This window comes from Hydrogenophaga sp. RAC07, from assembly GCF_001713375.1.
Lineage (GTDB): Bacteria > Pseudomonadota > Gammaproteobacteria > Burkholderiales > Burkholderiaceae_C > Hydrogenophaga.
The window spans coordinates 2531471-2587017 of sequence record NZ_CP016449.1 but is presented as its reverse complement, the minus strand read 5'-3'; the positions used below and the strand labels follow the sequence as shown (position 1 = coordinate 2587017).

Here is a 55547-nt window from a genome sequence, read left to right as displayed (position 1 = left end):
GGTGGCGGGTTTGAACCTGCGCCAGTTCGTTCGAAAATGACGTAATCTGCGGCATACACGAGCCCGATTGCGATGTCCACCGCCTACGAATTTTCTGCACCCACTCCGCTGGGCTACTTTGCGGCCCTGGTCGGGGAAGAGGACGCGTTCCCCCTGTTCGAGGCGGCAACTTCCATTGCGCAGGACGAGTACCCCGATCTGGACGTTCAGCAGGTGCTGGGCGACGTCGACCAGATGCTCTCTCGCGTGAAGCGGCGCTGCAACTCCGATGCGGGCCCGCTGCAACGCTTGCGCACGCTCAACCAGTTTTTCTTTCGAGACATGGGGTTCGGCGGCAACGTCAACAACTACTACGACCCCGACAACAGCTACATCAACGCAGTGCTGCGCACGCGCCGCGGCATTCCGATCTCGCTTGCGGTGCTGTGGCTGGAGCTCGCGCAAGGGCTGGGCCTGAAGGCGCGCGGCGTCAACTTTCCCGGCCACTTCATGGTCAAGGTGAACCTCCCCAACGGGCAGGTGGTGATCGACCCCTTCACCGGCCAGTCGCTCAGCCGCGAAGACCTCTCCGAACGGCTGGAGCCCTACAAGCGGCGCAATGGTCTGGTGGACGACTTCGATGTGCCGGTGGGCCTGTACCTGCAGGCCGCCACGCCGCGCGACATCGTGGCCCGGCTGCTGCGCAACCTGAAAGAAATTCACCGCACGCAAGAGGACTGGCTGCGACTGATTGCGGTGCAGGATCGACTGCTCATCCTGCTGCCCGACGCGTGGGCCGAGTACCGCGACCGGGGCCTGGCCTGGGCCGAGATGGGCGACCTGCGGCTGGCGGTGAAGGACCTCGAGATCTACGTCGAACACTCCGACGAGACGCTGGACCGCGAAGCCATCGCGCAGCGTGTGCAGGAATTGAGGCGCGCACTCAACTGACGCGTCTGTTCCCTGGCGCACACAACACAGGGCAAAACCGGGTGGTTGTGTGTCGCCTTGTAAAGGCGGTTGACGCGTCGTTCGCGCACCATGAGGATGACGTTCAGGCAGTGACACTTTTGCTGCCGCGACCACCCCACATCGAGACCCACACCATGATGAAAACCCTCAAACGCCTGATTGCCACCGCCCTGATTCCCTGCATGGCCTTTGCTGGCGTACCGCTGACGGCACAAGCTGCCATGGTGTCGACCGAACAGGCCATGGTGACCCCGGCAGGCAACGCCGACCGTGAACACGTGAGCACCTTCCTGAACCGTGCCGACGTGCAGACCGCACTGCAAGCCCAGGGTGTGGACGCCAACGCCGCCATCGAGCGTGTGCAAGCCATGTCCGACGTGGAAGTGGCCCAGCTGGCCGACCGTGTGGACCAGGCCCCCGCCGGTGCCGGCGTGATCGGGATCCTGTTCACCGTGTTCCTGGTGCTGCTGGTCACCGACATCCTGGGCCTGACCTCGGTGTTCCCGTTCACCCGCAGCATTCGATGAAGTCCTGGCGACTTCGCTGTTCGACCCCCGCCCTGGCGGGGGTTGTTCTTTGTGGCCTGCTCTTGACGGGCTGCGCCACGCCGCCGCAGTCGGCCGCGCTGCAGCGCACCTGGCCGGCGCAATTGCCACAGGCCGTGCTGCTGGAGCAGGTGCCGTTTCACCCGCAGGAGGACCTGCTGTGTGGCCCGGCCACGCTGGCCATGGTGGCGCAGTCCGCAGGGGCCAGCGTCACGCCCGAGCAACTCACGCCGCAGGTCTACCTGCCCGGTCGCCAGGGCGCGCTGCAAACCGAGATGCTGGCCGCCACGCGCCGCCAGGGTCTGGTGGCCTACCCGCTGGCGCCCGATCTGCAAACCGTGTTGACCGAGGTCGCCAGCGGCCACCCGGTGCTGGTGCTGCAAAACCTCTCCCTGCCGTTTTCGCCCATGTGGCACTACGCGGTGGTCGTCGGCTACGACCGCGCTGCCCGAGAAGTGGTGCTCCATTCGGGCACCACGGCGCGCCTGGTCATGCCCATGAGCACGTTCGAGAACACCTGGGCGCGTTCGTCACACTGGGCCATGCGCGCGAGCCGACCCGACCAGTTGCCGGTGACGGCCCGGCCCGACGATTGGGCGGTGGCGGTGTCGGCGCTGGAGAGGTCCAGCCCGAAGGCCGCCCTGACGGCCTACGCCACCGGCTTGCAACAATGGCCGCAGCACCGCATCAGCCTGCTGGGTCTGGGCAACACGGCGTATGCGCTCGGCCAACGCGAAGAGGCCGCACAAGCCTTCGAGGCCACCACACGCGCCCACCCCGATTTCGCCGATGCCTGGAACAACCTGGCACAGGTGCGCTTGGAGCTCGGCCAGTTGCCCGCCGCTCAACAGGCGGCCCGCCAGGCGGTGGCGTTGGGCGGTGTGCGTCAGGCAAGCTACCAGAGCTTGCTGCAGAGCATCGACAGCAAGCTCGATACATCGACCCCAGGGACCCGCTGATGAAACAACTCTTGCTGGTGGGCGCCACCGGGCTGGTGGGCGGCCAGGTGCTGCAGCAAGCCCTGGCCGATCCGGCGGTGGACCGCGTGGTCGCCCCCACGCGCCGTTCGCTGGTGCCGCACCCCAAGCTGCTCAACCCGCTGGTGGACTTCGAGCGCTTGCCTGAAGCCGCCGACTGGTGGGCGGTGGACGCGGTCATCTGCACGCTGGGCACCACCATCCGGGTGGCGGGCTCCCAGGCCGCGTTCTACAAGGTTGACCACGACCATCCTCTGACTGTTGCCAGGCTGGCGCGAGGGTACGGCGCGCAGGCTTTTGCCTTCAACTCGGCGTTGGGCGCCGACGTGGGATCGCGTGTGTTCTATTCGCGCACCAAGGGCGAGACCGAGCGCGACCTGCAGGCGGTGGGTTACCCCTCGTTGACGTTTGTGCGCCCTGGTTTGATCGGCGGCCACCGCGATCAGAACCGCCCGGCGGAACAACTGGCCGTGATGGTCTCAGGCTGGGCGGGGCCGCTGCTGCCGCGGCGCTACCGCGTGGTGCCGGCCGAGCGCATTGCACACCACCTGCTGCAGGCGGCCATGGTGGCCGCGCCGGGTGTGCACGTCCTGCCGTCAGAAACCCTGTTGTAGAGCCTCAGGCCACGACCACCGCTGCGCCGTCGCCGCGTTCGGCGATTCGGCCAATCTCGAACACGGTTTCGCCCAGGCCGCGCAACGTGGCAGCGCAGGCCGCAGACTCGGCGGCGTCGATCACGACCACCATGCCGATGCCGTTGTTGAACGTGCGGTTCATCTCGATGTCGTCGATGCCCGCGGTCTTCTGCAACCAGGCGAACAGCTCGGTTTGTGGCCAGCTGCCCTTGACCAGGTGCGCCGCCGTGCCCTCGGGCAGCACGCGCGGGATGTTTTCCAGCAGGCCGCCACCCGTGATGTGGGCCAGAGCCTTGATGGGGTGTGTGGCGAGTGCGGCCAGCACGTTCTTCACGTAGAGCCGGGTGGGCTTCATGATGGCCTGCTTGAAGGGCTGGCCGTCCAGCGTGGCGGGCAGATCAGATCCCGCGCGCTCGATGCACTTGCGCACCAGCGAAAAGCCGTTGGAGTGCACACCGTGCGAGGCCAGGCCGAGCACCACGTCGCCAGGTTTGACGCTCTGGCCGGTGAGGATCTTGGATTTTTCAACCGCGCCCACGCAGAAGCCGGCCAGGTCGTATTCGCCCGCCGGGTACATACCCGGCATTTCGGCGGTTTCACCACCGATGAGTGCGCAGCCGCTGAGTTCGCAGCCCTGGGCAATGCCGCCCACCACGGCCGCAGCCGTGTCCACGTCGAGCTTGCCGCAGGCGAAGTAATCCAGAAAGAACAGCGGCTCGGCACCCTGCACCAGCACATCGTTCACGCTCATGCCCACCAGGTCGATGCCCACCGTGTCGTGCATGTTCCATTCGAAGGCCAGCTTGAGCTTGGTGCCCACGCCATCGGTGCCGCTCACCAGCACCGGCTCCTTGTAGCGCTTGGGCACCTCGAACAGCGCGCCAAATCCGCCAATGCCGGCCAGGACGCCTTCGCGCATGGTTTTTTTGGCCAGCGGCTTGATGCGCTCGACCAGCGCGTCGCCGGCAACGATGTCAACGCCGGCGTCTTTGTACGAAAGGGGGTGGTGGGAGAGGTCATGAGAATGCTGGCCCGGTGGTGGTGGGGAGGGATGGGCGGCGCGGTCGTTGGAGCGGGACGCTGGGCGGGTGGGGGGGCTTTCGGGTACCCTGAGAGTGGCCCGATAGAATTTGCCCCAGATTTTAAGGGGTCGCCCTCGCGGCCTCATCGACCCTCGCGCTCCATGCCACTGACCTCCAACCAGATCCGCGCCTTGCTCTGGGCCCTGATCGCTGTGGTGAGTGCTTTGCTGCTCTCCCTGCTGGCACCGGTGCTCATGCCCTTTCTGCTGGCCGCCGTGCTGGCCTACGCCCTGCACCCGCTGGTGGAGCGGCTGCACGCCCGGCGCGTGCCGCGCTGGCTCGGCGCCGGTCTGGCCATCGCTCTGCTCATGCTGGTGCTGGCCGCCGTCATGCTGCTCATCGTGCCGGTGATCACCAAGCAGGTGCCGCTCTTGCGCGATCAGGTACCGCTGCTGCTGGTTCGCCTGAACGACGCGCTGCTTCCTCTGGCCAACCGCTTCGGCGTCAACCTGCAGGTGGACGTGAGCCAGGTGCGCGAATGGCTGCGCACGCTGATCACCGGCAACGAGAGCGAGCTGATCAACGGCTTGCTGTCGTCGCTGCGCATCGGCGGCAGCGCGCTGGCCGCGGTGGTGGGCAACCTGTTCCTCATGCCCATCGTGGCGTACTACCTGCTGCTGGACTGGACGAACCTCATCACCCGTGCCAAGAACCTGATCCCGCCCCGCTGGCGCGACAGCGTGCAGAGCTTTCTGAACGAGACCGACGAGGTGCTGGGCCAGTACCTGCGCGGGCAACTGCTGGTGATGGCCGTGCTGGCGGTGTTCTACACCGTGGCGCTGGCCCTGATCGGCCTCGACCTTGCGCTGCCCATCGGTGTGTTCACCGGCCTTGCGGTGTTCGTGCCTTACCTCGGTTTTGGTCTTGGGCTGGTGATGGCGCTGTTTGCCGCGCTGCTGCAGTTCCAGACTGTGCTGGGCGTGGCGCTGGTGGGCGGTGTGTACATGCTCGGCCAGGTGGTCGAGAGTCTGTACCTCACGCCGCGCCTGCTCGGTGAGCGCATCGGCCTGCACCCCATCGCTGTCATCTTTGCCTTGCTGGCTTTTGGTCACCTGTTTGGATTCGTGGGCGTGCTGATCGCCCTGCCCGCCAGCGCCGTGCTGCTGGTGGCGATCCGCCGTGCCAAGCGCGGCTACCTGGCCAGCCAGATGTACCTCGGCGATGTTCCGCACGCCAACCGCGGGAACATCGAGCCATGAGCACCGGCCCCATGAAACAGATGGCCCTGGACATTGGTCTGGCGCCCGTGCCCACCCTCGCCAACTTCGTGCCCGCCGGCAACGAGGCCGCGCTGGAGCACCTCAAGCTCTGGACCCACAACCCCTTGCGCTCGCCCGTGCCCACGTTTGTGTGGGGCGAAAGCGGCAGTGGCAAGACGCACCTGTTGCGCGCGGTGCGCGAAAGCCTGCGCGAGCAGGGCAGCCGGGTGGGCTGGATCGATGTGGACACGCTGGACCCGCCCGAGTTCGACGAACACTGGGACGCGGTGCTGCTCGACGACTGCCACCTCTACACAGCCACGCAGCAGGCGGCGGCCTTCAACTGGTTCGTGAACGCACAGAATCCGGCGCACGGCCCGGCGCGCTGGGTGCTGGCCGCGGCCAATTGCCCACCGGCCGACCTGCGCCTGCGCGAAGACCTGCGCACCCGGCTGGGCTGGGGCCACGTGTTCCAGCTGCACGCGCTGGGCGAAACCGAACGCCGTGGCGTGCTGCGCCGCGCCGCCGACGACCGGGGCGTGTTCCTCAGCGACGAGGTGATGGACTTCATGCTGCGCCGTTTCTCGCGCGACCTCTCCAGCCTCATGCTGTTGCTGGACCAGCTCGACGCCTACGCCCTGCGCACCCAGCGCGCCATCACGATCCCCTTGATCAAATCCATGTTGGAAGACGAATGAGACTGGCCCTGTTTGACCTTGACCACACCCTGATCCCGTTCGATTCCGACTACGCCTGGGGCGAATTCACCGTGAAACTGGGCTGGCGCGATGGCGACAGCTTCTCCAAAGCCAACGACGGCTTCTACGCCGACTACAAGGCCGGCACGCTGGACATCCACCGCTATGTGCGCTTTGCCATCGAGGCGGTGCGCGAGCGTGGCCTGAAAACCGCGCGCGAGGCCCACGCGCGTTTCATGGCCGAGGTGGTGCTGCCTTCGCTCAAGGACACTGCGCTGTCGCTGGTGCGCGCCCACCAGGCTGCGGGCGACACGGTGGTGATCGTCACCGCCACCAACGAATTTGTCACGCGCCCGATCGCCAAGGCGTTTGGTGTGGACGAGCTGATCGCCATCGACCTGGCCACCGATGAGCGCGGCGAGCCCACGGGTGAAATCCGGGGCACGCCGTCGTTTCGCGAGGGCAAGGTCGCCCGTGTGGAACAATGGCTGGCCGCGCGTGGCCTGGCATGGGCCGGCGTGCAGCACAGCATCTTCTACAGCGACTCCATGAACGACATGCCGCTGCTGGAAAAAGTGCATGAGCCCGTGGCCACCAACCCGGACGCCCGGCTCCAAGCCATTGCCCAGGAACGGGGCTGGCGCATATTGAACCTATTCGAATGATCAAGAAATTCATTGACAGGCTGCTCGGCAAATCGCCGGCGGCGCCCGCGCGCCGCGCCAGCCCTTTCGGCAAACGCGAAGACGTGCCGGTCTCGGTGCACGGCATTGACCCCAAGCTGGTCGACCAGCGTGCGCTCGACGTGGTGCACACCCTCAAACAAGCCGGTTTCGACGCCTACATCGTGGGCGGCGCGGTGCGCGACCTGCTGCTGGGCCTGCGACCGAAAGACTTCGACGTGGCCACCAGCGCCACGCCCGAGCAGGTCAAGGGCCTGTTCCGCCGCGCTTTCATCATCGGCCGGCGCTTTCGAATCGTGCACGTGATCTACGGCCGCGGCCGTGAACACGAAATGATCGAGGTCTCGACCTTCCGCGCCTACCTGGACAGCGCCGACGCCGAGCAGGTGGCGGGCAACGAGCGCACCAGCAAGGGCGAACTCGCCGGCATGAAACACGCGGTGGACGCCAGCGGGCGCGTGCTGCGCGACAACGTGTGGGGCCCGATCGAGCACGACGCCGCGCGCCGGGACTTCAGCATCAACGCCATGTACTACGACCCCGAGTCGCAGACCGTGGTCGATTTCCACCACGGCATCCGCGACGCGAAAAAGAAGACGCTGCGCATGATCGGTGATGCCGCCACGCGTTACCGCGAAGACCCGGTGCGCATCATCCGCGCCGTGCGTTTTGCGGCCAAGCTCAGTGGCCTGGGATTCACGTTTGATGCCAAGACGCTGGAGCCGCTGGCGTCCTCGCGCAAGCTGCTGCTGGACGTGCCGCAAAGCCGCCTGTTCGACGAAATGCTCAAGCTGCTGCAGACCGGTCACGCGCTGGCCAGCGTGGCGCAGCTCAAGGCCGTGGGCCTGGACACCGGCATCTACCCGCTGCTCGACGTGGTGGTGCAGCGCGCCGACGACGAATTTGTGAAGCTCGCCCTGCAGGACACCGACCGCCGTGTGGGCGAAGGCAAGCCGGTGGCGCCGAGTTTCCTGCTCGCCTGCGTGTTGTGGGCCGACGTGCGCAAGGGATGGAGCCAGCGCCTGAACGCCCGCCCGGGCCAACGCCCGCCGCCCCCGTTCGCGGCCCTGCAGGACGCGGTGGACGAAGCCTTCGATGCGCGCATCGGCGATGTGTCGGGCCGCGGCAAGCTCGGCGCCGACATGCGCGAGATCTGGATGATGCAGCCCCGCTTCGACAAGCGCGTGGGCACCTCTCCGTTCAGCCTGGTGGACCAGGCGCGCTTTCGCGCCGGCTTCGACTTCCTGCGCCTGCGCGCGCAGGTGGGCGAAGTGGAAGAAGAGCTGGCCCATTGGTGGGAAACCTTCAGCATGGCCAGCGACGACATGCGCGAAGACATGGTGGACGCACAGCGCCGCGACAACCTGGCCAAGCCCGGTGCCGGCAAGGCACGGCGCGTGAAGCGCAGCGACGACGACCATCCGGCGAACGCCGGCGCGTCGACCGAAGCACTCGCCCCCGATCCCCGTTTTCGCGCGGTTGATGCCGGTGGAGACGAGCGGGATGACGATCTCGCTGGCGAATCCGATGACGGTGCCGAATCCGCTGCACCCACCGACGGCTCGGCCCCGGCCAAGAAACGCCGCCGTCGCCGCCGCAAACCCGGTGGCACCGCCGCCAGTGGTGAGCCGGGACCGGTCTGACCGCTTGGTCCGTGGACCGTTCTGACGTCACGGCCTTCGTCGCGCTGGGTGCCAACCTGGGCCATGCCGCGCAGGCCCTGCGCGGTGCCTTGGAAGCTTTGAACGAGACGCCCGGCATCCGTGTGGTGCGGGCATCCAGCCTGTACCGCACCGCACCGATCCAGTCCACGGGGCCCGACTACGTCAACGCCGTGGCCGAGGTCTCGACCAGCCTCAACGCAATGGCCCTGCTGGACGCCCTGCAGGCCATCGAACACCATGCAGGCCGCGAACGCCCCTACCGCAACGCGCCGCGCACGCTCGATCTGGACCTGTTGCTGTTTGGCGAGGCGCGCATCGACTCACCGCGTTTGACGGTCCCTCACCCGCGCATGCGGCAGCGCGCGTTTGTATTGGTGCCACTGGCCGAGATTGCGCCGTCGCAGGTCAGCGCCGCGCAGTCCAGCGCGGTAGCCGATCAGGCAATCGAAAAACTCTAGGGCGCCAGGCGCTCGCGCAGCCAGCCACCGTCGGCCTGCGCGGTGTAACGCAGCCGGTCGTGCAGGCGGCTCTTGCGGCCCTGCCAGAACTCCCAGCGCTCCGGCTTGAGGCGGTAGCCACCCCAATGCGGCGGGCGGGGCGGTTGCAGCAGGAACTGCGCGCCGTACTTCGCAGCATTGGTCACCAGCACGGTGCGGCCTTCGATCACCTGGCTTTGCGGGCTGGCCCAGGCGCCGATGCGGCTGTCGAGCGGGCGGCTGTGGAAGTATTCGTCGCTCTCGGCATCGCTCACCTTTTCCACCACGCCTTCGATGCGCACCACACGCTCGAGCTCCACCCAGTGGAACTGGAGTGCTGCGAACGGGTTGCCGGCGAGTTCCTGGCCCTTGCGGCTGGCGTAGTTGGTGTACCAGACGATGCCGCGCTCGTCATAGCCCTTGATCAGCACCACGCGGGTGCTGGGCCGCAGGTCTGAGCCCACCGTGGCCACGGTCATGGCGTTGGGCTCGGGCACCTCGCTGCTGATGGCTTCTTCCAGCCATTTCGAGAACTGCATGAGGGGGTTGGCGTTGGAGGCGGACTCGCTGAGTTCGGCCTTCTCATAGCTCTTGCGCAGGTCGGCGATGTTCATGATTTCAGTATAGGAGTGGGGCACTTGCCTGGTCTTGCGGCAGGTCAATCCGTGCCGTCGACCAGTTGCAGCAGCTTGCCCAGCGCGCGGTCGTGGATGCCGTGGTGCAGCAGGCCGTGGAAGGTCTGGCGCGCGTAGTCGAGTGTGGTGCCGTAGCGCCCGCAGGATCGGCTGAAGATGTCGCGGTAACGCTCCTCGCTCAGCGTGCCGGTGTGGCTGGGGCTGCGGCGCGACAGCGTGAACGCCAGTGCATGCACGGGGCCCCGGTCGGTCTGGCAGGTCAGCCATTTGGGATCGTAGACCGGGTTGGGCATTTCGCGCGCCCACAGCAGCGGCATCAGCGTTTCCACCTCGTCGTGCGGCACCCGCAGCGCGAGACCCGTGCAGCTGCCGCCGGGCATGAGCGCGAACACGAGCCCGGGGCATTCGAAGGTGCCCCGGTTGACGCGGCTCCACATCTCGAGACAGCGGTGGTGGCCATGCACGCGCGCCAGGCGCTGCTCGGCGGCCGTGAACTCGGGGCGCCACACCAGCGAGGCGTAGGCGAACACCCAGAGGTCGGGGCGTGGGCCAAGGGACCTCCACTGCGCCAGCGTGTCGGCCATCATCTGCACGCCGTTGCGCTGGGCCGGGTCCCAGGTGGTGGGGCGCACGGTGCGGGGCGGTCTGGAGGAGGGGGCCATTTACAATCCCGCAGCGCCCGAAGGGCTGCGCCGCTGTGACAGGTCGGCGCGCTGCGCCCGGGAGGTCGATGAACTGACAGCCATTTTCACGGAGTGTTTCCCATGTCTTCCCAAGATAACGAAGTTGAGTACCGCGTGGTCGCGGTGCTGCTGGTGGCGGTGATTGTGCTGGTGACCGGCTTCGCCGTGGGCCTGGGCATCCACAAATCCCGTGGTGGCACGCCCACCACCCAGATGGCCGCACCGGCCGCCGCACCCGCGGCTCCCGCCGTGGCCGCCGCATCCAGCGACGACGCCAGCGTGGTGGTGGAAAACGGCGTGGTGAAGTTCTACTTTGCCTCCGGCAAGGCCGACCTGGCTTCGGGCGCGCTGGTGGCGCTCGGAGACGCGATCGCGGCGGCCAAGGCTGGCAAACGCCTGGTGCTCTCGGGTTTTCACGACGCCACCGGTGACCCTGCCTTCAACGCCGAGCTCGCCAAGAAGCGTGCGCTGGCGGTACGCGATGCGCTGGTGGGTGCCGGCGTGGCCGAGAGCAGCTTGGAGCTCAAGAAACCCGAGCAGACCACCGGCACCGGCAACGACGCCGAAGCCCGCCGCGTGGAGGTGATGATCGCCGGCTGAGCCTGTGTATCACCCCGGCAGAAAGCCCGGTTCGCCGGGCTTTTTTGCGCCTGGACTCAGCGCGCCGGCGCTTCGAACACCAGGCAGGTCGTGGTGGCGTGGGCGTAGAGCTTGCCATCGGCGCCGACGATGCGGGCCTCGGCGGTGGCCAACTGGCGACCCGCGTGCAACACGGTGCCGATGGCGCGCAGCGGACCGCTCTTGTGGGACGCGGCGCGCACGATGTTCACCCCCAGTTCGGCCGTGGTGTAGCCGCGGCCCACCGGCAGCGTGGTGTGCACCGCGCAGCCCAGCGCCGAGTCGAGCAGGGTGGCGTACCAGCCACCGTGCACGCTGCCCAGCGGGTTGTAGTGCTTGAGCTGGGGCTGACCCTGGAACACCGCGCGGCCTTCGCCCACCTCGACCAGTGAAAAGTCCAGCGTGTGGGCAATGTGCGGGTAAGGCAGTTGGCCGTCGAGCATGGCCTGCATCTGCTGCAGACCGGTGAGCCCCGCGATGTCGGCCGGGTTGGCCAGGCCCACGCCGGCGCCGTTTTTCATGCGCTCGACGATGGCGTCGTACTGCTGCATCCAGAGTGCCTGGGTTTCTTCCGTGGTCATGTGGTGTCCTTTTCGTTTGCAGTTGCAATCATTGTAGATACAATCGAATCATGAGCACTGACACCCATGCGTCACCGTCCACTTCGGCCCCGAGTCCGGTGGGTTGTACCAACTTCAAGCTGCGCCAGCTCACCCGGCGCGTGACCCAGCACTACGACCAGCACCTGAGCGGGTCGGGGCTGAAGATCACGCAGTACTCCTTGCTGGCGCACGTGGACAAGCTCGGCCCGGTGGCGCCCGGCGAACTGGCGCGGCGCATGGACATGGGCGCTTCCACCCTCACGCGCAACCTGCAGCCGCTGGTGGCGGCCGGCTGGATTGAGATGGGCGAGGGAGTGGACGCGCGCAGCCGCCTGGTGCACATCACCGAGGCCGGGCGCGAACTGCGGCGCCAGGCGCAGCGCCGCTGGAAGGTGGCGCAGCTCGCGCTCAACGAGAAACTCGGTGTGGCCCAGGTGGCCGCGCTGCACGACCTGCTCGATCAAGGGCTGGCCGCGTTCCATCTGGAGGACGACCATGAAGACTGATGTTCAAAAACACGCCGTGTGGTGGCTGGTGCTGTTGGCCGCCGCCGGCACCTTTGCGCTCACCATGGGCACGCGCCAGACCATGGGCTTTTTCCTCTCGCCGCTGAACACCGCCACCGGACTGGGTGTGGGCAGCATCAGCCTGGCGTTCGCCTTCGGTCAGCTCTGGTGGGGGCTCACGCAGCCGTTCGCCGGCGCCGTGGCCGACCGCATCGGTGCCGGGCGTGTGCTGCTCGCGGGTGTGATGCTGGTGGCCCTGGGCACTTTCATCACGCCGCTCATGACGAGCACCTGGGGCCTGATCCTGGCCATCGGTGTGCTCTCGGCCGGTGGCGCCGGCATGGCCGGACCCTCGGTGCTGATGGCTGCGACCACGCGCCTGATGCCGGCCGAGCGGCGCGGCATGGCCACCGGCATCGTGAACGCGGGCGGCTCGTTCGGCCAGTTCTTGATGGCGCCGCTGGCCGCGGCACTCACGCTGGGTCTGGGTTGGGCCGGCGCCCTGCAGGCGCTGGCGCTGATCGTGTTGCTGGCGCTGCCCGCCGCCTGGGTGTTGCGCGGGCCCGGCCCGGCGCCCACCGCCGGCGCAGCGCCCGCGCCGGTGTCATTGCCCGCAGGCGAAGCCATCCGCAAGGCACTGGCCAACCCGAGCTACCTGCTGCTCTCCGCCGGCTTCTTCGTCTGCGGTTTCCACGTGGCCTTTCTCGCCACGCACCTGCCCGGTGTGGTGGCCGCGTGCGGCCTGCCCGCACCGGTGGGCGCCTGGGCGCTCGGCATCATCGGCTTGTTCAACATCATCGGCAGCCTGGCCATGGGCTGGGCCGTGGGCCGCTGGCGCATGAAGTCGCTGCTCTCGCTGGTGTACGCCACGCGCGCGGTGGCTGTGTTGATCTTCCTGCTGGCACCCAAGACCGAAGCGGTGATGCTCACCTTCGCCGCCGTGATGGGCCTGACCTTCCTGTCCACCGTTCCGCCCACGGTGGGGCTGGTCGCCAAGTTTTTCGGCACCGGCAACATGGCCATGTTGTTCGGACTCGTGATGCTGTCGCACCAGGTCGGTGGTTTCCTCGGCGCGTGGCTGGGTGGTCAGGTGTTCGAGGCCACCGGCAACTACGACTGGGTCTGGTACATCGACATCGTGCTCGCGGTGGGCGCGGCACTCATCCACCTGCCGATCCGCGAAGCGGTGGTGGTGTGGCCCCGGCCTGCCTGAACTCAGGGCGTCCAGCCGCGGTCGATCAGGGCTTGTTCTTCGGCTTCTTCCAGCGGCCACCCCGCGACGCGGTTGCGCAGGAAGGCGTCGGCCTTGTCGTGCTGTTCATCGCTGGCGGTCTGGTAGCTGGTGTGCCCGGCCTCCGGGGAGCGGTCCTCGGCGACGAGCAGTTCGAGCTGCCAGTCGCCCGCTGCGTTGCGGCAGGCGATCCCCAGCTCGTCCAGCGTGCCGCCCGGGCTGCTGCGGTTGAACTCGCGGCAGTGTCCGCCGCCCATCTGCTCGAAGCTGGCCAGGATCTCCACGGCCCCGCCGGCGGTGCGCAGCACGCGGCCGCTGGGCGAGACCTCCAGCGCCAACGCCAGCGCCTCGTCGGTCACCGGTGCGCCTTCGCGCAGCGCCCAGCGCGCATCGCTTGACGGGGCCAGCAGTTGCAAGCCCAGCACCACCCCCAGGCCGAGCACCACCACCGAGGCCAGCGCCGGCCAGGCGCGAGGACCCGAGGTCAGGCCGAGCCAGGCCAGCAGGCCGGTGGGCCGTGTGGTGCCGGTGCTGCTGCGCGCACGTGGATCGGGCGCGCGCCAGATCGCGGCGATGAGCGGTGGGGGCACTGGCTCCAGCAACACCGGGTCGAAGGCGCGGCGCGCGAGTTCGCTGCTGTCGGCCAACGCCTGCAGGCGCGTGCGCAGGGCTTCGTCCGTTCTCAGGGCTTGTTCCAACGGGCCGTAGTCGGCGTCGGGCAACTGCCCGTCGAGGTAGGCGATCAGGGTGTCGTCGTTGAATGTCATCTCAGCCTCCTTGCCTTCCCAGCGCGTCGGCCAGCTTGATGCGGGCGCGCGAAAGCCGGCTCATCACCGTGCCCATGGGGATGTCGAGCGCCAGCGCAGCCTCCTGGTACGACATCCCGTCCACGGTGACCAGCATCAGCACCGCACGCTGGTCGTCCGGCAGCTGCGCCAGGGCTGTGCGCACCGCGCGCAGGTCGCTGCGCCGCTCCACCACCTGGCGTCCATCTTCGCCTTCCATGTCGGGCAACGCGTCGGTGTCGGCGTCGGTTTTCTGGCGTTGCCGGGTGCGGTAATCGTCGAGCCAGGTGGTCTGCACGATGCGGAACATCCAGCTCGCCAGGCTGGTGTCGGCCTGGTACTGGTGCCAGCGCTCCAGCGCCTTCAGGCAGGCGGTCTGCACCAGGTCGTCGGCCATGTGGCCGTCGTGCGTGAGCCCGCTGGCGAATCGGCGCAAGCGGGGCAGCAGGCTGATGATCTGGGCGCGGGGGTCGGACTCGAGCATGGTGGTTGGGGTGACAACGCCGCAGCGGCGGCTTTATTCCCGACTTTCATGGAATAAAGTGTGCTGGCCCGGCGTTGTGTGCAAACAGACCCCACGGCTGACGGGATGGCCGCGGTGTTTTACCCTGACCGCCCGACCCGCGCCCACCCATTCCACCATGCCCCTGCTTTTTCATCCCCGCCGCTCGAGGCCGAACCGCCGGGGGTGGTGGTTGTTGATGTGGATGCTGTTGCTGCACGCCGCACCTCCGATCGGCTGGCTGCCGCTGGACGGTGCGCCCTGGGTGGGCCAGGCCCGCGCCGACGACGGAGACGATGGCGGCGATGGAGATGACGGCAGCGCCAGCGATGGTGGCGCGTCGTCCGCGGGCAGCGATGCGGGCACCGGCGGCCAGGACACCGACCCCGGGCCGCGCGTGCCCGAGCTGCCCGTGCAGGCCGATGGTTTCAGCGCCACGGAGCTGATCGCGCTCGACCCCAGCCCCGCCGCACTGCAGCGCGCCGCGCAGTGGGGTGCACGCGTGGTGGAGACCAGCGTGCAAGCCGGTCTGGGCGTGCGTGTGGTGCGCCTGCGCTTGCCGCAGGGCATCGACGCGCGAACCGCGCTGGCCGTGACCAACGAACGCGACCCGGGCGTGTTTGACCTGCACCACTTCTACCAGTTGGACCAGGCAGAGGCCGCCGGCTGCGAAGGCGCGAGTTGCGAGCCCATGCAGCGCATGGACTGGCCGGCGGCCAACGCGCGCTGTGGTCGGGGCCAGACCATCGGCATCGTCGATTCGGGTGTGAACACCGGGCTGTCCGCGCTGCGCGGCGCCGACCTGCGGGTGCGCCGCTTCGTGACCGACGCAAACGCGACCACCGACGCGTCCCACGGCACCGCGGTGGCCACGCTGCTGGTGGGCCAACCCGGCGCCGGTTTGCCGGGGCTGCTGCCGCGCGCCAGCCTGCGGGCGGCGGAGCCGTTTTTCCGCCTGCCATCGGGCACGCTGGTGGCCGACGCGCTGGGTTTGGTGAAAAGCCTGGACTGGCTGGTGGGCAACGGTGCCGGCGTGATCGGCATGAGCCTGACCGGCCCGCCCAACCGTGTGCTGCAGGCGGCCATCGAGCGGGTGCAGGCGCGCGGCGTGCTGGTGGTGGCCTCGGTGGGCAACGGCGGGCGTAACGCGGCGCCGGCGCACCCGGCCGCGCTCGACGGTGTGCTCGGCGCCACCGCGCTGTCGGCCGATCTGCGCATTTACTGGCGCGCCAACCAGGGCGACACGGTGGACTTTGCACTGCCGGGCGTGGCCTTGCCCGCGCCCGACGCTGAAGGCATCGTGCGTCCGCGCAGCGGCACCTCGTACGCCGTGCCGTTTCTGGTGGCGCAGCTCTCGCAGTCGCTGCACGAGGGACTGCTCTCGCGCGCCGACTGGCAGGGTGGGCGCGCCGTGCCGGTCACCGATCTGGGTGCGGCCGGGCGCGACCCGGTGTTTGGCTGGGGCTTGCCCAAAGTGGCGGTGCGCTGCGGCTGACGCGGGTCAGGGCTGCTGCATCTGCTGCAGCCGCTCCAGCGTGGCAGTCAGGCGCGCAGGGGTGGCCAGCGGCCCTGGCAGCGCGGCACCCAGCACACTCTGGCGGCGCTGGCCGCCTTCGAACCAGGTGCGGCGCACGTAGTGGCCGAGCGAGGGCGCGTAGTCCCAGGTGACCGTTTGCAGCGGCAGGAAGAAGCCGCTGCGCCGCGCGCTGCAGACCACATGGAAGGTGTCGAAATCCCCCGCCGGCACCTGACTCACGCGGATGTCGACCACCTCGCAGTCCCAGCGCAGCGGCGTGGTGATCTCACGGTCGAACACCCTCATGGTGGTGACGCGCGATTCTTCGAAGCTGACTTTCTTGCCCACGCTCAGTGGCCACAGCGCGCCGGGCTGGCCGCTGAGCTGGCTGGTGATGCGCCGGTCGGGCAAGGTCTGCTCGAGCACCGGGGTGAAAAAGTCGCGCCCGGTGCGGATGTTCTGCCCGTCGGTGGTGGTCCAGGTCAGCGCCGTGGGGCTCACCGCCGCCACGCGGCGCACCGAGGCGGCGCCAAACACGTAGGTGTCGCCCACGCGCACGGCCGGGCGTGGAGCGGGTGGCAGCGCGCGCGGAATACCGGCCACCCGCTCGGTGGGCGTGAGCGCGTCGACGGCGTCCTGCAGACCACCCGAGGGCAGGTGCGAACAGCCGGCAGCCAGCGTCACAGCGGTGAGGGTGATGGCCGTGAACGCGCGCATGTCAGCGTTTCTCGCGGGCTTCCTTGCGGTACCAGCCGTCGCCCGCGCTGGTGGCGCGCAGGATGCGCAGTCGCTCGGCCGCTTCCTGCTGGGTTTCGGCGCGCACCTCACCGGCGATCTGCTGGTCGTCGCGGCGAAACGGGATCACCTGCACCAGCGGTGTGCCCTTCTCCAGCGTGTAAAGGCCATCGGCTGCAATGGCAAAAAACGGAAAGTGGATGAGTGAGGTGTACTCGTCGGTGTCGACCACGCCGGAGGCAATTTCGACCACGCCGTTGGGCTGGTTCATCGGCGGGATGAACAGGCAGCTCCAGCCCGGGGGCGTGCGGATGGTCCAGTGGTTGTGGAATTTGTTGGGCGGGCGCGGCTGCATCGGGTGGCCGGCGATCTGGTAGGGATGGTGGTTGCTCACCATGGTGCGGTCGAAGTCCCAGCCGGTGTTCACGGTCTGGCCGTTGTCCAGCACCTCGATGCGCACCGTGGCCGCCAGCGGCAGGATCCAGCCGGTCATGAGCGCGTCGAGAAACGGCATGCAGCGCTTGACGGTGAGCGCGTTGTCGGTGGTGGAAAGGTGCTGTTTGTCCACCGGCGCGAGCCGCTTGAACCACTCGGGCAGGGCCTCGCGCGCGGGCACGGGCTCGGCGATCACGCCCAGGTCTTCGGGCGCGCACAGGAATTCGATCTTCGGCGGGGTCGCTGTGTCCGGCATGCCTTGGCTTTCTTGAAAGGGTCAGACGACAGCATGCCGGCAGGGACCCTGCCGGCATGCTGGGGGCAGGATACCGCTTCAGCGGCTGCTGTTGGAGCTGGAGTTGGACGAACTGTTGGAGCTGCTGTTCGAGGAGCGACGCGTGGGCTGGTCGGGCGCGATGCCCACAGCGCGCGCAGCGCGATTCATGCCGTTTTCCCAGCCCTTGAAGAAGCCGTGCACGGCGGTGTCGCCGCGCGGGGCGCCGCGGCTGCTGTTCGAACTGCTGTTGTTCGACGAGTTGCTGCTGCTGTTGCCCGACGAATTGCTGGAGGAGTTCGAAGAAGAGTTCGAGCTGCTGTTGCTGGAGGAGTTGCTCGACGAATTGCTCGATGAGTTGGAGGACGAGTTCGAACTGCCGTTGGAGCTGCTGTTGCTCGACGAATTCGAACTGCTGTTGCCCGCGCTGATCTTGAGGGGGTTCACGCTGGCCAGCACGCCTTGCGCCGCCTGGCTCAGTTCCTTCACGAGCGGCAGGCTTTGCGCCTGGGCGCCGTGGCTGCCCACCACGCTGGCCACTGCGGTCACGATGGCACCAATGTTGTTTTTCATGACAGTCCTTTTGAGATCGGGGTTGAAGAAGCCAGGCCATCCGCCGCCGGCGCGGCCTGAGTCTGATGCGACAACGCCGTGAGCGTGTTTCGTATTCCAGTGAACGAGGTAAGCGTGTGTAAACGGCTTCGGTCCGCGTGGTCAGACCGGCGCCACCGGCGCGATCAGGCCCATGGCCTCGAAGCCCGCAATGGCCTGGCGCGCCGCGTCCGCCTGCGCGCGCAGCAGGTTGCGGCGCGTGGCCAGCGCACTGCGCTGCGCCTCGATCACATCGAGAAAGCCGGTCAGACCGTTGGTGTAGAGCGTTCGGGCCTGGTCCACGGCCGAGAGAGCGGCGGTGTTGCCGCGCTCCAGTGCGCGGGTGCGCGTGGCCGTGCCTTCGCTGGCCACCAGCGCCGCTTCGGCCTGTTGCAAGGCCTCCAGCAAGGTCTGGCGGTACACCTCGCCCGCTTCGGCCACGCGCGAACGCGCCGCGTCCACGTTGGCGCTGCGCTCGCCGCCGTCGAACAGCGCCACGTCGAGCACGGCGGCCATTGTGGCGGTCACGATGTCGAGCACGCCACCGCCCAGCCCGGCCGAGGTGAGGGTGATCGCGCCGGGCAGGCGCAGGCGCGGGTAGAGGTCGGCCCGCGCCACGCCCAGGTCGGCCGCGGCCACCGCCAGTCCGCGCTCGGCCGCGCGCAGGTCGGGCCGCAGGCGCAGCAGGTCGATCGGGCGCGCCACAGTCAGGTTGCCCTGCAGCGCAGGCAGCTGCGCGACCCGCGCGGCCATGGGTTGTGGACGCTCACCGGCCAGCACCTGCAGCGCGGCCGCGGCCTGCCGCACGCGCACGCGCGCATCGGCCGCGTCGGCTTCCAGCGTGGCGGCTTCGGTCTGCGCGCGGTCCAGGTCGAGCTTCGGCGCCAGGCCCGCGTTCACCCGCACATCCACCAGCCGCAACACTTCGCGCTGTAGCTGGAGTCCATCGGCCAGCAGCTGTTGGTCGAGCAGGGCCTCTTGCCAGGCGACGTAAGCGCGGGCGGTGAGGCCGGCGGTGGACAGGCGCGCGGCCTGGGCCAGGTCTTCGGCCCGCAACACCGAGGCGGCAGCGGACTGTTCGGCCTGGCGCAGGCCGCCCCAGAGGTCGAGGTCCCAGTCCAGCGTGAGCGCGGCGCCGGGGTCGAGCCGCCGTTCGCCCGCGGCGCGGCGGCTGCGCGCTTCCACGCTGGCTTCAGCGCCGATCAGCGGACTGCGTCGGGCGCTGGCGCCCCGCAGCAAGGCTTGCGCCTGCACGACGCGTTCGCGCGCGATCGCGGTGTCGGGGCTGTTGGCCAGTGCGCGCTCGACCCAGCCAGTCAGCGCCGGGTCGTTGAAACGGTTCCACCAACGCAGGTCGGCTTCGGTGGGCGCGGTGGCGCCGGTGGGTGCGGCGGCAAAGCTGTCGGTGTCCGTGATGCCCAGCGTGGGGGCTGCGGGTGGCGCATCGAGCAGGGTGGTGCTGCCGCAGCCGGCGAGGGCTGCTGCCATCGCCAAGGCGCCCAGTCGGTGAAGCACGCGGCTCATGAAAACTCCCCGGTTTGCCGCGCCGCGGCCTGTTTCATTTCGGCCGCCAGGCGCTCGCCGTGGCTGGCGCGAGGGGGTGCAAACCGCGCCAGACCGAGGTAGACCACGGGGGTGAGGAACAGTGTGAAGACGGCCGCCAGCGACAGTCCGCCAAAGATCACCCAGCCAATCGAAGCGCGCGACTCCGCGCCTGGCCCGCTGCCCAGCACCAACGGCAGCGCACCCAGCACGGTGGAGGCCATGGTCATCATGATCGGGCGCAGGCGGGTCGACGCGGCCTCTTGGGCCGCCTCCAGCACGCTGCGTCCGGCGTCGCGCAACTGGTCGGCGAACTCCACCATCAGGATGCTGTTTTTCGCCATCACGCCGACCAGCAGCAACAAGCCGATCTGGCTGTAGATGTTGATCGAGGTGCCGCTCAGGGCCATGGCAAACACGGCAGCCGCCAGCCCGAACGGCACGGTGATGATCACCACCGCCGCGCTGGTGAGGCCCTCGAACTGCGCCACCAGCACCAGGAACACCACGAGCAGCGCGATGGCAAAGGTGATGGCCACGTCGCGCCCGGTTTGCTCCAGCGTGGCGGCATCACCGCGAAACAGCAGGCCCATGCCGTCAGGCAACTCGGCTTGCGCGAGGGTGCGCAGGTCGTCCACCGCCTGCTGCAGCGGCACGCCCTCGCCCGCGATGGCGCTGAGTTGCACCGCGCGGCGTTGGCCCAGGCGTTCGAGTTCGGACGGAATGGCCGTTTCCTCGAAGCGCACGAACTGCGACATCGGCACCAGGCGCTCGCCCTCGGGTGTGCTGGCGCGAACGCTGTAGCCCAGGAGGGCTTGCGGGTCGGTGGCACCGCGCGCGGTCGATTCGAGGATCACCGGCACGTTGCGGTCGTCCACCGTGAGGTCGGTGACCTCGGTGCCGTCCACCAGCGAGCGCAGCACCACATCCAGCCCGTCCACCGACACACCGAGTTCGGTGGCTCGCTCGCGGTCGATGCGCAGCGTGATCTGCGGCTGCGACGCGGTGTAGTTCACGCGCACATCGCGCAGCCCGGGCAGGTCGCGTTCGATCGCGGCGGCGAAGCCGTAGGCCGCGTCGGCGATGCGGTTGTAGTCGTCGCCGGTGACCGCCATCTGCACGCTGCCGTCGCCACCGCCCACTCCCAGGCTGTTGCCGCCACGGATGCGAACGCGCGCACCGGGCAGGTCGTTCAACAGGCCTTGCAACCGCGCCGTGAGCTGCGCCTGGGTGAGTTCGCGTGCGCCCCAATCGGCCAGCGGCGCGGTGATCTGCGCGCGGTTCGCGTCGTAGCGTCCGGTGATGGTGAAGATGTTCTCCACCAGGCCTTCGTCCTGCAGCGGTGTCACGGCGGCCAGCGCGGTTTCCAGCTGGCGGTCCATGTAGGCCAGGCCCACGCCGTCGGGGCCGTCCAGGCTGATCGACAGCACGCCCCGGTCTTCCACCGGTGTGAGCTCCTGGGTCAGCTGCGTGTAGCTCCACACAGCGGCACCCGCAAGCACAACGCAGATGCCTGCCACCCACCAGGCCCGGTGCAGCGCGCGGGCGAGCCATCGGCTGTAGGTGGTTTCGGCATGTGTCCCCCAGCCCGTGAGCCGGCGCCAGAGCGGGCCGGGCTCGCGTTCAGCGGGCAGGCGCGAAGCGATCATCGGGCCCAGCGAGAGCGCCACAAACGATGAGATCGCCACCGAGATCGCCATCACGATGCCGAACTCGGCGAACAGCCGACCGGCCGCCGAGGGCAGAAAGGAGATCGGCAGGAACACCGCCACCAGCGTGGCCGTGGTGGCCACCACCGCAAAGAACACCTCGCGCGTGCCCAGCACCGCGGCCGCGCGCGGGCCCAGGCCCTGGGCGCGTCGGCGCTGGATGTTCTCCAGCACCACGATGGCGTCGTCCACCACCAGGCCGGTGGCGAGCAACAAGGCCAGCAGCGTGAGCAGGTTGATGGAAAAGCCCAACATCCAGATGGCCGCCAGCGTGCCGATGAGCGAGATGGGTATGGCCACCACCGGCACCATGGTGGCGCGCCACTGGCCCAGGAAAATGCCCACCACCGCCACCACGATGACCACCGCCATCAAGAGACTCACCAGCACCTCGCTGATGGCGCCGCTGATGAAGGACGCGTCGTCCGACACCACCGTCACCTGGAGGTCACCGCCGTCGCGGTTGATGCGCTCGACGACCGCGCGAACCCCGGTGGAAATGGCCACGCTGTTGGACTGTGCCTGGCGCACGATGCCCAGGCTCACCACCGGCGAGCCGTTCAGGCGCACGTACGAGGTGGCGTCGGCCGGGCTGTAGTACACGTCGGCCACCGTGCCCAGTGCCAGGTCGGCGCGCACGCGCAAGGCACGCATCTGTTCGGGCGTGGCCACCGACGCGTTGGCGCGCACCAGCACCTCCTGGTTGGCCGATTCCAGGCTGCCCGCCGGCACGTCGACCCGTGCGCTCCGCAGCACCGTGGCGATGTCGTTCACCGACACGTTGTACGCCGCGAGCTTGAGCGGGTCGATGCGTACGCGCATGACCCGCTGCCGGTTGCCAAAGAGCGTGATGTCGGCCACGCCTTCGACCGAAATCAGCTCGGGTTCGATGCGCTCTTCCACCGCGCGCGAGAGCTCGTCCACCGCCAGCGTCCTGCTCGATACCGACAGCTGCATCACTGGCTCGGCGTCGGCGTCGGCTTTCACAACAACGAGGCCTTCCACGCCATCGGGCAGCGTGCCTTCCACGCGCGCAATGGCGTCGCGCACGTCGTTGGCGGCGGTCACCAGGTCCACCCCGGGGTTGAATTCGATGATGACGCGCAGGTTGCCTTCTTCGCTGGCAGAACGCACGAGGTACACGCCCGGCACCCGCGCGGCCGCACCTTCGATCACACGCGTGACTTCGGCGTCCAGGGTCTCGGGCGCCGCGCCAGGCCAGTCGGCGCGCACGGCCACGATGGGGCGGTCGATGTTGGGCAACTCGCGCACTTCCACACCCAGCCACGCGCCGATGCCGGCGATGACGATCAGCAGGTTGATCACGATCACCATCCACGGCCGGCGGATCGCCAGCGCCGGCAGGTCGTTGGCGCGATCCTCGGTCATGGCTGGGTGTGCGCAGCGCCGCCGTTGCCGACCACCCGCACCGCCAGGCCCGCGCGCAATCGTTGCACGCCCTCCACCACCACCGATTCACCGGGTTTCAGGTCGCCATCGAGCAAGACACGTCCGTCAGCGCGCCGCACCGGGCGCGACGGCACACGCACCGCCTTGCCCTCGCGCACCACCCACACAAACGACCCCTCGCGGTCCCATTGCAGGGCCAGTTCGGGCACGCTCACGCGGGGTTGGCCCGACAAATCCAGCTGCACCTGGAACGACATGCCCGATCGCAACACGTCGTCGGGGTTGGGGACAGTCGCCCGCATGCGCACATTGCGCGACACCGGGTCGATGCGGCTGTCGATCTCGGCCACAGCGCCTGTGAACGAGCGCCCCGGGTAGGCCGGGTTGGTGGCCGTGACCGCTTGGCCGCGCTTCACGCGGGCCAGATGGGCCTCGGGCACCTCGAAGTCGATGAACAGCACGCGGCGATCGTCCAGCGTGGTGAGCGCGGTGTCGGCGGTCACGCGGTCGCCACGCTCGACCGTGGCCAGGCCGACGACGCCGGCAAACGGGGCGCGGACCACGCGGTCGGCCACCGCCTCGCGCGCCTGGGCCAGTTCGATCTTCGCGGCGCGCAGCGCGGCGCGCGCTTCGTCCACCACGCTTTCGGGCACGGCGCCGGTGCCGCGTGTACCTTCGTAGCGCACGGCCAGCGCCTTGGCCGCGTCCACGCGGGCCGCCGCCAGATCGGCGGCCAGCCGCTCGGAGCGGTCTTCCAGGCGCAACAACACCTGCCGGGCGCGCACCGCTTGCCCGGGGCGGAAGCTGACCTGCGCCACTTCGCCCGCCACAGCCGGGAAGATCACCACCGACTGGCGCGCCGAACCGTTGCCCAGCACGGACAGGACGATGTCGTCGTTGGCCTGCGTGCTGGAGGCCACGATCACCGGCGCGGCTGCCGGCGCGCGTGCGGGGGTTTGGGCGAAGGTGGGGCCGCAGGCCAGCAACAGGGCGGCCAGGGTCCAGGCAGGACGTTGTTTCAGCAAGGTGTCGGCTTCGAAAAAACAGCCGCATCGTGCGGGCGGGCATCAGCGCGGGCCGCGTGTGCAGCGGCGCTGTCAGCCACGATGGAGACGCGCTCGGAGCGCAGAGTTCCCGTTGTGTGCCAGTTTGTTGGCGTACTTACGAACGGGTGTGCCCGCCCACCTAGAGCGGAACCGTGTAGTTCAGCGTCATGCGCCCACCGTCCACCGTGACGATCTCACCCGTGACGTAGCTGGCCGCGTCGCTGGCCAGCCAGGCCACTACGTCGGCGATCTCGTCGGGCTCGCCCAGGCGCCGCATGGGGGTGCGGCTGAGGATCTTGTTCCTGGCTTCGTCGCTGGTGAGCACGGCGCGGGCCGCGAGCTCGGTGGCGATGGTGCCCGGTGCCACCGCGTTCACGCGGATGCCGTGCTCGGCCAGGGCCAGCGCCATCACCCGGGTGAGCTGGTTGATGCCGCCCTTGCTCACGTTGTAGCTGGCGATGCTGGGGATGGCGAGCACGCCGTTGACCGAACTCATGTTGACGATGGCACCGTCGCGCTGTGTGGCCATCACGCGCGCCACCGCCTGGCCCATGAGGAAGGAACCTTTGAGGTTCACGCGCAGCACCTCGTCGAAGTCGTCTTCGGTCACTTCCAGAAAGTCGGCCGCCTTGAAGATGCCGGCGTTGTTCACGAGCACGTCGATGCGCCCGAAAGCGGCCACGGTTTTGTCCACCACCGCGTCCACATCGAGCTTGTCGCCCACGTCGCAGTGCCTGTAGGTGGCCCCGAGTTCGCGTGCGAGCGCGCTGCCGGGCGCGTCCGCCACGTCGGCAATGACCAGGCTGGCGCCTTCGCGCGCGAAGCGGCGCACGCAGGCTTCACCAATGCCCTGGGCACCGCCGGTGACGATGACGACGCGGCCCTGGTGACCAAAGTGGACGGACGAGGGGGTGGTCGGTGTGTTCATGCGGTCATGGTAAGGCGGGAATTCACCGGGACTTCAGCAACTGCTGCAGGTGGCCATTGCGCTGTCCACACGTGCGCGGGTCTGCGTGATGAGGTAGTCCAGAAACACCTCGGTGCGCCTTGGCATGAATTTGCGGCTGGGCAGGGCGGCGTACATGGTGAGGCGGTCGGTGATCCATGGATTGAGCACGCGCACCAGATCACCGTTCTGGATCAGCGGCGCGGCCAGCTCGATGGTGGTGGCGGTGATGCCTGCGCCGTCGAGTGCGGCGTGCATCAGCGTGTCGGTGTGGTTGGCCCACAGCACCGGTTGCACCTCGATGTCCACAAAACGTGTTTCGTCGGTTTCGTGCAGCAGGCGCCAGCCGCGGGTGCGGCCGGCCGCCGGCTTGATGCGCAGGCAGTCGTGTTGTGCCAGGTCTTCGGGGCGCGCGGGCGTGCCCCTGCGCTGCAGGTACTCGGGCGAGGCCAGCAGGACCGTGACGCTGGAGATCACCTTGCGCGCGATCACGTTGGCGTCGAACGAGGCCCGGGTGCCCATGAGCGTGATGTCGTAGTCCTCGACTGGCGGCTCGCGGTGCGACTCCACGTCGATGTCGAGCAGGATCTTGGGGTAGGCCTGCCGGAACCCGCTGACCAGCGGTGCGAGCACGTGCGTGGCCAGCACCGGGGGGGCCAGCAGGCGCAGCACGCCCGCGAGTTCGCTGGTCTGTGAACTCACCAGGGCGTGGGCTTCGTCCAGGTCTTGCAGGATCACGCGCACCCGTTCCAGGTAACCCTCGCCCGCGTCGGTGAGCGAGACGCGCCGGGTCGTGCGGTGCAACAGGCGCGTGCCCAGGTGGTCCTCCAGGTCGGCCACCAGCCGCGTGACCACCGCTGGCGACATGTCCACGGCACGCCCGGCGGCCGCAAAGCCGCCCTCGTCGATCACTTTTTGAAAGACACGCATCGAGGCCAGTCGGTCCATGAAGAGGCTCCTTGAAAGGGTTTTCCCGGATGAGAAAGACACTATTGTTGCTGAAATAGAAACACAGCAACGATGGTGGCGCTATTTTTCATCAGGATCAGAAACTTTACAGTTCAACCCATCGATGCATGCAAACCCTCCGCAGAGGCATCGAAGCCGGCCAGACCGCACAACGGACCGACCGGCATGTTCAACCCTCCCAAAGGAAACTGTCATGAAAACCCGTCTGTCTGTTGTTGCCATCGCCCTCTCCACCCTCATTGCCGGCCACGCCATGGCCGCCGATCCTTCCACCGCCAAGACCCGCGAGCAGGTCCGCGCCGAACTGATCGAAGCCCAGCGCAACGGCGACCTGATCGCCGACGGGGAAACGGGTCTGCGTTTCAACCAGCTCTACCCCAACCTCTACCCCCAGGCCACCGTGGCTGTTGTGGGCAAGACCCGCGCCGAAGTCAAAGCCGAACTGGCCGAAGCCCAGCGCAATGGTGACCTGATCGCCGACGGCGAAACCGGTCAGCGTCTGAACCAGCTGTACCCCGAGCAATACGCAGCCACCCGCACCTCGGCACCCGCCGTTGAAGTGGTTGCGCAAGGCAAGACGCGCGCCGAAGTGAAGGCCGAACTGGCCGAAGCCCAGCGCAATGGCGACCTGATTGCCGACAGCGAAACGGGTCTGCGCTTCAACCAGCTGTACCCCAACCGTTACCCACAGCCGGTCGTTGCCCAGGGCAAGTCGCGTGAAGACGTGCGTGCTGAATTGGTGAACGCGAGCCCTGTCCGCGCCAACTGAGTCTGTTTGTGAGCACCGCCGCTGGCCCATGAGGCTGGCGGCGCCAGCGCCCGGTGTCCTTCACAGGATCCCGGGCGCTGTCTTTTGGTCGTGGCTGTCTGGTAAAACCGGGCTCCCGTTTTCAGGAGCCTCCATGAACCCATTCTTCAAGGTCGTGCTGTTCACCGACGTTGATGGCCGCGCCCGGTTCCGCGAAGAAACCGTTGATCTCGACCAGGGAACACCAGCCGCGCGCCTGTCGCCGCTCTTGCCCGCCAGCGGTTTGCAGTTGCGTCAGAGCCCGGTGGGGTTTCGCAGCCAGTTTCACTGCACCGATGCACCGCAGTGGCTCTTTGTGCTGCGCGGCCAGATGGAGATCGGTTTGCAGGACGGCAGCTCGCGCACCTTCGGCGCGGGCGACCACTTCTATTCGGCCGATACATTGCCGGCGGGCGCCACGTTCGACGCGGCGGTGCACGGCCACTGGAGCCGGCAGGTGGGTGACGAGCCGCTGGTGACCGCGTTCGTCAAGGTCTGAAGCTGCTCACACCGCGTCCGGCAAGCGCAGCCTGAGCAGCGCGCGCACAAAACCGTGGTCGCTGCGGCTGCGGTCCCGGCCTTCAAACAGGTGGTCGTTGAAGACCTCCACGCGCCGCACATCGCCGATGGCGCCACGGCCCCCGGCCACAAATTCCTCGCTCACCAGCACCTGGTCAAGCACCTCGGGGTAGCCCTGGTGGATGTGTGAATACGCCACATCGCGGCGCAGCGCGGCTTCGCCCTGCACGTCCCAGGCGCTGAACAGCGCGTTGTCGCGCGCGCCCTTGTCCCAGGCCACCTGCGAGGTGGCGGCAATCAGCTGCGTGGTCACGCTGTGCGGGCTGTCGTTGAGGTCGCCCATGAGCACCAGCGGCAGGCGCGTGCGGTGCAGCAGTTCCACCACCTTCAGGCGCAGGGCCAGGGCTTCACCGGCCCGCATGATCAAGGAACGCATGGAGCCGAGCGCCTGCACCGCAGGGTCGTCGGTGTCTTCGATGGTCTTGCCGCTGGCGTCTTCGAGGTACTTGGGCCGCTTGCTCTTGAGGTGCGCGGTGATCACACAGAGCGGCTGGCCGTGTTTCAGGCGCAGCGTGGCCACCAGCGGCGGGCGCTCGAAGCGGGTGTGCGCGCCCAGGCCGGGCACCTGCACCACGGCCGCGGCGGGAAAGTTGACGATCGACTCGACCGACTCCAGCTTCAGGCGCGTGACGATGCCCACGCGCGGTGTGCCTTGGGCACCGATCTGTCCCGGGCCGTTCTCGGCACCCGGCACCACCACCGAGCTGTATTGCAGGCCGCTGCGTGCCACGGCGGCGCGCAGGGCCAGTTCGTCCCACACCTCCTGCACCGCGATCACGTCGGCGTTGAGCGCCTTGAAGCGGTTGCCCAGCCACTCCACCTTGCGATCGAACTCGGTGTTGGAGTAGGGCTCCTGCCCATCGTAGAAGTGGCGCCCCGGTTGTGCCAGGTTGAGCACGTTGCAGGTGGCCACCATGAGCGTGGCCCAACGTGGCGACGCCCCGTTGCCGATGAAGGCAGACGGGGCGTCGGGAGAGGGGAGCGTGCGGTCGTTTTGCATGACCGCACTGTAGTTCAGCGACCCGTTCAGCGGATGCGGCCGTAGTTGGTGCGCAGGGGATCGGCGTTGCCACCACCACCACCACCGCCACCACCACCGCCACCGCCACCGCCACCGCCACCACGTGGGCCGCCTCGGCCGCCGCCACCACCGCCGCCACCTTTGCCACCGCGGTTGCCGGTGCGCATGGCGTCGATGCTGGTGCGCAGCGGGTCGGGCTGGCCGCCCGGGTTGGCCGCGCGTGGGCGCGGTTCCTTGATGCGCAGGCTGCCCAGGTGGGCGTTCGGGCCGGGCTGGCGCTCGGCGCCGGGTTCGCGGTCTTCACGCGGGCCACGGTCTTCGCGCGGTGCGCGGTCCATGCGGTCACCGCGATCGGCCTGCTGGCGCGGTGGGCGTGGGCCCTGGCCGCCACCGTTGCGTGGACCGTTGTTGCCGCGGGGTTGGCCGTTGCCACCACCACCGTTCGCACGCTGACCGCCACCGTTGCCGCCACCACCGCGGCGGCCTTCGCCGCGCGGTCCGTCGATCTGGGCGCCGTCACCGGCCGGGCGCTGGCGCTGGCCACCACCGCCGTTGCCGCGGGCCTGCTGCGGCTCACCGGCTTTTTTCTCGCGCACGCGCTGCATCATTTCCGTGCGCGCGGCCTTGGCGGCTGCAGCCATCACGTCGCGGCTCGGCGGCTTGCCGGCACCGCCCCAGATGGTCTGGCGGCCCATGGCGATGGGCTCGGCCTTCTCACCTGGCTCGGGCATGAACTCGGGGAACATCTGCACCGGAATGCGCTGCTTGGTGAAGCGCTCGATCTCCATCATGAAGCCTTCTTCGTCCAGGCTCACGAGGTTGACGGCAGCACCGTCGTTGCCGGCACGGCCGGTGCGGCCGATGCGGTGCACGTAGTCTTCGCAGACGTTCGGGATCTCGTAGTTCACGACGTGCGGCAGCTCGTCGATGTCGATGCCGCGCGCTGCGATGTCGGTGGCCACCAGGGCGCGGATGTCGCCGCTCTTGAAGCCGGCCAGCGCCTGGGTGCGGGCACCCTGGCTCTTGTTGCCGTGCAGGGCCATGGCCTGGATGCCGTTTTTCGTGAGGAACTCGGCCACGTTGTTGGCGCCGAACTTGGTGCGGGTGAACACCAGCACCTGGCTCCAGTTGTGCTGGTTGATGATGTGCACCAGCAGGGCTTTCTTCTTGCCGCGGCCCACGGGGTGGATCACCTGGGTGATGCGCTGCACCGTGGTGTTGCGCGGGGTCACCTGGATGTGCAGCGGGTCCTTGAGCAGGTTGCTCGCGAGGTCGCGGATCTCGTCGCTGAAGGTGGCGGAGAACAGCAGGCTCTGCTTTTCTTTCGGCACCAGCGCCAGGATCTTCTTCACGTCGTGGATGAAGCCCATGTCGAGCATGCGGTCGGCTTCGTCCAGCACCAGCATCTGCACGCCGGAGAGGTCGAGGAAACCTTGCTGCTGCAGGTCGAGCAGGCGGCCGGGGGTGGCCACGAGCACATCGACGCCGCGTTTCATGGCGTTGATCTGCGGGTTCATGCCCACACCGCCGAAGACGACGGTGGAGGTCAGCGTGAGGTGTTTGCCATAGGTGCGCACCGACTCTTCAACCTGCGCAGCGAGTTCGCGCGTGGGGGTGAGCACCAGGGCGCGGATGGCCACGCCGCCGAAACGGTTCTTGGCGCGTTCGCCGTCGGCCAGGCGTTGCAGCAGCGGCAGGGTGAAGGCAGCGGTCTTGCCGGTGCCCGTCTGGGCGCCACCGAGCAGGTCGCGCCCGGCCAGCACGGCGGGAATCGCCTCGGCCTGGATGGGTGTGGGAGTTTCGTAGCCATGCTCACGCACGGCTTGCACGATGGCCGGGGCCAGATTCAGGTCGTCAAAGGTCATTTTTTTGGAGGCGCCCGTCCAGGGCGCTGGGGGCATCGGCCACTCCGTGCGCTGCTTCGGTGTTGGAAGCGGCACCCGGCCAGTCTGGGGCAGATGGATTCAGGGGTTTGGTGTCGGCCAGTGGTTGGCAGCACCCCAGCGGAAGGCTGGTGTTGAGCCAACTGAAGTGCCCAACGAGCCGTATTGTCGCATGCTGGGATAATCCGGGGTTGCGCGGCCGTCCTGGCTGCAGATTCCTCAGGCACACAGCAATGGCTCAATACGTCTTTTCCATGAACAAGGTCGGCAAAATCGTGCCGCCCAAGCGTCAGATCCTCAAGGACATTTCGCTCTCCTTCTTCCCCGGCGCCAAGATCGGCGTGCTCGGCACCAACGGTTCGGGCAAGTCCACGCTGCTCAAGATCATGGCCGGCATCGACAAGGAAATCGAAGGCGAAGCCATTCCGATGCCGGGCATCCGCATCGGGTATTTGCCGCAGGAGCCGCAGCTCGACCCCGAGCAGAGCGTGCGTGAAGCGGTGGAAAACAGCATGAGCGGCGTGCGCGCTGCGCAGAAACGCCTGGAAGAGGTGTACGCCGCCTACGCCGAGGAAGACGCCGACTTCGACGCGCTGGCCGCCGAGCAGGCGCAGCTCGAAGCCGTCATCTCCACCTCGGGCACCGACGGTGAACACCAGCTGGAAATCGCGGCCGACGCATTGCGCCTGCCCCCGTGGGACGCCAAGGTCGGCGTGCTCTCCGGTGGTGAAAAGCGCCGCGTGGCGCTGTGCTGCATGCTGCTGTCCAAGCCCGACATGCTGCTGCTCGACGAACCCACCAACCACCTGGACGCCGAGTCGGTGGACTGGCTGGAGCAGTTCTTGAAGCGCTTCCCGGGCACCGTGGTCGCCATCACCCACGACCGTTATTTCCTGGACAACGCGGCCGAGTGGATTCTCGAACTCGACCGTGGCCACGGCATTCCGTACAAAGGCAACTACTCGACCTGGCTGGAACAGAAAGAAGCCCGCCTGGAGCAGGAGCAGCGCACCGAAGACGCGCGCACCAAGGCCATGAAGAAGGAACTGGAGTGGGTGCGCCAGAACCCCAAGGGCCGTCAGGCGAAGAGCAAAGCGCGTCTGGCGCGCTTTGAGGAACTGAGCGATGTCGACTACCAGAAGCGCAACGAGACCAACGAGATCTTCATCCCCGTGGCCGAGCGCCTGGGCAACGAAGTGTTCGAGTTCAAGAACGTCAGCAAGTCCTTTGGTGACCGCCTGCTGATCGACAACCTGAGCTTCCAGATCCCGGCCGGCGCCATCGTCGGCATCATCGGCCCGAACGGTGCGGGCAAGTCCACGCTGTTCAAGCTGATCTCCGGCAAGGAACAGCCCGACAGCGGCGAAGTGAAGATCGGTCAGACGGTGCGCATGGCCGTGGTGGACCAAAGCCGCGACGATTTGCAGAACGAAAAGACGGTGTGGGAAGACGTGTCGGGTGGACTGGACATGATCACCGTGGGCAAGTTCCAGATGCCCAGCCGCGCCTACTGCGGGCGTTTCAACTTCTCCGGCGGCGACCAGCAAAAACGCGTGGGCAGCCTCTCGGGCGGTGAACGCGGTCGTCTGCACCTGGCCAAGACCCTGGCCGAAGGCGGCAACGTGCTGCTGCTGGACGAACCCTCGAACGACCTCGACGTGGAAACCCTGCGCGCGCTCGAAGACGCCTTGCTCGAATTCGCCGGCTGCGCGCTGGTCATCAGCCACGATCGCTGGTTTCTCGACCGCATCGCCACGCACATCCTGGCCGCCGAAGGCGACAGCCAGTGGGTGTTCTTCAACGGCAACTACCAGGAGTACGAAGCCGACAAGAAGAAGCGATTGGGTGAAGAGGGCGCGAAGCCCAAGCGCATGCGCTTCAAAGCTTTGAAGTGATGCAGGACGTCGAAGCCGCCACGCGCCACTGGCTGGAAAAGGCCGTCATCGGCCTGAACCTGTGCCCGTTCGCACGGGCGGTGTATGTGAAGAACCAGGTGCGTATCGTGGTGAGCCAGGCGCGCCACCTCGATGCATTTCTCGACGACCTCGACCGCGAGCTCACGCTGCTGGTGAACACGCCGGCCGAGGAGATCGACACCACGCTGCTGGTGCACGCCACGCTGTTCCCCGACTTCGAGGTCTTCAACGACTTCCTCAACGTGGTGGACGACGTGGTGGCCGAGCACGAGCTGGAAGGTGTGATCCAGGTCGCGCCGTTTCACCCGTTGTTCCAATTCGAGGGCACCGAGCCCGACGACGTGACCAACTGCACCAACCGCGCGCCGTTTCCCACGCTGCACCTGCTGCGCGAAGAGAGCGTGGAACGAGCGGTGGCCAGCGAAGGTGGAGACGCCGATGCCATCGTTGAACGCAACCTGCAAACCTTGCGCGATCTCGGTGTCGAGGGTTGGCAAGCCTTGATGCAGAAGGTTTGAACTGGCGGCGCTTTTTGCGTCTTTTCCACGTTGTGAACACGGCGGAGCTTCGTCACAATGGTCCAAACCCCCCCTTTTGGCCCACTTGAACGAAAGCGAACGCCCGCATGGATGCCCAGCCCCAGGCCTTTGACGCCTGCCTCAAGGAGGCCCTCGTCCAGACGCGTGAGTGGGTGCCCCGTTGGCTGGACAAACTGCACGCGACGCTCAAGGACAAAGAGCTGTCGGCCCGGCACCTGAACGACAAACAAGGCCTGGTCGAGGCGCGAACCGCGCTCGAATCCCACCGCGACCTGTTGGCCACCCGTTTTCTCGAATCGCTTGCCGACGCGGTCGGCAACGCCTTGCCCGCGACCGACACCCAGGCGCGCACCGCCAGAAGCGTGAGCTTCGATGAGCTCGAACTCATGGGCGACGACCAGGTGCAGGAGACGGTGGAGCTGGCGCGTGTGCAGCAGATCGTCAGCATGACGGTGGACCACGAAGTGGTGGACCTCACCGCGCGCCTGTGCACGGCGCAGGGCATGCAGGTGGTCAATCCCGACGCCAATCCCCTGCGCGCCGACGTGGTGGTCAGCGCCTTGATGAAGACGCTCAAGGGCCTGCACGTGGGTCCGGCCGTGCGCTCGCGGTGGCTGCAGACCGGCGCCATCTCCCTGGGCAACGAACTGCAGGGGCTCTACACGCGGCTGAGCGCCTTGCTCGAACGCATGGGCGTGCAGGCCGCAGGCTATGCCGTGGTCCAGTCGCCCGATTCCCGCCCGTTCACGGGCGACGCACCGGTTCGCCAGGGCGGTGCTTCGCAGGAAGAAGCGGCGCCCGGCTCCGAGGCCCTGCTCACCCTGGACCACCTGCACCAGCTGCTGGTGGGCAACCTCGACCAGGCCGGTGAGGAGAGCACGCGTGCGCCCGGCAGTGCCGGCACGGGAAACGCGATGGTGCGCACGCTGGCCAGCGAGGTGGTTTCGCTCATGCTCAAGCAGATTTCCGCGGACCAGCGTTTGCTGCTGCCGGTGCGTGAAATGTTGCAGGACATGAAGCCTGCGTTGCTGCAGGTGGCCCGCACCGAGCCGCGCTTTTTTGCCGACCGGCAGAACCCCGCGCGGCGCCTGCTCGATGCCATCACCGAACACAGCCTGGCCTACACGAACGAGCAGGACCGTGGCTACGCCGGGTTTTCGCGCCAGGTGCGCAGCATCATCGACGCACTGCAGAAACCGGGCGGTGACTTGACCGACCGTTTCTCCGGCCTGCTGCAGGGCTTCAACCGTTCGCAAACCGAAGCCATGGCACCCGAGCAGGTACAGGCGCGTGGACTGGCTGTCAAGACGCTGGTGCGGGTCGAACAACGCAACCTGCTCGCCGAGCGTGTGGCCGCCGAGTTCCGGTCGCGCAACGACTTCACCCGTTCGCCTGGGGTGGTGCGGCGTTTCCTCACCGGCCCCTGGGCGCAGGTCGTGGCGCAGGCGCGGCTGGAGGTCTCCAACGCCACCGGCATGGACACCTCCGAAGTGCCGGCCCTGCGCTACACCGACATCCTGCCCGACCTGCTGTGGTCGAGCCAGCTCGCGCTGGCCAGCCTGAACCGTCCGCGCCTGGTCAAGATCATTCCCGGCGTCCTGCGCACCCTGCGCGAGGGACTGGACTCCATCGACTACCCGAGGGAGCAGGCGGAGTCCTTTTTCCAGGCCCTGATGGGCCTGCACGAAGCCGCCTACAAGACCCAGCGTGCCGAGCCGCCGCAAGACTCACCGCCCAGCCAGCAGGGCGACATCGATCTGGAGCCGTGGATGCAGCCGGCCGAGGCGCGCGACACCGGCTTCCTGGACGACATCTCGCCCGAGTCCCAGCCCGACACCCAGCCCTCGTTTGTGGACACGCAGCCCCTGCAGCGGGACTGGGTGGAACTCAAGGCCGAGATGGCGGCGCAGCAACCGGTGTCTCAGCTGAGCGTGGGCACCTGGGTCGACATGTGGCAGGAGGGTCAGGCCGTGCGCTGCCAGATCACCTGGGCCAGCCCGCACGGCACGCTGTTTCTCTTTGCAGGCCCCCATGGTCGTTCGCTGTCCATGACCCGCCGCGGCCTGGACCGCCTGATCGAGCAGGACAAGTTGCGGGTGGTGGCGGATCAGGGTGTCGTGAACGAGGCTTTGGATGAGGTCACGCGCCAAGCCTGGCTGAACAGCATCAAGGCTGAAGGCATTTAAAGCGCCCCCACGCTCCCCCGCTGCGCGAGGTCCGCTGCCCCCCGAGGGGGCTGAGCCTGCCTTGGGGCGGCCCGGCGGCTGGCTCGTCGCCCCCACGCTCCCCCGCTGCGCGAGGTCCGCTGCCCCCGGAGGGGGCTGAGCCTGCCTTGGGGCGGCCCGGCGGCTTGCTCGTCGCCCCCACGCTCCCCCGCTGCGCGAGGTCCGCTGCCCCCCCCCGGAGGGGGTTGAGCCTGCCCTTGGGGCGGCCCGGCGGCTGGCTCGTCGCCCCCACGCTCTGCTGCTGTGCTCTCAGACCTTCCTGAGGAGTTTCTTGCGCACCAGGTGGATGTTGTTGCGCAGCGCGTAGAGCTCGTCGGTGTACGACAACGGCACCACCACCTTCTCCACTTTGGATTCCATGGCGTCGAGCTGTTCCACCAGATCGGCGGCCTTGTCGGCGTCTGCTTCAAAGCGCTGCTCCACGTCGCGCAGTTCGGCATACCAGCGAAACACACGTTTGCGGATGCGGAAGGTGTAGAGCGGGGGCACGATGCGCGAGAGCGGCAGTGCGAGTGCCAGGATCAGGCCCATGGCCAGCCACATGCGTTCGATCAGGTTGGCCAGCCAGAAGGGCAGGTAGCGCTGCAGGAAAGGCGCGCCGTTCCTGATGGCGCGTGCGGCCTCGGCCGAGACCGGCACTTCGCTGTGTTCCAGGCTGGGGTACTGGCCCGCCTTGCTGAACCAGCCCGAGCCGCCGTGCAGGCCGGTGGCCGTTTGGGCGAACAGCTGCAGGATGGCGGGGTGGGTGTCGCTGTGCGCCAGCAGGCTGGTGGTGGAGGCCACGAGCCGCACGTCGCGTGTGGGGATGTTGCGCGCGAGGTCCACCACGCCCTGCGGCATCACCACCGGCGTGAGGTAGCCGAAGCGCCGGGAATAGGCTTCGCTTTGCGCGAAGTCCAGCAGCTTCACGCTCGGCGTCTGCAGCAGCATCTGCACCATCAGCGATTCCGGCGCCGAGGCGAAGACCACGGCGTCGATCTCGCCACCCAGAAAAGCCACCGTCGCCGGGGTCTGCTCCAGCTCGCTCAGCGTCATCTGTTTGGCGTCCAGCCGGTTCACGTCCAGCAAGGTGGAGAACAGGCGCGGCACACCGCTGCCGGCCGTGCCCACGTTGACGCGCCAGCCTTTGAGTTCGGCAAGGTTGTTCACCGTGGGGGATTTGCGCAGGCGTCTGGCCGAGTCTTCGCGGTAGAACAGCCACAGCGGCTCCACGAACAGGCTGCCCAGCGAGGTGATGGTGTCTTCCTCGTCGTAGCCGATGTCGGCCGTGCCGCCTTGCACAAAGCCAAGATCGGCGCGGCCGGTGCGCAGCAGTTCGAGGTTGGCCGACGATCCTTCGGAGGACAGGAGTTCGACGGTGATGCCGTAGCGCTTGAGCGCCTCGGCGTAGCGTTTGCCGAACTCCGCGTAGGCGCTTTGGTCCGGGCCGGTGGCCAGCACCACTTTCTTGGGCGGGTTGGGATCGAGCCACCAGTAGGCCAGTCCCAACAGGGCGATGGTGAGCAGGGCGAACGGGCCGAATGACATCACCATCTCGCGCAGCGAGATGAGGGTGTAGCGAAGGGTTTGGGGCATGCCGGAACCTTAGCACGCCCCCATGCAAACACCTGTTGCAGCGCGCCCTTGCGGCGGCTTCAAGGCGCCGGTTCGATGCTCATCACGGTGTAGGCACCCTTGATCTGCTTGGCGGTGAAGCGCACCTTGTCGCCCGCCTTCACCTTGCCCAGCAGCGACGGGTCGCTCACCTGGAACACCATGGTCATGGGTGGCATGTCCAGGTTCTTGATCTCGCCGTGTTTGAGCGAGATCTTCCCGGCGGCCGTGTCCACCTTGCGCACCTCACCCTCGGCCATGGGCAAGGTTTCGTCCGTGGTGGCGGTGCGCTTGAAGCCCGCCGAGTTGCCGGCGTAATGCTGGTACACGCGGCCCGTGCCGTCGGACTGAACCAGCACCACGTCGTAGGCGTCGCGGCGCTCGCCGTACACGGCGCCGTCCATGCCGGGGCTGCCCACCGGCATGCCCGGCACGGCCAGGCCGATGGCCTTGGGCTTCTCCGCCAGCAGGCGGCGGATCTCGCGCGCATTCACATGGCCCTCGATCGCATAGCCGGCGATCAGGCCGGTGTGGCACGAGCCGAATGCCTCGGGCATGCCCAGGCGCTTGCGCACGGCGGCGTTGCCGGTGTCGAACACCTGCACCTGGAAGCCGTCGGCCTGCAGGTGTTTCACCCAGTCCTGGCAGCAGCCGCAGTTGGGGTCTTTCCAGACCTGCAGCACCGGCAGGACGGCGGGTGTTTGTGCCCAGGCGGGCAGGCTTGCAGCGGCGGCGAAGGCGGCGGCTGCGCTGATGAGGGAACGTCTTTGCATGGTGGTCTCCTGGGGAATCAAGCTTTGGGGGTGACGCGGATGGTGCCGCGCATGCCGGCTTCGAAGTGGCCGGCGATCAGGCAGGCGAATTCAAAGTCGCCGGGGCGGTTGAAGGTCCAGACGATCTCGCCGCGCTGGCCGGCGGCCACGTGTGCCATGTAGGGCTCGTCGTGCTCCATCTTGGGGAATTTCTTCATCATCTCGGCATGGGCCTTGAGTTCGTCGCCGGTGCCGATCACGATCTCGTGCAGCATCTTGCCGGCGTTGACGGCGCGGATGCGCAGCGTGTCGCCTTCCCGCACGTCAATGTGGTTCGGACTCATCTTCATGTCGTCGGTCATGCGGATGTCCACCGTGCGCTTCGACTTGGCAGGTTCTGCTGCGATGCCCCAGGGCTTCTGCTCTTTCACCAACGGGGCTGCTGCCTTGGGGTGCTGATCGCCGTGGGCAAAGGCGCGCGGCAGGGCCAGCACCAGAGGAAAGGCCAGCAGGCTGCGTCGTGTCTTGAAGGTCATGCGTGTTCTCCGTTGAGGTCTCAGTGGTTGCCGTGGCCGCCCGCGGGCTTGCGGACGGTGGCGGCGGGTGGGGTTGTCGGGGTGGGCGCCGCAGGGCGGGCGGCTGCGGGCGCAGCTCCCGTGTCGACCAGCCGCGCCTGCGTGCCCGGTGGCATCTTGTATGCGCCGGGGTCGCTGTAGTCACCGGTCTTCTGGTCGGCGCGCACCTTGAGTGTGGTGAACATGCCGCCCATCTCGATGGCGCCATAAGGTCCAGTGCCCGTCATCATGGGAAAGGTGTTGGTGGGCAGCTCCATCTGCATCTCGCCCATGTCGGCCATGCCGCGTTCGCCCATCACCATGTAGTCGGGCGCGGCGCGCTGCAGCGGCTTGACCAGACCTCGGTGGTCCACGCCGATCATCGTGGGCACGCCGTGACCCATGGCGCCCATGGTGTGGTGGCTCTTGTGGCAGTGCATCGCCCAGTCGCCCGGTTCGTCGGCGATGAACTCGAGCTGGCGCATCTGGCCCACCGCCACATCGGTGGTGACCTCGGGCCAGCGCGAGCCCTTGGGCGTGGGGCCGCCGTCGGTACCGCTCACCTCGAACTCGATGCCGTGGATGTGGATCGGGTGGTTGGTCATGGTGAGGTTGCCCACCCGCACGCGCACGCGCTCGCCCAGGCGCGCCACCAGCGGCGTGATGCCCGGAAACACGCGGCTGTTCCAGCTCCAGATGTTCTGGTCGAGCATGGTGTTGACCTGCGGCGTCATGCTGCCGGGCTCCACGTCGAAGGCGTTGAGCAGGAAACAGTAGTCGCGCTGCACGTCTTCAATGAGCGGGTGCTTCGCCTTCGGGTGCGTGACCCAGAAACCCATCATGCCCATGGCCATCTGCGTCATTTCATCGGCGTGCGGGTGGTACATGAAGGTGCCGGGGCGGCGCGCCGTGAACTCGTACACAAAGGTTTTGCCCACCGGAATCTGCGGCTGGTTCAGGCCGCCCACACCGTCCATGCCGTTGGGCAGGCGCTGGCCGTGCCAGTGGATGGTGGTGTGTTCGGGCAGGCGGTTGGTCACATAGATGCGCACGCGGTCGCCCTCGACCACCTCGATGGTCGGGCCCGGGCTCTGGCCGTTGTAGCCCCACATGTTGACCATGAAGCCGGGTGCCATCTCGCGCACCACCGGCTCGGCCACGAGGTGGAACTCCTTCACGCCCGCGTTCATGCGCCAGGGTGCGGTCCAGCCGTTGAGCGTGACCACCGGGTTGTAGGGGCGTCCCGCGCCCGTGACACCCGGGGGCGTCCAGGGCGGGGCGGTGTCGGCGGAGGTTTGTTGCACCGGCTCGGGAATGGCGGCCAGCGCCACGCGGCTCACGCTGCTGGCGGCAACGGCGCCCACGGCAGCGCCGGTGAGCCAGTTTCGGCGGTTCATTGTTTTGTTCATGTCAGTGTCCTGCAGGGGCGTTGGCCGAGCCAGCGCCAGCGTTGGAAGGGCTGTCGGGGCCGGCGTAGTCGGCGCCTGCGAGCAGAGCCTGGAGGTCCGCATGGGCGCGCCAGTAGTCGCGCCGGGCCTGCAAGGCCGCGTCGAGCGATTGCATGCGTTCGCGCGCGCTGGCCAGCAATTCCCAGCTGCTTTGCAGCATGCCGTTGTAGCGCAGCAGGGTCTCTTGCTCCAGCGCGGTGTGCAACTGGGCCACCACGGTTTGTGCGTGCAACGCGCTGGCGTGGCGTGCCTGCAGGTTTGCCCACGCCTGGCGCGCCATGGAGCGGCGCTCGCTGGCCGCGCGCAGCAGGTCCGCTTCGGCGCGGGTGGACCGCTCCAGCGCGTGGTCGCGCAGCAGCGACAGGTCCGCGATGTGGGGTGGTGTCGGTGTGGTGCCCGGATCGGGCAGGGCAGCGAGTGAGGCCTCCACCGCATCGTTCCAGGCCTGTCGTCTGCCCGCGTTCACGGCGGCGAACTCGCGCGCTGCTTTGGTCCGTTGCAGCGCCAGCAGGGGATGGCCGCGCAGCACCGCAGCTTCCAGTGTGGCCTCGGTGATGCCCGCGCCGGGGGTGGCGCGCGGCGGCACGGCGGGCAGGCTCGTGGGCAGGCGCTCGCCCAGCTGCTCGACCGCGGCGCTCTCCCACAGGCCGAGCATCTGCGCCAGCTGCTCCTGCGCCTGGAACGCGTCGCCCTGCGCCTCCACCGCCGCTTGCCATGCGCTGGCTTGCGTGAGCTGCTCGCGCATCAGCTTGGCCTGGCTCCAGTTGCCGGCCACCACCATGCGACGGCCGAGCTCGCTGCCGGTGCGTGTGGCGTCCCACACCTCGGTGGCGTGGCGCCAACGTTGGCGTGCCGCCACGGCGTCCACCCAGGCGCGCTGCAGCTCGCGCACGTGTTTCGCGTAGGCCACCTGCACGGCGCCTTGTTCCAGCGCGTTCATGCCGGCGCGGGTGAAGAGATCAGGCCTCTGGCGCAAGGAAAGGCGCAGGGCCTGGGCGAGGTCCAGCGTGGCCGGTTTGGCGTTGCTGGCGGGCGCAGAGGGCGCGTCGCCAGGGTTTTTGGCCTCCCAGCGCAGCAGGTCGACATGACCTCTTGGAAACTCCGCCACGCGTTCGTTCGCGCGTTGCCAGATTTCCCGGGCGCGGGCCAGGTCGGCCGGGCGCGCTTCGGGCGTGGCCGAGCCGGTGGCGGGCAGCACCAGCGGGACGGCGGACGTGGCGGTGTCGGGTTGGGCGGCCTGCATGGCGCTGGACGTTTGAGCCTGGGCCGACCAGCAGACCGCCGACAGTGCAAGGCTCAGGGCCGCGGCGCGGGCAGGGGTACTCTTGAAAGGCGGTGACAACCGCCGGAAAACCATCATGGGAATCTCCTGAAATCACGAACCGGCGTTCGCTGCCGCACCCTGTGGGGCTGCTGCGGACGCACCTGTGGTGTGTGAACTCAGGAAATGGGTGGTTTGACGCCCCGTTGGGCCTCGCTGCTCGCGAACGGCTCGCCAGCCAGCGTCAGCTGGCCGTGCTCTGCGGGTGGGGGTTGGATGGCCGGCACCGCCATGGCCAGCGCGGGCACGTTGCACACGTCGCAGGCCTTGTGCTGGTGGTCTGCCTGGTCTGCTGATGCATGCCCGCTGCAATCGCACTGTTCGTCGTGCGCGGCGTGATGGTCGGCATGATCCGCGCCATGCCCGTCCATCACCATGCCGGCGTGTGCGGGCTGGGCCAGCATCTCCATCGCCATGGCATCGCCCACCCAGCCGCGCAAGGGCAGCAGGGCGATCATGAGGACAAGGAACCAATGGCGCATGGTAGGGAATGATACGGACGGCGAGGGATTGGTTCCATTCAGGACCGCAGATGGCACCTTTTCAGGCGGGGCATTGCAGCACCAGCGCCTGCAGCGGTTGCGTCAGCGCCGCGTTGGTGACCACAAACGCCACCCGTTGCACCGAACCGGCGGGCAAGGTGAGCCGGGCGCTGCCTCCCTGGCTGGCTGCCCAGGGCGCGACGGGCTGGTACAGACTCACCACGTGATCGTGACGCAGATCTTCACCCGCGTTTTCGCCCCGCGTGACCTTGCTCACCAGTCCATCCTGCAACACTGCCCAGTAGCCGGCGATGTCGGTGCCGGGGACGGCTGCGATCGTTGCGGTGACCACCTGGCCTTCCCGGCGCAAGTGCAGGGCAGGCGCCGAGGCCGGGGGCAGGCCACCCAGGCTGCCGGCGCGCTGACCGTTCCAGTTGCGGTGATCGCGCCCGTTGAGCACCACTTGAGGGGTGTAGGCGTACTTGCCGCCCAGCGCTTCCTTCAGCCGGTATTGCCGGGCCGTCGTTTCGGTGGTGGCGAATGGATCGCGCCAGCCCAGGTGGTTCCAGTAGTTCACGTGGAACGACAGCGCCAGCACGTTGTCGGCGGTCTTCAGGGTGGACAGCCAGCGATCGGCCGGCGGGCAGGAGCTGCAGCCCTCCGAGGTGTAGAGCTCCACCACGGCCGGGGGTCTGGGGCCGGAGCGGACCTCGCAGGTCCGGGCTTGTGCGCTCGCAACCGTGAGCGCACCCGTCAGTGCGAAGAGGCACGTCAGCGTGCTGGATGTTGGGGTCATGACCATCTCCCGATGAAAGATGGCGGTTGGTCGCGCCCGGGCCAGCGGGCTTACAGGCGACCCGACGAGAGGTTCCGGGAGCGGGGGGCTGCCGTGTCAGCGGATATCGGGGGCAACACCAAAACGAACGGGCTCTGGCTGCTGCGCTGGCGCTGCCGCACGTGCGGACTTCACCGGCGTGGAGACCGCAGGCGGCAAGACCATGCCGCGTTCCTGCATGACCGCGCGCAGCCGGTCCGGGTAGTCGGTGATCAGGCCGTCCACACCCCAGTCGATCAGCCTTGCCATGTCGCTGATGTCGTTGACTGTCCACGGGATCACGCGCAGGTTCAGCCCGCGGGCCCGGGACAGGGTGGCCTGGCTCAGGTCGCTGAAATGGGGTGACCACAACTTGCCACCGGCGGCCGCGACCATGCCCGGTGCGTCGTCGAAATCGGCGAGCTTCAGGCCGGTGGTCCATGCGCCGTCTGCGAGCGTGTTGAAGCGCGGAAGCTGGGCTGACAGGAAGGACAGCGGCAGATGGGGAGCGATGCTCTGACCTGCCTTCAGGACGCGCCAGTCGAAGCTCTGCAGCGTTGTGCGCGAACCCATGCCGTGGCTGTTGATCACGGCCATGACGGCGCGCACGAAGGCTTCAGGCTCGGGAGAATCGGCTGGACGCAGGGGATGGAGCTTGAGCTCGATGTTGAAGCGCACATGGCTGGCCCCCAGCCGCTTGATGCGTTCGAACACGGACGCCAGCGTGGGAATGCGTTCACCATCGGCCGGTGACTGGTTGGAGAAGTCGCGTGCGTAGCGGCTCGACGGGTTGATGCGCCCCACATCCAGGGCGGAGATTTCAGCAAGGCTCAGCTGGTTGAAAGGTTTGCCGCGGGCTTGCAGCCACTGGCCGCTCGCGTCGCGCGTGATGTCGGGGTTGGGCGCGGTGTCGTGCGAGACCACGGGCACGCCTTCGGCGCTGAGCACCACGTCGAATTCGAGCGTGGTCACGCCGATCGACAGCGCCTGCTCGATGCCCGCGAGCGTGTTCTCGGGCGCCAGCCCTCGGGCACCGCGGTGACCCTGCGCGTCAAACGCCAGCGCTGCACCGGCACACCACATCGACAGGCCCAGCGCCGTGGTGCAGCTCCAGCGCAGCCAGGAAAGCCGCTGGACGGTGAACGGGGGTGATGTGGTCATGTGGGGCCTCCTTGAAAACCCGCGCATTGTGTCAGCGCCACATGACCCTCACAAGTCAATAACCCTGTGTTGAAAAGAAGCCTTGTGAATCAATGGCCGAGGATCTTGGAGAGAAAGTCCTGGCTGCGTTCGTTCTGCGGGTTGTTGAAGAATTCGGTGGGCGTGTTCTGCTCCACGATCTGACCCTGGTCCATGAAGATCACGCGGTCGGCCACGGCTTTGGCAAAACCCATTTCGTGCGTCACGCAGATCATGGTGATGCCCAGGTTGGCCAGCTCCACCATCACGTCGAGCACTTCCTTGATCATCTCGGGGTCGAGCGCCGAGGTGGGCTCGTCGAACAACATGATCTTGGGCGTGAGGCACAACGCGCGCGCAATCGCCACGCGCTGCTGCTGGCCACCCGAGAGCTGCAGCGGGTACTTGCCGGCCTGCTCGGCAATGCGCACGCGCTCCAGCTGGACCATGGCTCTTTCCTCGGCCTCCTTCTTCGGCATCTTGCCGACCCACATGGGCGAGAGCGTGAGGTTCTCCAGCACGGTCAGGTGCGGGAACAGGTTGAACTGCTGGAACACCATGCCCACGTTCTTGCGCACCTGGTCGATCGCCTTGATGTCGTCGGTGAGCTCGATGCCGTCAACAAAGAGGTGGCCTTGCTGGTGTTCCTCAAGCCGGTTGATGCAGCGGATCAGCGTGGACTTGCCCGAGCCGGACGGGCCGCACACCACGATGCGTTCTCCCTTGGCCACGTCGAGGTCGATGTCGCGCAGCACGTGGAAGTCGTTGCCGTACCACTTGTTGACTTTGTCGAAACGGATGATGGGTTCGGTCATGTTGTTCTCTCAGCGCGCCTTGCTGGCACTCAGTTGCTTCTCGACCCACAGGCTGTAGCGGGACATGGCGAAGCAGACGGTGAAGTAAATGAGGGTGATGAAGAGGTAGGCCTCGAGCTTGAACGGGCGCCAGTTCACATCCGCATTGAGCGCCAGGGCCAGCGCGCCGGTGAGTTCGTAGAGCGAGACGATGGTGACGAGCGAGGTGTCCTTGAACAGCGAGATGAAGGTGTTCATGATGCTGGGCACCACCATGGCCAGTGCCTGCGGCAACACGATCTTGCGCTGCGTCTGCCAGTAGGTCAGACCCAGCGTGTCCGCCGCTTCGAGCTGGCCCTTGGGAATCGCCTGCAGGCCGCCGCGGATGATCTCTGCCATGTAGGCGGCTGCGAACAGCGTGATGCCTGCAATCACGCGCACCAGCACGTCCAGCGTCACGCCCTGGGGCATGAACAGCGGGAACATGAAGGACGCCATGAACAGCACCGAGATCAGCGGCACACCGCGGATAAGTTCGATATAGACGATGCAGGCGGTGCGGATCGCAGGCAGTCGCCCGCGCCGTCCCAGGGCCACCACCACCGCCAGCGGAAAGGCCAGGAAGATGGACAAGGTGGCCAGCATCACGGTGAGCGGCAGGCCGCCCCAGAGGTCGGTGCGCACGTCGGCCAGGCCGAACACGCCTCCACCCATCAGGGTGAAGAACAGCGCCAGGATGACCACCCACATGATGGCCAGCCACGGCTTCCAGAAAAAGCGCACGCAGCTCAGAATGAGGCCGCCCATCATGAGCGAGGTCGCCACCAGCGGGCGCCACTGTTCGTCGAACGGATAACGGCCGAACAGGATGATGCGGTACTTCTCGGTCACCACGCCCCAGCAGGCGCCGATGCCGCGCGCGGCCTGGCAGGCGTCTGCATCGGCCCGCACCACGGCATCGATGAAGAACCAGCGGATGAAGCCTGGCAGCACCCAGGCCAGCAGGCCGATCACGAACACCGTGACCAGGGTGCTGCGCACGTCGGCAAAGAGATTGCGCCGCATCCAGGGAATGAGGCCCGAGGTCTTGATCGGGGAGGGTCGGGGGGCAATGGGGGTGAACGTGTCGGACATGTTCATCGCTCCTTGATCGCCACGCGCTGGTTGTACCAATTCATCAGCAGCGAGGTACTGAGTGAAGTGGTGAGATAGACCAACATGATGATGGCGATGCATTCCACCGCGCGACCGCTCTGGTTGATGGTGGTGTTGGCGATCGAGACGACGTCGGGGTAGCCGATGGCCACCGCCAGCGACGAGTTCTTGGTGAGGTTGAGGTACTGGTTGGTCAGGGGCGGAACGATCACCCGCATGGCCTGTGGCAGCACGACGAGCTTCATCTTCTGGCGCGGATTCAGGCCCAGCGCGGCGGCGGCTTCGTCCTGCCCTCGGCTGACCGACTGGATGCCGCTGCGCACCACCTCGGCCACGAAGGCCGATGTGTACATCACCAGCCCGACCAGGATGGTCATGAATTCCGGCGTGGCGGCCACACCGCCATCGACCATGAACACCAGTTGCTCGGGCACATTCCATTCCCGGGGCATGCCCGAGACGACCCAGCCCATCACGGCGAACGCGGCGATCAGCGCGATCGGCGTCCAGAGCCGGTCACCGTCTCGCCCGGTCGCTTCAAACCGTTTCTGCACCCAGCGCAGCCACATCCAGCCCGCCACCAGGCCAACAGCGGCACCGGCCACCACGGCGCCCAGACCCGCAGTGGGGTAGGGGAACGAGAAGCCGCCCTTGCTCAGGAAGAACAGGTCGGCGAGATTCCAGGCCTCGTTGGACGGCGGCAGGATCTCGATGAAGACCAGGTACCACATCAGCAACTGCAGCAGGATGGGCACGTTGCGGAACAGCTCCACGTAGCCGTAGCAGAGGCCGCGCACCAGGCCGTTGCGCGAGAAGCGCCCGACGCCCAGCAAGACACCCAGGATGGTGGTGAACAGGATGCCCAGGGCCGCCACTTTCAGGGTGTTGAGCACGCCGACCCAGATGGCCTTGCCGTAGCTTTCGCTGGGGTCGTAGGCGATGACGGTTTCGCCGATGTCGAAACCGGCACTGGCGCCCAGAAAATCAAAGCCGCTCTGGATACCGCGCGCGGCCATGTTGCGCTGCGTGTTGTGAGCGAGGAACCAGATGCCCAGCGCAATGATGACCAGTGCGACCAGCTGGAACAGCAGGCCACGCGTGGCCCGGCTGTTGAGCGACCACTGGCGCTTCGGAACAGGGGGAGGAAGGGGTTTCAAGACAGCCTCGGATGTGTGTGAACCCGGATGAGGGTGTAGAGAAGCACCAGGCTTTCGCTCTGGTGCTCTCGACTGTCATGCCGCCGCATGGCGCGGCGGCTCCTGGTTTCAGCGCACGGGCGGGGCGTACATCACGCCACCCTTGCTCCAGAGGTTGTTGACACCGCGCGGCAGGCCGATGTCGGTTTTCGGGCCCACGTGGCGCTCGAAGATCTCGCCGTAGTTGCCCGTGGCCTTGATGGCGCGGTAGGCCCACTCCTTGTCCAGGCCCAGCAGCTTGCCGGTGTCTTCGGTGCCGGCACCCAGCAGGCGCATCACGCCCGGGTTGGTGCTGCCGGTTTTCATCTTGTCGACATTGGCCTGGGTCACTTCGTACTCTTCGGCTTCCAGCAGCGCAAAGCCCACCCAACGCACGATCGCGGCCCATTCGTCGTCACCGCGGCGCACCGCCGGGCCCAAGGGTTCCTTGGAGATCAGTTCGGGCAGGATCACGTGGTCGTCGGGCTTGGCCATGTCCTTGGCGCGGCTGGAGGCCAGGCCCGAGGCGTCGGTGGTGTAGGCCTGGCAGCGGCCAGCAGAGTAGGCGGCCAGTGCGGCCTCAAGCTTCTCGAACACCACGGGTTTGATGTTGAGCTTGTTGGCGCGCGAGTAGTCGGTGAGGTTGAGCTCGGTGGTGGTGCCGGATTGCACGCACACCGTGGCGCCCTTGAGCTGTCTGGCGCTCTTGACGTTGAGTTTCTTGGGGACCATGAAGCCCTGGCCGTCGTAGAAGTTCACGCCGGTGAAGGTCAGGCCCAGCGAGGCGTCGCGCGTCAGGGTCCAGGTGGTGTTGCGCGCCAGCATGTCGATCTCGCCGGACTGCAGTGCCGTGAAACGCTGCTGGGCGGTCAGGGGCACAAAGCGCACCTTGTTGGGGTCGCTGAGCACGGCCGCGGCCACCGAGCGGCAGACATCCACGTCCATGCCGCTCCACTTGCCCTGGCTGTCGGCAGCCGAGAAGCCCGGCAAGGCGGTGTTGACGCCACAAATCAGCTCACCCCGCTTCTTGATGGCATCCAGATCCTTGCCCGCGTGGGCCGGCATGCTGGCCAGGGTGGCCACTGCGCTCAGTCCCAGGGCCGCCATTTTCAAGCTCGTGTTCTTCATCTGCGCTCTCCGTTGTGTTTGAAAGGATGTTCACCGTCGCTGTACATGCACCTGTTGGGTGCGTCCTGCAACTGCAAACGAATGTATCCCTGGCTTTTTGAACCCTGGATCGGGGTTTACGTGGGAAACCCATGCAATTTGCACATGGCAACCAGACGGCAAGACGCCACGCGCACCCGTGGACGACGGCTTGCAGGTTCCGTGCCCACCCACCCTGAGAGGCCATGCCGCGTGGGGTCTCTCCCGCGACAAGACGTGTTTTCATCCCGGCGGGCTGACCCGTATCCTGTGTGCCAAACAGAGAACATCGGAGACAAACCCATGAGCACCCACAACACGGAGGATGCGGATTCGACCGCGCCGCACCACCGCTTCTGGCCCCAGCGCCTGCCGCACCGGATCACGCCGCCGGCCACCTCGCTGTGGCACAACCTCGCGGTGAGCGCGCTGCGTTATCCGGACAAGACCGCGCTGGTGTTCTTTGACCAGGTGCTCACGTACCGTCAGGTGTTCGATCAGGCAGAACGGCTGGCCGCACATCTGCGCACACAGGGGGTGCAGGACGGCGACCGCGTGATCCTGCTGATGCAGAACTGCCCTCAGTGGGTGGTGGCGCACTTCGCGATCCTGCGGGCCAACGCGGTGGTGGTGCCGGTCAACCCGATGAACCGCAGCGACGAGCTTCAGCACTACATCACCGACCCCGACGCGCGCGTGGCGATTGCCGCTGCCGATCTCGCCTGGGAGCTCATCAAGGCCAACGCCGAGGTGCCCGAGGCCGATCGTTTGCGCCACCTGGTCGTGTCGCATTACAGCGATGCCTTTGGTGCGCAGGCCGAGGTGCCGCCGGCCTGGACCGAGTGGCTGGCCACGCGCCACGCCGTGCCCACGCTGCCTGGCGGCACGGTGAGCGGCTGGGCCGACGCGCTGGCCTGCACCGCCACCGCGCCCGCGCACAACCGGGGCCCCGACGACCTCGCGGTGTTGCCCTACACCAGCGGCACCACCGGTCTGCCCAAGGGCTGCATGCACCCGCACCGCACGTTGATGCACAACGCGGTGGCCGTGGGCCTGTGGACCAACAGCACGGTGGAGAACGTGGGCCTGCTGGTGGTGCCCATGTTCCACATCACCGGCATGGTGGCGGGCATGCACGCGGCGGTGTACGTGGGTGCGACCATGGTCGTGATGCCGCGCTGGGACCGCGATCTCGCCGGCCAGCTGATCTCGCGCTGGCGCGTGACGCACTGGACCAACATCCCCACCATGATCATCGACCTGCTGGCCAGCCCGCGCTTCGACCAGTACGACCTCTCCAGCCTGGTGCTGGTGGGTGGTGGTGGCGCGGCCATGCCGCAAGCGGTGGCGCAGCGTCTGCTGGAGCAGTACGGCCTGCGCTACTCGGAAGGTTATGGCCTCACCGAAACCGCCGCACCTTCGCACAACAACCCGCCCGACCACCCCAAGCAGCAGTGCCTGGGCATTCCCTTCCTGAGCACCGAAGCGCGCGTGGTCGACCCGATCACGCTGGAAGCAATGCCGCAGGGCGAAGCCGGCGAGATCCTCATCTGCGGGCCCGAGGTGTTCGACGGTTACTGGAAACGTCCCGAGGCCACCGAGGCCGCCTTCACCACCATCGACGGCAAACGTTTCTTCCGCTCCGGTGACCTCGGCCGCATCGACGAAGACGGCTACTACTTCATCACCGACCGGCTCAAACGCATGATCAACGCCAGCGGCTTCAAGGTCTGGCCGGCCGAGGTGGAGGTGTTGATGTTCAAGCACCCGGCCATCGCCGAGGCCTGCGTGATCGCCACGCAGGACACCTACCGGGGCGAGAGCGTGAAGGCGGTGGTGGTGCTGCGCGAGTCGCACCGCGCCACCACCAGCGAGCAGGACATCCTGGACTGGTGCCGGGAGCACATGGCGGTCTACAAATGCCCGCGCACGGTGGAGTTCGTGAGCGCCCTGCCCAAGAGCGGCAGTGGCAAGGTGATGTGGCGCCTGCTGCAGGAGCAAGAGGCCAGCAAGGCAGCACCCTCACAATGACGGCATGCCTTCCATTGCCCACATCTTTCACCGCCTCTGGCAACCGCGTCGAAGCCTTTTCTGGCTGATGCTCGGGTTCAACGCGCTCTCCAGCTTCATGGTCGGTTTCCTGCAGCTCAACGACCCGCCCATGGGCGTTCGCCTGGTGGTGAGTGTGTTTGCGCTCACCAATTCCCTCATCGGCTGGTGGCTCACGGTGCGCCTGTGGCGCGAGACCGATCCCAACCGTCCCCCCGACACCCCTGTTTAGGAAACCCCATGTTCAACGCACTCGTCATCACCAAACCCGAGTCGGGCTACCGCTGCGACCTCACCGAGCTGGACGAGGCGCAGTTGCCCACCACCGGTGACGTGACCGTGCGGGTCGACTACTCCACCCTGAATTACAAGGACGGCCTGGCCATCACCGGGAAGTCGCCCGTGGTGCGCAGTTTCCCCATGGTGCCCGGCATCGACTTCGCGGGCTCGGTCACGCAGAGCGATCACCCGAAGTGGAAGGCCGGCGACCGCGTGCTGCTCAACGGGTTTGGTGTGGGGGAAACCCACTGGGGCGGCCTGGCGCAGATGGCTCGCGTCAAGGGCGACTGGCTGGTGGCCCTGCCCGACAACCTGAGCGAACGCGACGCCATGGCGCTGGGCACGGCGGGCTACACCGCCATGTTGTGCGTGATGGCGTTGCAGCGGCACTGGGCGGATGCGGGCGTGGCGCCGGGCAGCGGCGAGGTGCTCGTGACCGGTGCCAACGGCGGCGTGGGCAGCGTGGCCATCTCGCTGCTCACGGGTCTGGGCCACACCGTGGTGGCGTCGACGGGGCGCCCGCAGGAGGCGGACTACTTGAAGTCGCTGGGGGCGGCGGCGGTGATCGACCGCAACGAACTGGGCGCGCCCGGCAAGCCGCTGCAAAAGGAGCGCTGGATCGGCGTGGTGGACTCGGTGGGCAGCCACACCCTCGCAAACGCCTGCGCAAGCACGCGCTACGGCGGCGCCGTGGCCGCCTGTGGCCTGGCCCAGGGCATGGACCTGCCAGCCAGCGTGGCGCCTTTCATCCTGCGCGGCGTCACGCTGTACGGGATCGACAGCGTGATGGCGCCCATGGCGCGGCGCGAAGCCGCCTGGAAAGCGCTGGCCAACACCATCAACCGTGAGCAACTGGCGGCCATCACGAACGAGATCGGCCTGGCTGGGGCGATCGCCGCCGGCAGCGAGATCCTGGCCGGTCGGGTCCGTGGACGGCTGGTCGTTGACGTGAATCGCTGAAAAAAGTTCCCAAGTCGTGTTACAAACCCGGGGGGGTAAGGGCGGAATACACGCCCGTTTCGTGCGTTGTGTTGATCAATGGCAACTTTGCCGAGGAAACATCCCGAATCCATGCGCATCTTCACCACCATCCTGGACACCGTCGCGCAGCGCTTGATGAGCGAGCCCGCCCGTCACGACCCGGCTGCGTTGTCCCGCATACGCCGCGCCATGATCGACCTCATGCCCAACGATGCCGGTTGGGAAGACGAACGATTGCGTCACCGCCTGCTGGTGGCCGTCGACCCCAAAAGCCTCTGGTTCCTGCGCGTGGATCTGCACCAACGCCTGTGCCGCTCCATGGGCGAAGAGGCCGCGCTCGACAGCGTGCAGTCGCTGTGGCCGCTGTTCGAGGACAGCATCGAGCCCTCGCTGCTGGGCAAACGCCCCGGCCGTCGGGGTGGCCCGCGCGGCGACACACCGCCTGCCCGCTGAGCCTCTTCAGGTGGGGTCGCTCACCGTGCCCTGGTAGGCGTGCCAGGTGGCGTGGCCCAACACCGGCCCCACGACCAGCAGACCCAGAAAGAACGGCAGCATCGCCAGCCCCACCAGCAACGTGATCAACGCCCCCCACAACAGCATCACACCCGGGTTCTGCAGGCAGGCACGGATGCTGGTCAGACCGGCCGAGATGGCGTCCACGCGCCGGTCCAGGATCATGGGAATGGAGATCACGCTGGTGGTGAAGATCAAGCCGGCGAACACACCGCCGACCACCGCGTAGGTGATCAGGAACGACAGGTTGGCGGGGTTGAGCAGCTGGGCCAGCAGGTTGGTGGTGGACGGCATGGTGTTGAAGGTCACCGCAAACACCACCAGCGAGGCTCGGCCCCACAGCATCTCCAGGATCAGCAACACACCGGCAAAGATGGCCATGGTGCCCTGCGTGGGCCGCCATGCCAGCAGCGAGGCGCGCAACGACGGCCGCTCACCGGCCTGCAGGGCGCGGCTCGCGTCATACAGACCCAGGCACAGGAAGGGCCCCATCAGCAGAAAGCCCGCGCTCAGCGCCAGCACATAGGCCGGCGCGGCGCGAAACACCGCCAGCAAGGCATGGCCCATGAGGAAGAAGCACAGACCGTAGAAGAGCCCGATGCGCGGGCAGCGCACGAAGTCGGCCCAGCCCAGGCGCAGCCAGCGCAGCGGAGCGCCCATGCCCAGCGCGGCGATCCGCAGGTCGAACACCGACGGCGGGCGCGGGGGGCCGGTCGGGCTGTCGTTGGCGGGTGTGGCGTCGACCATGTGGCTCTCCTTTGTGACCTCCGATTGAATCACCAACCCGGCCTCAGGCCGCTGCCGTGCCCGACGTGGTGACGCGGCGCATGTGCAGGGCCAGCGCGGCGTCCAGCGACTGTGTGTGCCGGCTGAACCACGCCCCCAGCTCGGCGGCCATCTGTCGCACCGGCGCCAGGTCACCGCGCTGCGCCTGACCCAGGCCTTCGCGCAACAGGTTGAGCACCACCCGGTGCTCCAGCGTGTGCTGCTCGGTGGTGGCAAAGGTCTCCTGGCGCATCCAGCGGTCTTCGGCACCGAAATGCGTTGCCGCGTGCTGGACCAAGGCTTGCCAGGTGGCCACCACCTCGTCGTCGGGCGCCGCTTGCGCCCGGCCCAGCAGTTCCACGAATTCGCGGTTCATGGCGTCCATGGGATCGAATCCCAGCCACAGGGCAGGCGTCCATTGAAGTGTCTGCATGCGTGTCTCCTCGACCGTGGTCATTCCGGCCTGCGCACAGCTTGCGCCCGACCGGACGCAGACGTTTTGATCCAGCGCATGAAAACGCTTCAGGCGGCCCCGGACCAACCGGACCCGGCCAGTAAACTGCCGCTCCATGACCAGCGAATTCCAGCCTCCGTACCTTCCCCTTTCACAGCTCGACACGTCCCTCAAGACCACGGGATTTGCACTGCTCAGCGCCGCCAGCGTGGCGCAGTGGCTGCCCGCCAGTGCGGGCGAGCTGCAGGCCCTGCACACCGGCTGGGACCACCTGCCGACCGACGCTTACCTGAAGGACGGCGGGCGTTACCGCAGCCGGCGCCACAGCTGCTTTGTGGTGGACGGTGAGCAGGTGCAGCAGTCGCCCCACCGCGCGCACTGGCAACCGCTGGAGTACAACGCCCTGCACGGCGGCATGCAGCGCTGGTTCGAACCCATGGAACCGGCGGTGGTGGCGCAGCCGGTGTGGGGCCGGCTGCTCACCCGGCTGGGCGAGGTGGCCAGCGCGCTGCGCGGCCAGCAACCCTGGTTTGTGGAGGCGCACCCGTTTCGCATCGACACCACCGACGGCATCGGCCGGCCCACGCCCGAGGGTGCGCACCGCGACGGAGTGGATCTGGTGGCCGTGTTCATGGTGGGCCGCCACGGCATCAAAGGTGGCGAGAGCCGCGTGTTCGAAGCCAACGGTCCGGGCGGCCAGCGCTTCACGCTGCGCGAGCCCTGGTCGCTGCTGCTGCTGGACGATGCGCGCGTGATCCATGAAAGCACGCCCATTCAACCCCTGGAAGGCGACTCGCTCGGGTGGCGCGACACCTTGGTGGTGACCTGCCGCGCCGGCGGATTTCAGGGCGACTGAACCGGCGCTGTGCTGGCGCCCGCTGGCGACAGTGGGTGGCCTGGCGGCGGTGAGGCCCAAGGGCCCTGCGGCACCACCTGCGGCTCGGGTGGGTCGGACCGGTAGTGCGGCGACATGATCTGCACACCGTTCTCGTTGAACACGTCCAGGATGTTGGCGTGCAGCTGGTGGAGCGCGTCGGCGCGACGTCGAGGCGCGTTCTTGTTGCTTTGTGCGCAAAGCCGGTATTCCACATAGAAGTCCGACAAAGCCGTTTGCACCACGTAAGGTCTGGGCTCCGCGGCCACGCCGGGCGTGCGCCGGGCGGCTTCCAGCAGCAGGGCGTGCACCTGGCGCCAGGGCGTGCCGTAGCCGATGGTCACACCCGTCTGCAGCATGAATTGCCCGTCTTCCACCAGGCGCGAGAAGTTGCGGATCGGCTGGCTGAAGATCACGCTGTTGGGCAGGCTCACCTCTTCGCCCATGCCGGTGTGCACCTTGGTGGTGAACATGCCCAGGCTGGTCACGGTGCCCTCGGTGTCACCGATCTTCACGTATTCGCCCACGCGCAGCGAGCGTGAATACATGAGGCTCAGACCCGACAGCGCCTGCCCCACCACGCTGGATGCACCCAGGGACAACATCAGACCGGCCATCACCGACAGGGCCTTGAAGGCTTCGGTGTTGGCGCCTGGCAGGTAGGGGTAGGCCATGGCCAGCGCGAACAACCAGATCACGAAGTTGCTCAAACGCCGCGTGGGCGAGGCGGTGTCCTGGTCGATCCAGGCCAGCGCGATGTCGCCGCTTTCCACCCGGCGCAGGAAGGCGGCGTTGGCCCGGGACACCATGCGTGCGATCACGAAGATCAGGGCCGCCACGACCAGTCCGGGCACAGCGGATGCGATGGAGCCGGCGAACTGGCGCAGCACCTCCAGCAGCCAGGCGGTCGAGCGTTCTCCCCAGGGCCTTGTCCAGGCAAACTGGTGCAGCACGAAGGTCGCCCAGGCGTCGACGATCAGCACCACCAAGGTCCAGGCCACGGCGCCCATCAACAACCGGGAGGCCACGCGCGCGTGTTCGGCATAGGTGGTGACCAGGGCGGAGTGAGAGCCCGGGCCGGTGGGGGTCTGCATGGCGGTGTAGACCCGCCTGGCAACGTGTCGTCGGAGGCGAAAGATGCCGCGCACCAGCAGCCAGGCTGCCAGCGAGGCCAGGATTGAAAACGCCAGACCCAGCGCAATGCGGCGCGGGTCGTGCACTTCGGCGGCTTCCGCCACCGCCGTCTCCAGCCGCAACAGCACGTCGCGTGTCAGCGACTCCAGCGAGGCTTCCGGCCGCGGTGCATCCGAGTCGCCGGCCGTGAGGAAAAAAACCGTGCGGCCGTCCACCTCGAAACGCACCGAGGCGCCCGTGTTCGTCTGGCTCACCGATCGCGGACCCGGGGTTTTCAAGGCTGCCGCCAGCGCTGCTTCGGCCAGCCGCACGCGCTGAACCGGTGTGTCGCCCAGCAAGGTGGCGCGAAACGTCGCAATGCGCCGGTTGTGGAGATACAGGGTGTCGGGACCCTCGGCGGCTTCGGCTGTGGCGGGCGGTCGGTCGGCGGGGGCCGCAAGGTCCAGGGGCTGGGCGCCCAGCCAGTGGGGCAACAGGCCCGCGCAAAAGACCAGGATCTTGCACAGGGCGGAAGATCGGGCAGCACGTGGTTGGTTGGGCAAGTGAACCCCCCGAGTCAGGACGATGCCCGAGAGCTTTCCACATCCGGCGAACGCCGTCGAGACGAACGCGCTTCGGGTGGCTTGGCTGTTGCAGCCGAGCCACCCCGGTCCCGCGGGCTATTTGGCTATTTCACTGCCAGCGTCACCAGCAGCAAGGTGGTGGAGCGCAGGCCATAGGGGCGTATTCAAGGGCCGTCACAGTGGCCTGCCCATGTCATCGCGTCTTGCGGCCTGCGGGTCCGTCATGCCTTGCCCCGACGATGGCGTCAGGTGCCGGATCGGCAGGCCGAAGATCAGCTTGTTGGGCAGGCTCACGTCGTCACCGGCGGGCGTGTGCAGGCGGGTGGTGAACATGCCCAGCGCGACCACGGTGCCTTCGGTCTCGCCGATCTTCACGTGCTGGCCCACGCGCAGCGAGCGCGAATACATCAGGCTCAAACCCGAGAGGGCCTGCCCCACGGCGCTGGATGCGCCCAGCGAGAGCATGAGCCCGGTCATGACCGAGAGCGCCCTGAAGGCTTCCGTTTCGGCCCCCGGCAGGTAGGGGTAGGCCATGGCCACGGCGAAGAGCCAGAGCACGGTGTCGCACACACGGCGGTTCGGCAGAGCGGTGTGGGCGTCGAGCCAGGCCAGCTGGACGTCGCCACTCTGCACCCGGTGCAGGAAGGCCGCGTTGGCCCGGGACACCATGCGTGCGATCGCGAAGATGAGCCCGGCCACCACCAGGCCGGGCACCGCAGCGGCGGTGGCGCTGGCGAAGTGGTGCAGCACCTCCCGCATCCAGGTGGACGACTGTTCGCCCCAGGGCCGTGTCCACGCAAATTGCAGCAGCACAAAGGTGACCCACGTGTCCAGGATGAGCAGCACGATCACCCAGGCCGCGGCGTTGGTCACCAGCCGGCAGGCCACATGCGCGTGTTCCGAAAAGATGGCGACCAGCCGGGCGCC

The 55547-nt window shown here is 67.5% G+C and carries 55 protein-coding genes and 1 pseudogene (2 of these 56 running past the window's edge); 25 read left to right on the top strand and 31 right to left on the bottom strand.

Features of this window, described 5'->3' with window-relative positions:
- From murJ to BSY239_RS12025, 5 genes are all read left to right on the top strand, one after another.
- Window positions 1–40: the 3' portion of a murein biosynthesis integral membrane protein MurJ gene (murJ, locus tag BSY239_RS12045; RefSeq protein ID WP_069047061.1), read on the top strand. 1520 nt of this gene lie to the left of the window's left edge; 40 of the gene's 1560 nt are visible here — the last part of the coding sequence; its start codon lies off the left edge, out of view; the stop codon is at window positions 38–40.
- Window positions 41–72: 32 nt separating this feature from the next.
- Window positions 73–930 (top strand): SirB1 family protein, encoded by an 858-nt coding sequence (locus BSY239_RS12040; protein WP_069047060.1) that lies wholly within the window; start codon window positions 73–75, stop codon window positions 928–930.
- A 155-nt stretch (window positions 931–1085) separates the two neighbouring features.
- A complete protein-coding gene (locus BSY239_RS12035; protein WP_236944059.1) occupies window positions 1086–1478 on the top strand; it encodes a PA2779 family protein in 393 nt (130 codons plus the stop codon).
- A 62-nt stretch (window positions 1479–1540) separates the two neighbouring features.
- Window positions 1541–2455 (top strand): PA2778 family cysteine peptidase, encoded by a 915-nt coding sequence (locus tag BSY239_RS12030; protein WP_216637477.1) that lies wholly within the window; start codon window positions 1541–1543, stop codon window positions 2453–2455.
- Complete coding sequence (locus tag BSY239_RS12025) at window positions 2455–3087, top strand: NAD-dependent dehydratase (protein ID WP_069047058.1); 633 nt, start codon at window positions 2455–2457, stop codon at window positions 3085–3087. Before BSY239_RS12030 ends, BSY239_RS12025 begins: the two co-directional genes overlap by 1 nt.
- Window positions 3088–3091: 4 nt before the next feature.
- On the opposite strand, the pseudogene purM reads toward BSY239_RS12025, so the two are convergent.
- Window positions 3092–4111 (bottom strand): annotated as a pseudogene (purM, locus tag BSY239_RS12020) (phosphoribosylformylglycinamidine cyclo-ligase); the annotation flags it as partial.
- Window positions 4112–4291: 180 nt separating this feature from the next.
- Between purM and BSY239_RS12015 the strand changes: the two are divergent.
- From BSY239_RS12015 to folK, 5 genes are read left to right on the top strand one after another with little or no spacing between them, the layout of a single operon-like run.
- Window positions 4292–5389 carry an AI-2E family transporter gene (locus tag BSY239_RS12015; RefSeq protein ID WP_069047057.1) on the top strand — a complete coding sequence of 366 codons (1098 nt, stop codon included), beginning with the start codon at window positions 4292–4294 and terminating at the stop codon, window positions 5387–5389.
- Between the two features lie 11 nt (window positions 5390–5400).
- Window positions 5401–6087, top strand: a complete 687-nt coding sequence (gene hda, locus BSY239_RS12010) for a DnaA regulatory inactivator Hda (RefSeq protein ID WP_069048957.1) — start codon at window positions 5401–5403, stop codon at window positions 6085–6087.
- Window positions 6084–6752: an HAD family hydrolase gene (locus tag BSY239_RS12005; RefSeq protein WP_069047056.1), complete on the top strand. Its 669-nt coding sequence runs from the start codon at window positions 6084–6086 to the stop codon at window positions 6750–6752. The genes hda and BSY239_RS12005 overlap by 4 nt, the downstream gene beginning before the upstream one ends.
- Window positions 6749–8413 carry a polynucleotide adenylyltransferase PcnB gene (pcnB, locus tag BSY239_RS12000; RefSeq protein WP_069047055.1) on the top strand — a complete coding sequence of 555 codons (1665 nt, stop codon included), beginning with the start codon at window positions 6749–6751 and terminating at the stop codon, window positions 8411–8413. The genes BSY239_RS12005 and pcnB overlap by 4 nt, the downstream gene beginning before the upstream one ends.
- Before the next feature lie 11 nt (window positions 8414–8424).
- Window positions 8425–8892 (top strand): 2-amino-4-hydroxy-6-hydroxymethyldihydropteridine diphosphokinase, encoded by a 468-nt coding sequence (gene folK / locus BSY239_RS11995; RefSeq protein WP_236944058.1) that lies wholly within the window; start codon window positions 8425–8427, stop codon window positions 8890–8892.
- Here folK and pdxH read toward each other — a convergent pair.
- Both pdxH and BSY239_RS11985 read right to left on the bottom strand, forming a co-directional pair.
- Window positions 8889–9524 carry a pyridoxamine 5'-phosphate oxidase gene (pdxH, locus tag BSY239_RS11990; protein WP_069047053.1) on the bottom strand — a complete coding sequence of 212 codons (636 nt, stop codon included), beginning with the start codon at window positions 9522–9524 and terminating at the stop codon, window positions 8889–8891. The genes folK and pdxH overlap by 4 nt on opposite strands.
- A gap of 44 nt (window positions 9525–9568) precedes the next feature.
- The gene (locus tag BSY239_RS11985; RefSeq protein WP_442905719.1) at window positions 9569–10207 is read right to left on the bottom strand and encodes a gamma-glutamylcyclotransferase; all 639 of its coding nucleotides are present in this window, start codon (window positions 10205–10207) and stop codon (window positions 9569–9571) included.
- A 102-nt stretch (window positions 10208–10309) separates the two neighbouring features.
- On the opposite strand from BSY239_RS11985, the gene BSY239_RS11980 reads away from it, so the two are divergent.
- Window positions 10310–10828, top strand: coding sequence for an OmpA family protein (locus BSY239_RS11980; RefSeq protein WP_069047052.1), 519 nt, complete (start codon window positions 10310–10312; stop codon window positions 10826–10828).
- A gap of 56 nt (window positions 10829–10884) precedes the next feature.
- On the opposite strand, the gene BSY239_RS11975 is transcribed toward BSY239_RS11980, so the two are convergent.
- A complete protein-coding gene (locus BSY239_RS11975) occupies window positions 10885–11427 on the bottom strand; it encodes a PaaI family thioesterase (RefSeq protein WP_069047051.1) in 543 nt (180 codons plus the stop codon).
- Between the two features lie 50 nt (window positions 11428–11477).
- Between BSY239_RS11975 and BSY239_RS11970 the strand changes: the two genes are divergently transcribed.
- Together BSY239_RS11970 and BSY239_RS11965 are read left to right on the top strand one after the other, a co-directional pair.
- Entirely contained in the window at window positions 11478–11954 is a 477-nt protein-coding gene (locus BSY239_RS11970; RefSeq protein ID WP_069047050.1) for a MarR family winged helix-turn-helix transcriptional regulator, read from the top strand.
- Complete coding sequence (locus BSY239_RS11965) at window positions 11944–13167, top strand: MFS transporter (RefSeq protein ID WP_069047049.1); 1224 nt, start codon at window positions 11944–11946, stop codon at window positions 13165–13167. Before BSY239_RS11970 ends, BSY239_RS11965 begins: the two co-directional genes overlap by 11 nt.
- A 2-nt stretch (window positions 13168–13169) precedes the next feature.
- On the opposite strand, the gene BSY239_RS22435 is transcribed toward BSY239_RS11965, so the two are convergent.
- On the bottom strand, window positions 13170–13952 hold the full coding sequence (locus BSY239_RS22435; protein WP_069047048.1) for a hypothetical protein: 783 nt from the start codon (window positions 13950–13952) through the stop codon (window positions 13170–13172).
- Between the two features lies 1 nt (window position 13953).
- On the bottom strand, window positions 13954–14454 hold the full coding sequence (locus BSY239_RS11955; RefSeq protein WP_069047047.1) for an RNA polymerase sigma factor: 501 nt from the start codon (window positions 14452–14454) through the stop codon (window positions 13954–13956).
- Between the two features lie 217 nt (window positions 14455–14671).
- Here BSY239_RS11955 and BSY239_RS11950 point away from each other — a divergent pair, with 217 nt between their 5' ends.
- Window positions 14672–15967 (top strand): S8 family serine peptidase, encoded by a 1296-nt coding sequence (locus BSY239_RS11950; RefSeq protein WP_172823108.1) that lies wholly within the window; start codon window positions 14672–14674, stop codon window positions 15965–15967.
- A gap of 6 nt (window positions 15968–15973) precedes the next feature.
- On the opposite strand, the gene BSY239_RS11945 is transcribed toward BSY239_RS11950, so the two are convergent.
- Together BSY239_RS11945 and BSY239_RS11940 are read right to left on the bottom strand one after the other, a co-directional pair.
- Window positions 15974–16705 carry a hypothetical protein gene (locus BSY239_RS11945; protein ID WP_069047045.1) on the bottom strand — a complete coding sequence of 244 codons (732 nt, stop codon included), beginning with the start codon at window positions 16703–16705 and terminating at the stop codon, window positions 15974–15976.
- Window position 16706: 1 nt separating this feature from the next.
- Window positions 16707–17414, bottom strand: coding sequence for a DUF6065 family protein (locus BSY239_RS11940; RefSeq protein ID WP_069047044.1), 708 nt, complete (start codon window positions 17412–17414; stop codon window positions 16707–16709).
- A gap of 103 nt (window positions 17415–17517) precedes the next feature.
- Here BSY239_RS11940 and BSY239_RS22615 point away from each other — a divergent pair, with 103 nt between their 5' ends.
- Window positions 17518–18087, top strand: coding sequence for a hypothetical protein (locus BSY239_RS22615; RefSeq protein ID WP_172823107.1), 570 nt, complete (start codon window positions 17518–17520; stop codon window positions 18085–18087).
- A gap of 59 nt (window positions 18088–18146) precedes the next feature.
- Here the strand turns inward: BSY239_RS22615 and BSY239_RS11930 are convergent, their stop codons facing one another.
- The 5 genes from BSY239_RS11930 to BSY239_RS11910 all read right to left on the bottom strand — a co-directional run bounded on the left by BSY239_RS11930 (window position 18147) and on the right by BSY239_RS11910 (window position 25624).
- Window positions 18147–19547 (bottom strand): efflux transporter outer membrane subunit, encoded by a 1401-nt coding sequence (locus tag BSY239_RS11930; RefSeq protein ID WP_069047042.1) that lies wholly within the window; start codon window positions 19545–19547, stop codon window positions 18147–18149.
- The gene (locus tag BSY239_RS11925; RefSeq protein WP_069047041.1) at window positions 19544–22663 is read right to left on the bottom strand and encodes an efflux RND transporter permease subunit; all 3120 of its coding nucleotides are present in this window, start codon (window positions 22661–22663) and stop codon (window positions 19544–19546) included. Before BSY239_RS11925 ends, BSY239_RS11930 begins: the two co-directional genes overlap by 4 nt.
- Window positions 22660–23709: an efflux RND transporter periplasmic adaptor subunit gene (locus tag BSY239_RS11920; RefSeq protein WP_069047040.1), complete on the bottom strand. Its 1050-nt coding sequence runs from the start codon at window positions 23707–23709 to the stop codon at window positions 22660–22662. Before BSY239_RS11920 ends, BSY239_RS11925 begins: the two co-directional genes overlap by 4 nt.
- Window positions 23710–23869: 160 nt before the next feature.
- Complete coding sequence (locus tag BSY239_RS11915; protein WP_069047039.1) at window positions 23870–24658, bottom strand: SDR family NAD(P)-dependent oxidoreductase; 789 nt, start codon at window positions 24656–24658, stop codon at window positions 23870–23872.
- A 33-nt stretch (window positions 24659–24691) separates the two neighbouring features.
- Window positions 24692–25624, bottom strand: coding sequence for a LysR family transcriptional regulator (locus BSY239_RS11910; RefSeq protein WP_069047038.1), 933 nt, complete (start codon window positions 25622–25624; stop codon window positions 24692–24694).
- Between the two features lie 214 nt (window positions 25625–25838).
- Between BSY239_RS11910 and BSY239_RS11905 the strand changes: the two genes are divergently transcribed.
- Both BSY239_RS11905 and BSY239_RS11900 read left to right on the top strand, forming a co-directional pair.
- Window positions 25839–26414 carry a DUF4148 domain-containing protein gene (locus BSY239_RS11905; RefSeq protein WP_069047037.1) on the top strand — a complete coding sequence of 192 codons (576 nt, stop codon included), beginning with the start codon at window positions 25839–25841 and terminating at the stop codon, window positions 26412–26414.
- Window positions 26415–26547: 133 nt separating this feature from the next.
- Window positions 26548–26931: a hypothetical protein gene (locus BSY239_RS11900; RefSeq protein ID WP_069047036.1), complete on the top strand. Its 384-nt coding sequence runs from the start codon at window positions 26548–26550 to the stop codon at window positions 26929–26931.
- 6 nt (window positions 26932–26937) lie between these two features.
- Here the strand turns inward: BSY239_RS11900 and BSY239_RS11895 are convergent, their stop codons facing one another.
- Both BSY239_RS11895 and BSY239_RS11890 read right to left on the bottom strand, forming a co-directional pair.
- Window positions 26938–27927, bottom strand: coding sequence for an endonuclease/exonuclease/phosphatase family protein (locus tag BSY239_RS11895; RefSeq protein WP_069048955.1), 990 nt, complete (start codon window positions 27925–27927; stop codon window positions 26938–26940).
- 110 nt (window positions 27928–28037) lie between these two features.
- Window positions 28038–29897: a DEAD/DEAH box helicase gene (locus BSY239_RS11890; RefSeq protein WP_069047035.1), complete on the bottom strand. Its 1860-nt coding sequence runs from the start codon at window positions 29895–29897 to the stop codon at window positions 28038–28040.
- 251 nt (window positions 29898–30148) lie between these two features.
- Here BSY239_RS11890 and ettA point away from each other — a divergent pair, with 251 nt between their 5' ends.
- The 3 genes from ettA (at window position 30149) to BSY239_RS11875 (ending at window position 34556) form a co-directional block, all read left to right on the top strand.
- Window positions 30149–31810, top strand: coding sequence for an energy-dependent translational throttle protein EttA (gene ettA, locus BSY239_RS11885; RefSeq protein ID WP_069047034.1), 1662 nt, complete (start codon window positions 30149–30151; stop codon window positions 31808–31810).
- Window positions 31810–32349: a DUF1415 domain-containing protein gene (locus tag BSY239_RS11880; RefSeq protein ID WP_069047033.1), complete on the top strand. Its 540-nt coding sequence runs from the start codon at window positions 31810–31812 to the stop codon at window positions 32347–32349. The genes ettA and BSY239_RS11880 overlap by 1 nt, the downstream gene beginning before the upstream one ends.
- Window positions 32350–32456: 107 nt before the next feature.
- On the top strand, window positions 32457–34556 hold the full coding sequence (locus tag BSY239_RS11875) for a DUF1631 family protein (protein ID WP_069047032.1): 2100 nt from the start codon (window positions 32457–32459) through the stop codon (window positions 34554–34556).
- 288 nt (window positions 34557–34844) lie between these two features.
- On the opposite strand, the gene BSY239_RS11870 is transcribed toward BSY239_RS11875, so the two are convergent.
- The 12 genes from BSY239_RS11870 to BSY239_RS11815 all read right to left on the bottom strand — a co-directional run bounded on the left by BSY239_RS11870 (window position 34845) and on the right by BSY239_RS11815 (window position 46990).
- Window positions 34845–36170 (bottom strand): TAXI family TRAP transporter solute-binding subunit, encoded by a 1326-nt coding sequence (locus BSY239_RS11870; protein ID WP_069047031.1) that lies wholly within the window; start codon window positions 36168–36170, stop codon window positions 34845–34847.
- Window positions 36171–36229: 59 nt separating this feature from the next.
- The gene (locus BSY239_RS23030) at window positions 36230–36961 is read right to left on the bottom strand and encodes a copper-binding protein (protein ID WP_156775467.1); all 732 of its coding nucleotides are present in this window, start codon (window positions 36959–36961) and stop codon (window positions 36230–36232) included.
- A gap of 17 nt (window positions 36962–36978) precedes the next feature.
- Window positions 36979–37476, bottom strand: a complete 498-nt coding sequence (locus BSY239_RS11860) for a cupredoxin domain-containing protein (RefSeq protein WP_069047030.1) — start codon at window positions 37474–37476, stop codon at window positions 36979–36981.
- A 20-nt stretch (window positions 37477–37496) separates the two neighbouring features.
- Window positions 37497–38891, bottom strand: coding sequence for a multicopper oxidase family protein (locus BSY239_RS11855; RefSeq protein ID WP_069047029.1), 1395 nt, complete (start codon window positions 38889–38891; stop codon window positions 37497–37499).
- 13 nt (window positions 38892–38904) lie between these two features.
- Window positions 38905–40302, bottom strand: coding sequence for a TolC family protein (locus BSY239_RS11850; protein ID WP_156775466.1), 1398 nt, complete (start codon window positions 40300–40302; stop codon window positions 38905–38907).
- An 80-nt stretch (window positions 40303–40382) separates the two neighbouring features.
- Window positions 40383–40721, bottom strand: coding sequence for a hypothetical protein (locus BSY239_RS11845; RefSeq protein WP_236944057.1), 339 nt, complete (start codon window positions 40719–40721; stop codon window positions 40383–40385).
- 85 nt (window positions 40722–40806) lie between these two features.
- Window positions 40807–41541 (bottom strand): DUF1223 domain-containing protein, encoded by a 735-nt coding sequence (locus BSY239_RS11840; RefSeq protein ID WP_172823106.1) that lies wholly within the window; start codon window positions 41539–41541, stop codon window positions 40807–40809.
- Window positions 41542–41637: 96 nt separating this feature from the next.
- Entirely contained in the window at window positions 41638–42720 is a 1083-nt protein-coding gene (locus tag BSY239_RS11835; RefSeq protein WP_069047027.1) for a glycerophosphodiester phosphodiesterase, read from the bottom strand.
- Between the two features lie 89 nt (window positions 42721–42809).
- Complete coding sequence (locus tag BSY239_RS11830; protein ID WP_069047026.1) at window positions 42810–43553, bottom strand: amino acid ABC transporter ATP-binding protein; 744 nt, start codon at window positions 43551–43553, stop codon at window positions 42810–42812.
- Between the two features lie 9 nt (window positions 43554–43562).
- A complete protein-coding gene (locus BSY239_RS11825) occupies window positions 43563–44666 on the bottom strand; it encodes an amino acid ABC transporter permease (protein WP_069048952.1) in 1104 nt (367 codons plus the stop codon).
- 2 nt (window positions 44667–44668) lie between these two features.
- The gene (locus BSY239_RS11820; RefSeq protein WP_069047025.1) at window positions 44669–45844 is read right to left on the bottom strand and encodes an amino acid ABC transporter permease; all 1176 of its coding nucleotides are present in this window, start codon (window positions 45842–45844) and stop codon (window positions 44669–44671) included.
- Window positions 45845–45952: 108 nt separating this feature from the next.
- A complete protein-coding gene (locus BSY239_RS11815) occupies window positions 45953–46990 on the bottom strand; it encodes an amino acid ABC transporter substrate-binding protein (protein WP_069047024.1) in 1038 nt (345 codons plus the stop codon).
- Window positions 46991–47311: 321 nt separating this feature from the next.
- Here BSY239_RS11815 and BSY239_RS11810 point away from each other — a divergent pair, with 321 nt between their 5' ends.
- The 4 genes from BSY239_RS11810 (at window position 47312) to BSY239_RS11795 (ending at window position 50770) form a co-directional block, all read left to right on the top strand.
- A complete protein-coding gene (locus BSY239_RS11810) occupies window positions 47312–49039 on the top strand; it encodes a long-chain fatty acid--CoA ligase (RefSeq protein WP_069047023.1) in 1728 nt (575 codons plus the stop codon).
- 4 nt (window positions 49040–49043) lie between these two features.
- A complete protein-coding gene (locus BSY239_RS11805; protein ID WP_069047022.1) occupies window positions 49044–49289 on the top strand; it encodes a hypothetical protein in 246 nt (81 codons plus the stop codon).
- Between the two features lie 8 nt (window positions 49290–49297).
- Window positions 49298–50296, top strand: coding sequence for an acrylyl-CoA reductase (NADPH) (acuI, locus tag BSY239_RS11800; RefSeq protein ID WP_069047021.1), 999 nt, complete (start codon window positions 49298–49300; stop codon window positions 50294–50296).
- 111 nt (window positions 50297–50407) lie between these two features.
- Window positions 50408–50770, top strand: a complete 363-nt coding sequence (locus BSY239_RS11795) for a hypothetical protein (RefSeq protein ID WP_069047020.1) — start codon at window positions 50408–50410, stop codon at window positions 50768–50770.
- A 6-nt stretch (window positions 50771–50776) separates the two neighbouring features.
- Here BSY239_RS11795 and BSY239_RS11790 read toward each other — a convergent pair whose 3' ends face one another.
- The gene (locus BSY239_RS11790) at window positions 50777–51577 is read right to left on the bottom strand and encodes a DUF2189 domain-containing protein (protein ID WP_069047019.1); all 801 of its coding nucleotides are present in this window, start codon (window positions 51575–51577) and stop codon (window positions 50777–50779) included.
- A 43-nt stretch (window positions 51578–51620) separates the two neighbouring features.
- Window positions 51621–52028, bottom strand: a complete 408-nt coding sequence (locus BSY239_RS11785; RefSeq protein ID WP_172823105.1) for a bacteriohemerythrin — start codon at window positions 52026–52028, stop codon at window positions 51621–51623.
- A gap of 136 nt (window positions 52029–52164) precedes the next feature.
- Between BSY239_RS11785 and BSY239_RS11780 the strand changes: the two genes are divergently transcribed.
- Entirely contained in the window at window positions 52165–52905 is a 741-nt protein-coding gene (locus BSY239_RS11780) for a 2OG-Fe dioxygenase family protein (protein ID WP_069047017.1), read from the top strand.
- On the opposite strand, the gene BSY239_RS11775 is transcribed toward BSY239_RS11780, so the two are convergent.
- Entirely contained in the window at window positions 52893–54599 is a 1707-nt protein-coding gene (locus BSY239_RS11775) for a mechanosensitive ion channel family protein (protein WP_083239937.1), read from the bottom strand. The two genes, BSY239_RS11780 and BSY239_RS11775, sit on opposite strands and share 13 nt — an antisense overlap.
- A gap of 195 nt (window positions 54600–54794) precedes the next feature.
- Window positions 54795–55547 carry the 3' portion of a mechanosensitive ion channel domain-containing protein gene (locus BSY239_RS11770; RefSeq protein WP_172823104.1) on the bottom strand. It continues 609 nt past the right edge of the window, so the window shows 753 of its 1362 coding nt (coding positions 610–1362); its start codon lies off the right edge, out of view — the gene reads right to left on this strand; it ends in the stop codon at window positions 54795–54797.

Coding starts and splice junctions, on each gene's coding strand:
- BSY239_RS12040 (WP_069047060.1), top strand. CDS start 73: ATGTCCACCGCCTACGAATTTTCTGCACCCACTCCGCTGGGCTACTTT.
- BSY239_RS12035 (WP_236944059.1), top strand. CDS start 1,086: ATGATGAAAACCCTCAAACGCCTGATTGCCACCGCCCTGATTCCCTGC.
- BSY239_RS12025 (WP_069047058.1), top strand. CDS start 2,455: ATGAAACAACTCTTGCTGGTGGGCGCCACCGGGCTGGTGGGCGGCCAG.
- BSY239_RS12015 (WP_069047057.1), top strand. CDS start 4,292: ATGCCACTGACCTCCAACCAGATCCGCGCCTTGCTCTGGGCCCTGATC.
- hda (WP_069048957.1), top strand. CDS start 5,401: ATGAAACAGATGGCCCTGGACATTGGTCTGGCGCCCGTGCCCACCCTC.
- BSY239_RS12005 (WP_069047056.1), top strand. CDS start 6,084: ATGAGACTGGCCCTGTTTGACCTTGACCACACCCTGATCCCGTTCGAT.
- pcnB (WP_069047055.1), top strand. CDS start 6,749: ATGATCAAGAAATTCATTGACAGGCTGCTCGGCAAATCGCCGGCGGCG.
- pdxH (WP_069047053.1), bottom strand. CDS start 9,524: ATGAACATCGCCGACCTGCGCAAGAGCTATGAGAAGGCCGAACTCAGC.
- BSY239_RS11985 (WP_442905719.1), bottom strand. CDS start 10,207: ATGGCCCCCTCCTCCAGACCGCCCCGCACCGTGCGCCCCACCACCTGG.
- BSY239_RS11980 (WP_069047052.1), top strand. CDS start 10,310: ATGTCTTCCCAAGATAACGAAGTTGAGTACCGCGTGGTCGCGGTGCTG.
- BSY239_RS11975 (WP_069047051.1), bottom strand. CDS start 11,427: ATGACCACGGAAGAAACCCAGGCACTCTGGATGCAGCAGTACGACGCC.
- BSY239_RS11970 (WP_069047050.1), top strand. CDS start 11,478: ATGAGCACTGACACCCATGCGTCACCGTCCACTTCGGCCCCGAGTCCG.
- BSY239_RS11965 (WP_069047049.1), top strand. CDS start 11,944: ATGAAGACTGATGTTCAAAAACACGCCGTGTGGTGGCTGGTGCTGTTG.
- BSY239_RS22435 (WP_069047048.1), bottom strand. CDS start 13,952: ATGACATTCAACGACGACACCCTGATCGCCTACCTCGACGGGCAGTTG.
- BSY239_RS11955 (WP_069047047.1), bottom strand. CDS start 14,454: ATGCTCGAGTCCGACCCCCGCGCCCAGATCATCAGCCTGCTGCCCCGC.
- BSY239_RS11950 (WP_172823108.1), top strand. CDS start 14,672: ATGTGGATGCTGTTGCTGCACGCCGCACCTCCGATCGGCTGGCTGCCG.
- BSY239_RS11945 (WP_069047045.1), bottom strand. CDS start 16,705: ATGCGCGCGTTCACGGCCATCACCCTCACCGCTGTGACGCTGGCTGCC.
- BSY239_RS11940 (WP_069047044.1), bottom strand. CDS start 17,414: ATGCCGGACACAGCGACCCCGCCGAAGATCGAATTCCTGTGCGCGCCC.
- BSY239_RS11930 (WP_069047042.1), bottom strand. CDS start 19,547: ATGAGCCGCGTGCTTCACCGACTGGGCGCCTTGGCGATGGCAGCAGCC.
- BSY239_RS11925 (WP_069047041.1), bottom strand. CDS start 22,663: ATGACCGAGGATCGCGCCAACGACCTGCCGGCGCTGGCGATCCGCCGG.
- BSY239_RS11915 (WP_069047039.1), bottom strand. CDS start 24,658: ATGAACACACCGACCACCCCCTCGTCCGTCCACTTTGGTCACCAGGGC.
- BSY239_RS11910 (WP_069047038.1), bottom strand. CDS start 25,624: ATGGACCGACTGGCCTCGATGCGTGTCTTTCAAAAAGTGATCGACGAG.
- BSY239_RS11905 (WP_069047037.1), top strand. CDS start 25,839: ATGAAAACCCGTCTGTCTGTTGTTGCCATCGCCCTCTCCACCCTCATT.
- BSY239_RS11900 (WP_069047036.1), top strand. CDS start 26,548: ATGAACCCATTCTTCAAGGTCGTGCTGTTCACCGACGTTGATGGCCGC.
- BSY239_RS11895 (WP_069048955.1), bottom strand. CDS start 27,927: ATGGTGGCCACCTGCAACGTGCTCAACCTGGCACAACCGGGGCGCCAC.
- BSY239_RS11890 (WP_069047035.1), bottom strand. CDS start 29,897: ATGACCTTTGACGACCTGAATCTGGCCCCGGCCATCGTGCAAGCCGTG.
- ettA (WP_069047034.1), top strand. CDS start 30,149: ATGGCTCAATACGTCTTTTCCATGAACAAGGTCGGCAAAATCGTGCCG.
- BSY239_RS11880 (WP_069047033.1), top strand. CDS start 31,810: ATGCAGGACGTCGAAGCCGCCACGCGCCACTGGCTGGAAAAGGCCGTC.
- BSY239_RS11875 (WP_069047032.1), top strand. CDS start 32,457: ATGGATGCCCAGCCCCAGGCCTTTGACGCCTGCCTCAAGGAGGCCCTC.
- BSY239_RS11870 (WP_069047031.1), bottom strand. CDS start 36,170: ATGCCCCAAACCCTTCGCTACACCCTCATCTCGCTGCGCGAGATGGTG.
- BSY239_RS23030 (WP_156775467.1), bottom strand. CDS start 36,961: ATGCAAAGACGTTCCCTCATCAGCGCAGCCGCCGCCTTCGCCGCCGCT.
- BSY239_RS11860 (WP_069047030.1), bottom strand. CDS start 37,476: ATGACCTTCAAGACACGACGCAGCCTGCTGGCCTTTCCTCTGGTGCTG.
- BSY239_RS11855 (WP_069047029.1), bottom strand. CDS start 38,891: ATGAACCGCCGAAACTGGCTCACCGGCGCTGCCGTGGGCGCCGTTGCC.
- BSY239_RS11850 (WP_156775466.1), bottom strand. CDS start 40,302: ATGATGGTTTTCCGGCGGTTGTCACCGCCTTTCAAGAGTACCCCTGCC.
- BSY239_RS11845 (WP_236944057.1), bottom strand. CDS start 40,721: ATGATCGCCCTGCTGCCCTTGCGCGGCTGGGTGGGCGATGCCATGGCG.
- BSY239_RS11840 (WP_172823106.1), bottom strand. CDS start 41,541: ATGACCCCAACATCCAGCACGCTGACGTGCCTCTTCGCACTGACGGGT.
- BSY239_RS11835 (WP_069047027.1), bottom strand. CDS start 42,720: ATGACCACATCACCCCCGTTCACCGTCCAGCGGCTTTCCTGGCTGCGC.
- BSY239_RS11830 (WP_069047026.1), bottom strand. CDS start 43,553: ATGACCGAACCCATCATCCGTTTCGACAAAGTCAACAAGTGGTACGGC.
- BSY239_RS11825 (WP_069048952.1), bottom strand. CDS start 44,666: ATGTCCGACACGTTCACCCCCATTGCCCCCCGACCCTCCCCGATCAAG.
- BSY239_RS11815 (WP_069047024.1), bottom strand. CDS start 46,990: ATGAAGAACACGAGCTTGAAAATGGCGGCCCTGGGACTGAGCGCAGTG.
- BSY239_RS11810 (WP_069047023.1), top strand. CDS start 47,312: ATGAGCACCCACAACACGGAGGATGCGGATTCGACCGCGCCGCACCAC.
- BSY239_RS11805 (WP_069047022.1), top strand. CDS start 49,044: ATGCCTTCCATTGCCCACATCTTTCACCGCCTCTGGCAACCGCGTCGA.
- acuI (WP_069047021.1), top strand. CDS start 49,298: ATGTTCAACGCACTCGTCATCACCAAACCCGAGTCGGGCTACCGCTGC.
- BSY239_RS11795 (WP_069047020.1), top strand. CDS start 50,408: ATGCGCATCTTCACCACCATCCTGGACACCGTCGCGCAGCGCTTGATG.
- BSY239_RS11790 (WP_069047019.1), bottom strand. CDS start 51,577: ATGGTCGACGCCACACCCGCCAACGACAGCCCGACCGGCCCCCCGCGC.
- BSY239_RS11785 (WP_172823105.1), bottom strand. CDS start 52,028: ATGCAGACACTTCAATGGACGCCTGCCCTGTGGCTGGGATTCGATCCC.
- BSY239_RS11780 (WP_069047017.1), top strand. CDS start 52,165: ATGACCAGCGAATTCCAGCCTCCGTACCTTCCCCTTTCACAGCTCGAC.